This is a genomic window from Candidatus Sodalis pierantonius str. SOPE, assembly GCF_000517405.1.
Taxonomy (GTDB): domain Bacteria; phylum Pseudomonadota; class Gammaproteobacteria; order Enterobacterales; family Enterobacteriaceae; genus Sodalis_C; species Sodalis_C pierantonii.
Map to the genome: position 1 here is coordinate 1,211,104 of NZ_CP006568.1, position 57,671 is coordinate 1,268,774.

General features: G+C 56.7%; 43 protein-coding genes, 2 tRNA genes and 12 pseudogenes (1 of these 57 running past the window's edge). 36 read left to right on the top strand and 21 right to left on the bottom strand.

Features of this window, described 5'->3' with window-relative positions; genetic code table 11:
* Positions 1-47: 47 nt before the first annotated feature.
* Both SOPEG_RS06270 and SOPEG_RS06275 read left to right on the top strand, forming a co-directional pair.
* Positions 48-668, top strand: a complete 621-nt coding sequence (locus SOPEG_RS06270; protein ID WP_025244699.1) for a TIGR04211 family SH3 domain-containing protein — start codon at positions 48-50, stop codon at positions 666-668.
* Between the two features lie 101 nt (positions 669-769).
* Positions 770-2,017, top strand: a complete 1,248-nt coding sequence (locus tag SOPEG_RS06275; protein ID WP_025244700.1) for a multifunctional CCA addition/repair protein — start codon at positions 770-772, stop codon at positions 2,015-2,017.
* Between the two features lie 222 nt (positions 2,018-2,239).
* On the opposite strand, the pseudogene SOPEG_RS06280 reads toward SOPEG_RS06275, so the two are convergent.
* A pseudogene (locus tag SOPEG_RS06280) lies at positions 2,240-2,563 on the bottom strand (undecaprenyl-diphosphate phosphatase); the annotation flags it as partial.
* 72 nt (positions 2,564-2,635) lie between these two features.
* Between SOPEG_RS06280 and SOPEG_RS06285 the strand changes: the two are divergent.
* Complete coding sequence (locus tag SOPEG_RS06285; protein WP_025244702.1) at positions 2,636-3,844, top strand: IS256-like element ISSoEn2 family transposase; 1,209 nt, start codon at positions 2,636-2,638, stop codon at positions 3,842-3,844.
* Positions 3,845-3,877: 33 nt separating this feature from the next.
* On the opposite strand, the pseudogene SOPEG_RS06290 reads toward SOPEG_RS06285, so the two are convergent.
* Together SOPEG_RS06290 and folB are read right to left on the bottom strand one after the other, a co-directional pair.
* Positions 3,878-4,384 (bottom strand): annotated as a pseudogene (locus SOPEG_RS06290) (undecaprenyl-diphosphate phosphatase); the annotation flags it as partial.
* 140 nt (positions 4,385-4,524) lie between these two features.
* Positions 4,525-4,884: a bifunctional dihydroneopterin aldolase/7,8-dihydroneopterin epimerase gene (gene folB / locus SOPEG_RS06295; protein WP_025244703.1), complete on the bottom strand. Its 360-nt coding sequence runs from the start codon at positions 4,882-4,884 to the stop codon at positions 4,525-4,527.
* Between the two features lie 105 nt (positions 4,885-4,989).
* On the opposite strand from folB, the gene plsY reads away from it, so the two are divergent.
* Positions 4,990-5,619 carry a glycerol-3-phosphate 1-O-acyltransferase PlsY gene (plsY, locus tag SOPEG_RS06300; RefSeq protein WP_025244704.1) on the top strand — a complete coding sequence of 210 codons (630 nt, stop codon included), beginning with the start codon at positions 4,990-4,992 and terminating at the stop codon, positions 5,617-5,619.
* A 46-nt stretch (positions 5,620-5,665) separates the two neighbouring features.
* Here plsY and tsaD read toward each other — a convergent pair whose 3' ends face one another.
* Entirely contained in the window at positions 5,666-6,685 is a 1,020-nt protein-coding gene (gene tsaD, locus SOPEG_RS06305) for a tRNA (adenosine(37)-N6)-threonylcarbamoyltransferase complex transferase subunit TsaD (RefSeq protein ID WP_025244705.1), read from the bottom strand.
* Positions 6,686-7,136: 451 nt separating this feature from the next.
* On the opposite strand from tsaD, the gene rpsU reads away from it, so the two are divergent.
* From rpsU to rpoD, 3 genes are all read left to right on the top strand, one after another.
* Positions 7,137-7,352, top strand: a complete 216-nt coding sequence (rpsU, locus tag SOPEG_RS06310) for a 30S ribosomal protein S21 (RefSeq protein WP_001144069.1) — start codon at positions 7,137-7,139, stop codon at positions 7,350-7,352.
* Positions 7,353-7,479: 127 nt separating this feature from the next.
* Positions 7,480-9,228, top strand: a complete 1,749-nt coding sequence (gene dnaG, locus SOPEG_RS06315; protein WP_025244706.1) for a DNA primase — start codon at positions 7,480-7,482, stop codon at positions 9,226-9,228.
* Positions 9,229-9,379: 151 nt separating this feature from the next.
* A complete protein-coding gene (gene rpoD / locus SOPEG_RS06320; protein ID WP_025244707.1) occupies positions 9,380-11,227 on the top strand; it encodes an RNA polymerase sigma factor RpoD in 1,848 nt (615 codons plus the stop codon).
* Between the two features lie 117 nt (positions 11,228-11,344).
* Here rpoD and mug read toward each other — a convergent pair.
* Positions 11,345-11,846 (bottom strand): annotated as a pseudogene (gene mug, locus SOPEG_RS06325) (G/U mismatch-specific DNA glycosylase).
* 139 nt (positions 11,847-11,985) lie between these two features.
* Between mug and SOPEG_RS06330 the strand changes: the two are divergent.
* Positions 11,986-12,061 (top strand) — tRNA-Ile (locus SOPEG_RS06330).
* 885 nt (positions 12,062-12,946) lie between these two features.
* Here SOPEG_RS06330 and SOPEG_RS06335 read toward each other — a convergent pair.
* The 6 genes and pseudogenes from SOPEG_RS06335 to SOPEG_RS06360 all read right to left on the bottom strand — a co-directional run bounded on the left by SOPEG_RS06335 (position 12,947) and on the right by SOPEG_RS06360 (position 18,512).
* Positions 12,947-14,563, bottom strand: coding sequence for a hypothetical protein (locus SOPEG_RS06335; protein ID WP_025244708.1), 1,617 nt, complete (start codon positions 14,561-14,563; stop codon positions 12,947-12,949).
* Positions 14,564-14,567: 4 nt separating this feature from the next.
* A pseudogene (locus SOPEG_RS06340) lies at positions 14,568-15,107 on the bottom strand (baseplate complex protein).
* On the bottom strand, positions 15,082-15,717 hold the full coding sequence (locus SOPEG_RS06345) for a hypothetical protein (protein WP_236851641.1): 636 nt from the start codon (positions 15,715-15,717) through the stop codon (positions 15,082-15,084). The pseudogene SOPEG_RS06340 and the gene SOPEG_RS06345 overlap by 26 nt, the downstream one beginning before the upstream one ends.
* 86 nt (positions 15,718-15,803) lie before the next feature.
* Positions 15,804-16,286 (bottom strand): tail fiber assembly protein, encoded by a 483-nt coding sequence (locus SOPEG_RS06350; RefSeq protein WP_148297007.1) that lies wholly within the window; start codon positions 16,284-16,286, stop codon positions 15,804-15,806.
* Between the two features lie 98 nt (positions 16,287-16,384).
* On the bottom strand, positions 16,385-17,308 hold the full coding sequence (locus SOPEG_RS06355; RefSeq protein WP_025244711.1) for an IS5 family transposase: 924 nt from the start codon (positions 17,306-17,308) through the stop codon (positions 16,385-16,387).
* A 64-nt stretch (positions 17,309-17,372) separates the two neighbouring features.
* Complete coding sequence (locus SOPEG_RS06360; protein ID WP_025244712.1) at positions 17,373-18,512, bottom strand: hypothetical protein; 1,140 nt, start codon at positions 18,510-18,512, stop codon at positions 17,373-17,375.
* Between the two features lie 26 nt (positions 18,513-18,538).
* Here SOPEG_RS06360 and SOPEG_RS06365 point away from each other — a divergent pair, with 26 nt between their 5' ends.
* Positions 18,539-19,462, top strand: coding sequence for an IS5-like element ISSoEn1 family transposase (locus tag SOPEG_RS06365; RefSeq protein ID WP_025244713.1), 924 nt, complete (start codon positions 18,539-18,541; stop codon positions 19,460-19,462).
* A 404-nt stretch (positions 19,463-19,866) separates the two neighbouring features.
* On the opposite strand, the gene SOPEG_RS31145 is transcribed toward SOPEG_RS06365, so the two are convergent.
* The 5 genes and pseudogenes from SOPEG_RS31145 to SOPEG_RS06390 form a co-directional block, all read right to left on the bottom strand.
* The gene (locus SOPEG_RS31145; protein ID WP_038468360.1) at positions 19,867-20,181 is read right to left on the bottom strand and encodes a hypothetical protein; all 315 of its coding nucleotides are present in this window, start codon (positions 20,179-20,181) and stop codon (positions 19,867-19,869) included.
* A gap of 173 nt (positions 20,182-20,354) precedes the next feature.
* Positions 20,355-20,528, bottom strand: a pseudogene (locus SOPEG_RS27210) (IS5/IS1182 family transposase); the annotation flags it as partial.
* Between the two features lie 41 nt (positions 20,529-20,569).
* Positions 20,570-21,764: pseudogene (locus SOPEG_RS24235) on the bottom strand (IS256 family transposase).
* 103 nt (positions 21,765-21,867) lie between these two features.
* Positions 21,868-22,158, bottom strand: a pseudogene (locus SOPEG_RS06385) (GDP-mannose 4,6-dehydratase); the annotation flags it as partial.
* A gap of 316 nt (positions 22,159-22,474) precedes the next feature.
* Positions 22,475-23,383: a LysR family transcriptional regulator gene (locus SOPEG_RS06390; RefSeq protein WP_025244716.1), complete on the bottom strand. Its 909-nt coding sequence runs from the start codon at positions 23,381-23,383 to the stop codon at positions 22,475-22,477.
* Between the two features lie 124 nt (positions 23,384-23,507).
* Here SOPEG_RS06390 and SOPEG_RS06395 point away from each other — a divergent pair, with 124 nt between their 5' ends.
* On the top strand, positions 23,508-24,020 hold the full coding sequence (locus tag SOPEG_RS06395) for an SRPBCC family protein (RefSeq protein WP_025244717.1): 513 nt from the start codon (positions 23,508-23,510) through the stop codon (positions 24,018-24,020).
* A gap of 100 nt (positions 24,021-24,120) precedes the next feature.
* On the opposite strand, the gene SOPEG_RS06400 is transcribed toward SOPEG_RS06395, so the two are convergent.
* Positions 24,121-25,470 (bottom strand): cation:proton antiporter, encoded by a 1,350-nt coding sequence (locus tag SOPEG_RS06400; protein ID WP_025244718.1) that lies wholly within the window; start codon positions 25,468-25,470, stop codon positions 24,121-24,123.
* A 380-nt stretch (positions 25,471-25,850) separates the two neighbouring features.
* On the opposite strand from SOPEG_RS06400, the gene SOPEG_RS06405 reads away from it, so the two are divergent.
* Both SOPEG_RS06405 and SOPEG_RS06410 read left to right on the top strand, forming a co-directional pair.
* Positions 25,851-25,925 (top strand) — tRNA-Gly (locus SOPEG_RS06405).
* A gap of 292 nt (positions 25,926-26,217) precedes the next feature.
* Positions 26,218-27,143: pseudogene (locus SOPEG_RS06410) on the top strand (IS5-like element ISSoEn1 family transposase).
* A 793-nt stretch (positions 27,144-27,936) separates the two neighbouring features.
* Here SOPEG_RS06410 and queG read toward each other — a convergent pair.
* Positions 27,937-28,933, bottom strand: a pseudogene (queG, locus tag SOPEG_RS06415) (tRNA epoxyqueuosine(34) reductase QueG).
* On the opposite strand from queG, the gene nnr reads away from it, so the two are divergent.
* The 15 genes and pseudogenes from nnr to rlmB all read left to right on the top strand — a co-directional run bounded on the left by nnr (position 28,932) and on the right by rlmB (position 48,609).
* Complete coding sequence (gene nnr / locus SOPEG_RS06420; RefSeq protein ID WP_025244719.1) at positions 28,932-30,446, top strand: bifunctional ADP-dependent NAD(P)H-hydrate dehydratase/NAD(P)H-hydrate epimerase; 1,515 nt, start codon at positions 28,932-28,934, stop codon at positions 30,444-30,446. The pseudogene queG and the gene nnr sit on opposite strands and share 2 nt — an antisense overlap.
* A gap of 9 nt (positions 30,447-30,455) precedes the next feature.
* Complete coding sequence (tsaE, locus tag SOPEG_RS06425) at positions 30,456-30,935, top strand: tRNA (adenosine(37)-N6)-threonylcarbamoyltransferase complex ATPase subunit type 1 TsaE (protein WP_025244720.1); 480 nt, start codon at positions 30,456-30,458, stop codon at positions 30,933-30,935.
* A complete protein-coding gene (amiB, locus tag SOPEG_RS06430) occupies positions 30,932-32,593 on the top strand; it encodes an N-acetylmuramoyl-L-alanine amidase AmiB (protein WP_025244721.1) in 1,662 nt (553 codons plus the stop codon). The genes tsaE and amiB overlap by 4 nt, the downstream gene beginning before the upstream one ends.
* 20 nt (positions 32,594-32,613) lie before the next feature.
* Positions 32,614-34,392: a DNA mismatch repair endonuclease MutL gene (gene mutL, locus SOPEG_RS06435; RefSeq protein ID WP_025244722.1), complete on the top strand. Its 1,779-nt coding sequence runs from the start codon at positions 32,614-32,616 to the stop codon at positions 34,390-34,392.
* Complete coding sequence (gene miaA, locus SOPEG_RS06440; protein WP_025244723.1) at positions 34,385-35,326, top strand: tRNA (adenosine(37)-N6)-dimethylallyltransferase MiaA; 942 nt, start codon at positions 34,385-34,387, stop codon at positions 35,324-35,326. Before mutL ends, miaA begins: the two co-directional genes overlap by 8 nt.
* A gap of 113 nt (positions 35,327-35,439) precedes the next feature.
* On the top strand, positions 35,440-35,745 hold the full coding sequence (hfq, locus tag SOPEG_RS06445) for an RNA chaperone Hfq (protein ID WP_025244724.1): 306 nt from the start codon (positions 35,440-35,442) through the stop codon (positions 35,743-35,745).
* A 96-nt stretch (positions 35,746-35,841) separates the two neighbouring features.
* Positions 35,842-37,116: pseudogene (gene hflX / locus SOPEG_RS06450) on the top strand (ribosome rescue GTPase HflX).
* 59 nt (positions 37,117-37,175) lie between these two features.
* On the top strand, positions 37,176-38,441 hold the full coding sequence (gene hflK, locus SOPEG_RS06455) for an FtsH protease activity modulator HflK (protein WP_025244725.1): 1,266 nt from the start codon (positions 37,176-37,178) through the stop codon (positions 38,439-38,441).
* A 3-nt stretch (positions 38,442-38,444) separates the two neighbouring features.
* A complete protein-coding gene (gene hflC, locus SOPEG_RS06460; protein ID WP_025244726.1) occupies positions 38,445-39,461 on the top strand; it encodes a protease modulator HflC in 1,017 nt (338 codons plus the stop codon).
* 1,523 nt (positions 39,462-40,984) lie between these two features.
* A pseudogene (locus tag SOPEG_RS26060) lies at positions 40,985-42,212 on the top strand (IS256 family transposase).
* Positions 42,213-42,929: 717 nt separating this feature from the next.
* The gene (locus tag SOPEG_RS06470; RefSeq protein WP_148297009.1) at positions 42,930-43,229 is read left to right on the top strand and encodes a hypothetical protein; all 300 of its coding nucleotides are present in this window, start codon (positions 42,930-42,932) and stop codon (positions 43,227-43,229) included.
* Positions 43,230-43,268: 39 nt separating this feature from the next.
* Positions 43,269-43,469, top strand: a complete 201-nt coding sequence (locus tag SOPEG_RS06475; protein WP_025244728.1) for a DUF2065 domain-containing protein — start codon at positions 43,269-43,271, stop codon at positions 43,467-43,469.
* A 78-nt stretch (positions 43,470-43,547) separates the two neighbouring features.
* Positions 43,548-44,846 carry an adenylosuccinate synthase gene (locus SOPEG_RS06480; protein ID WP_025244729.1) on the top strand — a complete coding sequence of 433 codons (1,299 nt, stop codon included), beginning with the start codon at positions 43,548-43,550 and terminating at the stop codon, positions 44,844-44,846.
* A 434-nt stretch (positions 44,847-45,280) separates the two neighbouring features.
* A complete protein-coding gene (gene rnr / locus SOPEG_RS06490; protein ID WP_025244730.1) occupies positions 45,281-47,806 on the top strand; it encodes a ribonuclease R in 2,526 nt (841 codons plus the stop codon).
* Positions 47,807-47,877: 71 nt separating this feature from the next.
* Positions 47,878-48,609 carry a 23S rRNA (guanosine(2251)-2'-O)-methyltransferase RlmB gene (rlmB, locus tag SOPEG_RS06495; RefSeq protein WP_025244731.1) on the top strand — a complete coding sequence of 244 codons (732 nt, stop codon included), beginning with the start codon at positions 47,878-47,880 and terminating at the stop codon, positions 48,607-48,609.
* A gap of 277 nt (positions 48,610-48,886) precedes the next feature.
* On the opposite strand, the gene bsmA is transcribed toward rlmB, so the two are convergent.
* Positions 48,887-49,168, bottom strand: a complete 282-nt coding sequence (bsmA, locus tag SOPEG_RS06500; protein ID WP_148297010.1) for a biofilm peroxide resistance protein BsmA — start codon at positions 49,166-49,168, stop codon at positions 48,887-48,889.
* A gap of 144 nt (positions 49,169-49,312) precedes the next feature.
* Between bsmA and yjfP the strand changes: the two genes are divergently transcribed.
* The 7 genes and pseudogenes from yjfP to istB all read left to right on the top strand — a co-directional run bounded on the left by yjfP (position 49,313) and on the right by istB (position 54,213).
* Positions 49,313-50,062: an esterase gene (yjfP, locus tag SOPEG_RS06505; RefSeq protein WP_025244732.1), complete on the top strand. Its 750-nt coding sequence runs from the start codon at positions 49,313-49,315 to the stop codon at positions 50,060-50,062.
* A 186-nt stretch (positions 50,063-50,248) separates the two neighbouring features.
* Positions 50,249-50,644, top strand: a complete 396-nt coding sequence (rpsF, locus tag SOPEG_RS06510) for a 30S ribosomal protein S6 (RefSeq protein ID WP_025244733.1) — start codon at positions 50,249-50,251, stop codon at positions 50,642-50,644.
* A gap of 3 nt (positions 50,645-50,647) precedes the next feature.
* Positions 50,648-50,968 carry a primosomal replication protein N gene (gene priB, locus SOPEG_RS06515; RefSeq protein WP_025244734.1) on the top strand — a complete coding sequence of 107 codons (321 nt, stop codon included), beginning with the start codon at positions 50,648-50,650 and terminating at the stop codon, positions 50,966-50,968.
* 4 nt (positions 50,969-50,972) lie between these two features.
* A complete protein-coding gene (rpsR, locus tag SOPEG_RS06520; RefSeq protein ID WP_005974788.1) occupies positions 50,973-51,200 on the top strand; it encodes a 30S ribosomal protein S18 in 228 nt (75 codons plus the stop codon).
* Between the two features lie 38 nt (positions 51,201-51,238).
* Entirely contained in the window at positions 51,239-51,691 is a 453-nt protein-coding gene (rplI, locus tag SOPEG_RS06525) for a 50S ribosomal protein L9 (protein WP_025244735.1), read from the top strand.
* A gap of 207 nt (positions 51,692-51,898) precedes the next feature.
* Positions 51,899-53,452, top strand: a pseudogene (gene istA / locus SOPEG_RS06530) (IS21-like element ISSoEn3 family transposase).
* Positions 53,453-53,463: 11 nt separating this feature from the next.
* Complete coding sequence (istB, locus tag SOPEG_RS06535) at positions 53,464-54,213, top strand: IS21-like element ISSoEn3 family helper ATPase IstB (RefSeq protein ID WP_025244736.1); 750 nt, start codon at positions 53,464-53,466, stop codon at positions 54,211-54,213.
* Positions 54,214-54,426: 213 nt separating this feature from the next.
* Here istB and SOPEG_RS29235 read toward each other — a convergent pair whose 3' ends face one another.
* On the bottom strand, positions 54,427-55,338 hold the full coding sequence (locus SOPEG_RS29235; RefSeq protein ID WP_081742943.1) for a LysM-like peptidoglycan-binding domain-containing protein: 912 nt from the start codon (positions 55,336-55,338) through the stop codon (positions 54,427-54,429).
* 125 nt (positions 55,339-55,463) lie between these two features.
* Between SOPEG_RS29235 and SOPEG_RS06545 the strand changes: the two genes are divergently transcribed.
* Positions 55,464-56,084, top strand: coding sequence for a peptidylprolyl isomerase (locus SOPEG_RS06545; protein WP_025244738.1), 621 nt, complete (start codon positions 55,464-55,466; stop codon positions 56,082-56,084).
* A gap of 159 nt (positions 56,085-56,243) precedes the next feature.
* Positions 56,244-56,990 (top strand): 3'(2'),5'-bisphosphate nucleotidase CysQ, encoded by a 747-nt coding sequence (gene cysQ / locus SOPEG_RS06550; protein ID WP_025244739.1) that lies wholly within the window; start codon positions 56,244-56,246, stop codon positions 56,988-56,990.
* 150 nt (positions 56,991-57,140) lie between these two features.
* Here the strand turns inward: cysQ and SOPEG_RS06555 are convergent, their stop codons facing one another.
* Positions 57,141-57,671, bottom strand: partial view of a YtfJ family protein gene (locus tag SOPEG_RS06555; protein WP_025244740.1) — the 3' portion only. The gene runs 36 nt beyond the window's last position; the window shows 531 of its 567 coding nt (coding positions 37-567); its start codon lies beyond the right edge, outside the window; it ends in the stop codon at positions 57,141-57,143.

Consider the following 57,671-nt stretch of genomic DNA (forward strand, 5'->3'; position numbering starts at 1 on the left):
CTGAAGCCACTACTATCGTGCAACATTTGCTTAAAAATGACGGAATAATGCTGAAATTACGCCATATTTACTTCGCCGCGCTCGGTCTGGGTCTCGCCTGCGCCGCCAGCGCCGACGAGCAACGTTATGTTTCCGACGACCTGCTGACCTATATACATAGCGGCCCGGGCAACCAATATCGCATTGTCGGCACCTTGAATTCCGGCGACGCCGTTACGCTTATCGGCCAAAACGACGACGCCGGCTTTGCGCAGGTGCGCAATGAAAAGGGTCGCACCGCGTGGATCCCGCTGGACCAGTTGAGCGCCCAGCCCAGCCTGCGCACCCGGGTGCCGGCGCTGGAGCAGCAGGTGCAGGATCTGACGCAAAAGCTCAATACCCTCGATGCCGGTTGGAATCAGCGCACCGCCAACATGCAGAAAAAAGTAGCCACCAGCGATGGCGTTATCAATGATCTCAAGAAGCAGAATCAGGCGCTGAAGGATCAACTCACGACGGCGCAGAAAAAAGTCAACGCGGCGGCGGTTCAGCTTGACGATAAACAGCGCACCATTATCATGCAGTGGTTCATGTATGGCGGCGGCGTGGCCGGCGTTGGCCTGCTGTTGGGCCTGTTGCTGCCCCATATCATTTCCCGTCGCAAAAAAGACAACCGCTGGATGAACTGAGCCGCGCGCCCGCTACGGCGCCGGTGAATCGCGCGCGCGATACGGCTACACTCAATGGATAGTACCGATAAAGGTAACACCGGCTTTGCCAGGAGTGAATTGTGAAAAAATATCAGGTGGGCGGTGCCGTGCGTGACGGTATCTTGCAGCTCCCCGTCACGGAAAGAGACTGGGTCGTGGTCGGCGCGACGCCGCAAGACATGCTGGCGCAGGGTTATCAGCAGGTCGGCAAAGACTTCCCGGTTTTCCTACACCCCGAGAGCCGCGAAGAGTATGCGCTGGCGCGCACGGAGCGCAAATCCGGTCAAGGGTATACCGGTTTCATTTGCTACTCTTCGCCGGAAGTCACGCTGGAAGAGGATTTGCGCCGCCGCGATCTCACCATCAACGCCATCGCCCGCGATGACCACGGCAATCTGATCGATCCCTATCAGGGGCAGCGCGATATCCGCCAGCGCTGGCTGCGTCATGTCTCCGACGCCTTTGGCGAAGATCCGTTGCGGGTGCTGCGGGTCGCCCGTTTTGCCGCGCGTTTTGCCCATCTGAATTTTCGCATTGCGCCGGAAACGCTGGCGCTGATGCAGCACATGACCGATGAGCTGCCGCAGCTGGCCCCCGAGCGGGTCTGGAAAGAGACCGAGCGGGCGTTGGCAACCCGTAACCCGCAAGTCTATTTTCAGGTGTTGCGCGACTGCGGCGCGTTGAAAACATTGTTCCCGGAAGTGAATGCGCTGTTTGGCGTCCCTGCGCCGGCAAAATGGCATCCGGAAATCGATACCGGCATTCATACCCTGATGACGGTATTGATGGCGGTCCGGCTATCGGACGATATCGCGGTACGTTTCGCCACGCTTTGCCATGATGTGGGCAAAGCGCTGACCCCGCGCGAATTGTGGCCCAGCCATCACGGCCACGGCCCGGCTGGGGTGAAAGTGGTGGAAGGACTGTGCCAACGTCTGAAAGTGCCCAATCCGCTGCGTGATTTAGCGAAGATCGTGGCCCAATACCATGACCTGCTGCACGGCGCCGAGAGCCTGACGCCGAAGACGCTGGTAAAATTGTTCAGCGCCATTGATGTCTGGCGCCGGCCGGAGCGTCTGGAGCAAATGATCCTCGTCAGCGAAGCCGACGCCCGCGGACGTACCGGTTTTGAAAACCATCCCTATCCGCAGGGAGATTTCCTGCGCGAAGCGTTCCGCGTGGCTGCGTCGGTTACCGCGCGCGACGTTATCACGGCGGGATTCAACGGCGCCGAAATCGGCGAGGAGCTCACCCGGCGGCGCCAGCAGGCCCTGGCCAGTTGGAAGCGACAGCAGACAAGCAGCGACACCGAAACCATTCAGGACTGAGCCGCCGTCGTGGACGCCGCACCCAGGACGTCGACGGGCAGGCCCCCTGCCGAAGCAGTGTGCCACGCGGCCGCGAATTAAGCCTAGCGCCTATCGGTGGCGTCCGCTGCACTTTTCCGCCCTGCCCGCGATCTGGCGTTATTACCACATCCCAGCGACGGGTTGGGCGCTTTTGCGCTCCTCGGCGACATCGGCGCAGCGAGAGCGGCCGATGACGTCCGATCAGCCGACCAAGACCCAATACACCGCCGCCGCCAGAATAAAGCGATAGATGGCAAACGGCACGAACGAGATGCGTTTGATGATTTGCAGGAAGAATTTGATGGCGAGCAGGGCCACCACGAAGGCGGTGACGAAGCCGATGGCGAACATCGGAAAATCCTGCCAAGCGAGGAAAGGCAGGCTTTTGTAGAGATCAAGCACCGTGGCGCCCAGCATCATCGGCACCGCCAATATAAAGGAAAACTCCGATGCGGCATAACGGCTGACGCCGACCAAAAGACCGCCGATGATGGTGGCGCCGGAGCGGGAAAAGCCCGGCCACAGAAGCCTGTTTAGAAATTTGTGTATTTGCCTGATTTTGATATGTTCAATCCAACATCAAAAACAGGTTAATTTATGGACGAAAAACAGTTGCAGGCTCTGGCTAACGAACTGGCCAAAAATCTCAAAACCCCTGAAGATATCAGTCACTTCGATCGGCTGCTGAAAAAAATCAGTGTCGAAGCAGCTCTCAATGCCGAAATGACCCATCACCTCGGCTACGATAAAAATCAGCCTAAACCGGGGACCAACGCCCGCAACGGCTATTCCACAAAAACCGTTACCACTGGCGATGGCCCGCTGGCGCTGCGTACTCCGCGCGATCGTGACGGTTCCTTTGAACCGCAACTGGTGAAGAAGAACCAGACCCGGATTACCGGGATGGATAACCAGATTTTATCGTTGTACGCTAAAGGGATGACCACCCGCGAGATCGCCGCCGCGTTCAAAGAGCTGTATAACGTCGATGTCTCGCCGGCGCTGGTCTCAAAGGTCACCGATGCGGTCATGGAGCAGGTTGTCGAATGGCAAAACCGGCCTCTGGATGCAGTCTATCCCATTGTTTATCTTGACTGTATCGTTCTAAAAGTCCGGCAGGACAGCCGCATCATCAACAAATCTGTGTTCCTGGCGCTGGGCATCAACATCGAAGGCCAGAAAGAGTTGCTAGGTATGTGGCTGGCCGAAAATGAAGGCGCAAAGTTCTGGCTGAACGTGCTGACAGAGCTGAAAAACCGCGGCCTGAACGATATCCTTATCGCCTGCGTAGACGGGCTGAAAGGTTTCCCTGACGCTATTAACGCGGTGTATTCGGAGGCGCGGCTCCAGCTGTGTATCGTGCATATGGTGCGCAACAGCCTGCGGTTCGTCTCCTGGAAGGACTACAAGGCCGTCACCCGCGACCTGAAAGCTATCTATCAGGCCCCTACGGAAGAAGCCGGTTTGCAAGCGCTGGAAGCGTTCTCCAGTGCCTGGGACATCCGCTACCCGCAAATAAGTCGAAGCTGGCAGGCAAACTGGGCCAATCTGGCCACGTTCTTTGCCTACCCAACGGACATCCGCAAGGTGATCTACACGACCAACGCCATCGAGTCGTTAAACAGCGTGATCCGGCATGCCATCAAAAAGCGCAAGGTGTTCCCGACCGACGACGCAGTGAAAAAGGTGGTGTGGCTGGCGATACAGGCGACCTCACAGAAATGGACAATGCCTTTGAGGGACTGGCGCATGGCAATGAGCCGCTTTATTATCGAGTTCGGTGACCGCCTGGACGGTCACTTCTGAGAAAAGGCATTTACACAGAATCCGGTACGGGCTCGGCCACAGTGCCAAACACTGGAAACAGCCGATCAAAAAGGCCTGCAGATAGGTCAAATCATCAATGCCCGCCGCACGCGGTTGCTTGGGTTTCAGCCATTCCCCCGCCAGCAGAAGCAAACCCCCGACCACCAGAGCATACATGACATACTGCGGCGCGAAGATGGCTTTAATCTACTCATGAAAGACCAACCCCAGCACCACCGCCGGGATCATGCCCAGCAAGATATGCCCCAAACGCAGACGGCCGCTGCCGATCCCCTCGTGGGGTACCTGGCCAAAATGAATACCGATAAGACCAAACAGCCGACGCCAAAACACCACCACCACCGCCAGGATCGACCCCAACTGGATGATAACCTCGAAGGTCTTGGCCTTATCATCCGTGAAGCCAAGCAGGCTACCGACCAATATCATATGCCCCGTCGAAGAAACCGGCAGAAATTCCGTTAACCCTTCCACCACCCCCAGAATGAACGCGATAACCCACTCGTGCATATCCGCCATACAACGTTTCCCTCAAAGTCACGACAATAAAAAAGCGGCGGTATGTAAACAGACCAGCCGCTAAATCTCCCGCAAATTGAGACAAACATACGGTAATTTGGTTGCAACCGCATGGCCAAATGATTACCGCTACGCTATTTTCAGACTTTTCGCCGACCGCGCTCGATGACGACGCCGACATTGGCCGCCTGCGGTACCGCGCCGGGTTTACCGATTTTGACGCGTATCCAAGGCAATTTAAACTGGGTCATCAGCCGCTCCGCCGTCTCCTCGGCGACCCGCTCCACCAGCGCAAAACGCTTACCGTTCACGAGCGACAGCACGGTTTCGGTGACATCCGCATAGCTCAGGCAGTCCACAACATCATCGCTACGTGCCGCCGGGCGGTTGTCCCAGCCCATTTCCAGGTCGAAAACCAATTTCTGGAGGCGTTGCTGCTCCCAGTCATAGACGCCTATCACCGCCATTACCGTTAATTGCTCAATAAATACAATGTCCATGTGCCATACTCGGTTTTTGTGGCTATCGGATACCACTTCCTCGGGAATATGCGTATTATCCACAGATAGCGAAATAAAACGAATGTTGATGAATGGAATGTGGTTATGAATGTTATCGCGATTGGCATGATAATCTTCGCCTACCTGTGCGGCTCAGCATCCAGCGCGATCCTGATCTGTAAACTCGCGCGTCTGCCGGATCCACGTACCAGCGGCTCCGGCAATCCCGGCGCCACCAATGTGCTGCGGCTCGGCGGCAAGCTGGCGGCCGCGGGCGTGATGGTATTCGATATACTCAAAGGGATGATCCCGGTGTGGATAGGCTACGGCCTCGGTCTGCCACCGTTCTGGCTGGGCCTGGTGGCGATTGCCGCCTGTCTCGGCCATATTTATCCGGTGTTCTTTCACTTTCGCGGCGGCAAAGGGGTCGCTACCGCCTTGGGGGCTATTGCGCCCATTGGCTATGATCTGTCCGGCCTGATGATAGGCACCTGGCTTCTGACGGTACTGCTCTCCGGCTATTCTTCGCTGGGGGCGATCGTCAGCGCCTTGATCGCGCCCTTCTATGTCTGGTGGTTCAAACCGCAGTTCACCTTCCCGGTCGCAATGCTCTCCTGTCTGGTGCTCCTGCGCCACCATGACAATATTCAGCGGCTGTGGCGCGGTCAAGAAAGCCGCATCTGGCGCCGCCGGCAAAAAGACCGGGATATCGACCAGCAGCAAAGCAAAAACTGACTCAGGCGACGAGCGCCGGCAATGCCTTAACAAAGCAAAAACAGGCTCAGGCGCCGAGTGCCGGTAATTCCTCCAGCGGCCAGCGCGGCCGTACCGACACCGCCAGATCCTCCCGCGTTCCGCCCTGCAGCCGCACCATGCCGGCATAAGCGATCATCGCGCCGTTATCCGTACAAAATTCAGGACGGGCGTAGAACACCTCCCCGCCCCGCTGGCGCATCATTTCCCCCAGGCTGGCGCGCAGGGAGTGATTGGCGCTGACGCCGCCGGCCATCACCAACCGCGAGAAACCGGTGAGATCGAGCGCGCGCCGGCATTTTATCATTAGCGTCTCCACCACGGCGTTCTCGAATGCCCGCGCGATGTCCGCGCGCGTCTGGTGATCATCGGCGCCGGCGCGAACGGTGTTGGCGGCGAAGGTTTTCAACCCCGAGAAGCTGAATGCCAACCCCGGCCGGTCGGTCATCGGGCGCGGGAAAGTGTAACGTCCCGGCACGCCCTGCTGCGCCAGACGTGCCAGCATCGGCCCGCCGGGATAATCCAGCCCCAGGAGCTTGGCGGTTTTATCGAACGCCTCGCCGGCGGCATCATCAATAGACTCACCCAGCAGCCGATATTCGCCGATACCTGTTACCGCGATAAGCTGGGTATGGCCGCCGGAAACCAGCAGCGCCACGAATGGGAACACCGGCGGGTTTGCCTCCAGCATGGGCGCCAGCAGATGCCCTTCCATGTGATGCACGGCGACCGCCGGGACCCGCCAGGCATAAGCCAGCGCGCGGCCGACGGTGGCACCGACCATCAACGCGCCAACCAAACCCGGTCCGGCGGTGTAGGCCACCCCGTTGATATCTGACGCCTGCATACCCGCCTGCGCCAGCGCCGCCTGAATCAGCGGCACGGTTTTGCGGACATGATCACGGGAGGCCAGCTCCGGCACCACCCCGCCATAATCGGCGTGCAGTTTCACCTGACTGTACAGCTGATTAGCCAGCAACCCTTGATGCTGATCGTAAATCGCCACGCCGGTTTCATCGCATGACGTCTCAATACCCAATACGCGCATAGTCATTACCACCCTTTTTTGCGGCGCACAGTCTATCATATTCTGCGCTGCGACGAGGCGTTGGGACCACGCTTTGGCGTAAACCGCTATCTTTCCGGCGGCCGTCATGATAAAAATGCCGGCCTGTCGGTAACCTGACCCAGCAGGATCCGGCGTCGATCGACCGCGATCTTGCTGTTAGCCCCCGTCGCCGCACTAATTAAACGATTACGCCGATTGATATAGGCTTTTTCATCGGCAGTTCTGCCCAGTGGCGTTTTTTTTGCGCGCCTCTGGCGCTATTTTGCTCCTGACATCAGCGGCTTGTGCCGCACGCGGCGCGAGGATCATAAGATCATGCAGCGCGACGCTTTACAAAGCGGGCAGGCTTGAAGTAGAATTCTGCACCATTTTGAAAAGGCTGGCACAGGTCAGCGACAAAATCCGAATTCTATCGAGGTGAGAGAGGCACATGCCGGTAATTAAAGTACGTGAAAACGAGCCCTTCGACGTAGCACTGCGTCGCTTCAAGCGTTCCTGCGAAAAAGCGGGTGTTCTGGCCGAAGTTCGTCGTCGCGAGTTTTATGAAAAACCGACGACTGAACGTAAGCGAGCTAAAGCGTCTGCCGTTAAACGTCATGCTAAGAAACTGGCTCGCGAAAACGCACGCCGCACTCGTCTGTATTGATTTTCCGGGGTGCGAGCTACCCCGACCGCGTGATTAATCCGCAGACTTAGCTGTTGCATACGAAGGCCGTGCCGTCCGGAAGGATTGCGCGGCTTGTTGTCGTTCAAGTGCTTACCTGACAGGGCTTATGGCTGGACGAATCCCACGTGTCTTTATCAATGACTTGTTGGCGCGTACCGACATCGTCGATCTGATCGATGCGCGGGTAAAGCTCAAAAAGCAGGGCAAGAACTTTCACGCCTGCTGTCCATTCCATCATGAGAAAACCCCGTCGTTTACCGTGAACGGCGAAAAGCAGTTTTACCATTGTTTTGGCTGCGGCGCCCACGGCAACGCCATCGACTTTTTGATGAATTACGATCGGTTGGAGTTCGTTGAATCCATCGAGGAACTGGTCGCCCAACACGGCCTGGAAGTGCCGTATGAAACCGGCTCCGGCCCGAATCAGCAGGAGCGCCATCAGCGACAAAGTCTGTATCAGCTGATGGACAAGCTCAGCGGCTTTTACCAGCAGGCGTTGAAGGCGCCGACGGCGACGCAGGCCGATCACTATTTACAACGGCGCGGGCTAAGCGAAGCGGTCATCGCGCATTTTGCCATCGGCTTCGCGCCGCCGGGCTGGGATAATGTTATTAAGCGTTTCGGCCGTTCGGCCGAGGATCGCGCCGCGCTCAACGACGCCGGCATGCTGGTGGTCAACGAAAACGGTCGAACTTACGACCGTTTTCGTGAACGCATCATGTTTCCGATCCGCGACAAACGCGGCCGCGTTATCGCCTTCGGCGGGCGGATATTGGGCGATGGGCAGCCAAAGTACCTAAACTCGCCGGAAACCGACATTTTCCATAAAGGCCGCCAGCTGTACGGTCTGTATGAAGCCCAACGACAGCATCCGGAATTATCCCGGCTGCTCGTGGTCGAAGGGTATATGGACGTAGTGGCGCTGGCGCAGTTCGGCATCGACTATGCGGTGGCTTCGTTGGGCACCTCGACCACCGCCGACCATATTCAACTGCTTTATCGCGCCACCGATCGGGTGATCTGCTGTTATGATGGCGATCGCGCCGGGCGTGAAGCGGCCTGGCGCGCGCTGGAAAACGCGCTGCCCTACCTGAGCGACGGCCGCCAGTTGCGTTTTATGTTCCTGCCGGAAGGCGAAGATCCCGATACGCTGGTGCGCAAAATTGGTAAAGCGGCGTTTGAACAGCGCATCGAACAGGCGCAGCCGCTGTCGACGTTCCTATTTGAAACGCTGATGCCGCAGGTAGATTTAAGCAGCCCCGACGGCCGCGCCAAACTCAGCACCCTGGCGCTGCCGCTGATAGGCCAGGTGCCGGGGGAAACATTGCGTCTTTATTTGCGCCAGCAGTTGGGCAACAAACTGGGGATCCTTGACGACAGCCAGCTGGAGAAACTGCTGCCCAAGGCGGCGCTAAAGGCAAATATTTCACCGCAGCCGCGGATAAAACGCACAACCATGCGTATACTGATAGGATTGCTGGTGCAACATCCGCGGCTTTCCGCCCTGGTCCCCACGGTCCAGGGGCTTGAGCAGGCAAGTCTGCCGGGCGTGCCGCTGTTTATCGAGTTAGTAGAGGCCTGCCAGGCCCAGCCGGGGTTAACGACCGGCCAATTGCTGGAGCATTATCGGGAGAGTAAATCTTCCTCACAGCTTGAAACTCTGGCGACCTGGAACCACATGATCATTGATGAGATGATCGAGGCGACATTTGTCGACACCCTGGCGAGTCTTTACGACTCCATACTTGAACACCGCCAGGAAGCGCTTATCGCCCGCGACCGGACCCACGGCCTGACGGCCGAAGAACGCCAGGAGCTCTGGTCGCTGAATCAGGCGCTGGCGAAAAAAACCTGAATGACGAGGCTTAATTGCCTATATCTGGCAGGGCAAGACCCTGCGCAATGCCGTATTGGGCTACGGCGCGAAACGAAGCCCAGATCTCTTGTTGGTGATGCGCTTTCACCAACCAACACCGATTATTACTCTGAAGTGTGGATACCGTCTTATGGAGCAAAACCCGCAGTCACAGCTCAAGCTGCTTGTCACACGTGGTAAGGAGCAAGGCTATTTGACCTTTGCCGAGGTCAATGACCATCTGCCGGAGGATATTGTCGACTCCGATCAGATCGAAGATATCATCCAGATGATAAATGACATGGGCATCCAGGTGATGGAAGAAGCACCGGACGCCGATGACCTGCTGCTGGCCGAAACCACCTCCGACACCGACGAAGATGCGGCGGAAGCCGCGGCGCAGGTCTTGTCCAGCGTCGAGTCCGAGATTGGCCGCACCACCGACCCGGTGCGCATGTATATGCGCGAAATGGGTACCGTGGAGCTGCTGACCCGCGAAGGCGAGATCGATATCGCCAAACGTATCGAAGATGGCATTAATCAGGTTCAGTGCTCGGTCGCCGAGTACCCTGAGGCCATCACCTACCTGCTGGAACAGTACGACCGCGTCGAGGCCGGCGAGGCCCGTCTGTCCGATCTTATCACCGGCTTTGTCGATCCCAACGCGGAAGAAGATATGGCGCCCACCGCGACCCATATCGGCTCTGAACTCTCCGCCGACGAAATCGCCGATGACGACGACGAGGATGAAGAGGACGACGACGACGACAGCACGGACGACGATAACAGCATCGATCCGGAGCTGGCGCGCCAGAAATTTGTTGAGCTGCGTGAGCAGTACGAAATCACCCGCAATGTCATCAAAACCAACGGGCGCAGCTATGCCAAATCGGCCGCGGAGATTCTGAATCTTTCCGACATGTTCAAACAGTTCCGCCTGGTGCCAAAGCAGTTCGATTACCTGGTCAACAACATGCGCGCCATGATGGATCGCGTGCGTACCCAGGAACGTTTGATCATGAAGCTGTGCGTTGAAATCAGCAAGATGCCGAAGAAAAACTTCGTCACGCTTTTCTTCGGTAATGAAACCAGCGAAAGCTGGTTCAAAGCCGCGTTGGCCATGAACAAGCCCTGGTCGGAAAAACTGCATGAAGTCGATGATGACGTGCATCGCAGCCTGCAGAAACTGCGGCAGATTGAAGAAGAAACCGGTCTGACTATCGAGCAGGTGAAGGATATCAACCGCCGCATGTCGATCGGCGAAGCCAAGGCGCGGCTCGCCAAGAAAGAAATGGTCGAAGCGAACCTGCGTCTGGTTATTTCCATCGCCAAAAAATACACTAACCGCGGCCTGCAGTTCCTGGACCTGATCCAGGAGGGCAACATCGGTTTGATGAAGGCGGTGGACAAATTTGAATATCGCCGCGGCTACAAGTTCTCGACCTACGCCACGTGGTGGATCCGCCAGGCCATCACCCGCTCTATCGCCGACCAGGCGCGCACCATCCGCATCCCGGTGCATATGATTGAGACTATCAACAAGCTCAACCGTATCTCCCGGCAGATGCTGCAGGAAATGGGACGCGAACCGACGCCCGAAGAGCTGGCCGAACGCATGCTGATGCCGGAAGATAAGATCCGTAAGGTACTGAAAATCGCCAAAGAGCCTATCTCCATGGAAACGCCTATCGGCGACGATGAAGATTCGCATCTGGGAGATTTCATCGAGGATACGACCCTCGAGCTGCCGCTGGATTCCGCCACCTCTGAGAGCCTGCGTTCAGCGACCCATGATGTATTGGCCGGTCTTACCGCGCGCGAAGCCAAGGTGTTGCGCATGCGCTTCGGTATCGATATGAATACCGACCATACGCTTGAGGAAGTGGGGAAACAGTTCGACGTCACCCGCGAGCGTATTCGTCAGATCGAAGCGAAAGCGCTGCGTAAACTGCGGCACCCGAGCCGGTCTGAAGTACTGCGCAGCTTCTTGGACGATTAAGTCCCGTTATGGCAAGGCCGTTCCCCGCCTGCTACAACGCACGATGAAACCCCGCGGACACCCCCGCGGGGTTTTTTAATGTCCTTCGCTTAAGCGGCGGTATGGCCCGTGCGCTGGTCAGCAGGGAGGGAGCGTGTCGGCCAGGGCGCGATAGGCCGCCAGCAGCGCATCACTGCTCATACGGTTCAACTCGCTGGGATTGGGCAGTACCCAGAGCTGCGTTACGCCGATGCGCCGTTCCTGCCGTCCCCAGGGGGCGTTCCTTACCTGAAACGCCTGGCAATAAGCTTGCTATACCTAAAATCGCCAGCGCCTGCGGCTGATAGGTTTCTATCTTGGCCATCAGCCGCTCGCCGCCCTGGCGGTATTCCGCCAGCGACAGCTCTGAGGCTTCGGTAGTGGGTCGCGCCACCAGCATGGTGATCCCGCAGCCGGTCTCGAGTAGCCGCTGTTCTTCCTCCGGCCGCAGCTGACTTGACGTAAACCCCGCCAAATGAATCGTTTTCCAGAAACGGTTGTTGGGATTGGCGAAATGCACCCCTTTATGTGCGCTGGATAACCCCGGATTGATGCCGCAAAGCACCACCCGTAGCCCTTTCCTGAGAATATCTTCCATTATTGATCCCTCTCATTTATCTCTGGCCTTGGCGCCGAATAGTTAACGATTCTAGCCAAAAAACGGCGATAAATCATCCATCTGGCGGGGGGGGGGGACTATAGACCCCGTTGGCGCCATCATTTATAATCAACGCCCACTCGGCCCCTTAGCTCAGTGGTTAGAGCAGGCGACTCATAATCGCTTGGGCGCTGGTTCAAGTCCAGCAGGGGCCACCATATAAAACAAAGAGTTACGGTAAAAATCCCAATCCCTCAGTTTATCCTAGGATTCCTATAGGATACTTTTTTAAGAGATTGATAGTGATTTAACGGTAGCCATAAGAGCTTGCAGCTAAAAATTCATCACCAAGGCCGGGTAGCGTGTCTCGGTAATCGCAGCTTGTTTTTGAAATAATTGGCAGGAAGGTAAAATACGGCTACTAGATTGCTTTAGCACACATACTGACAATCCATTAATGGTCGCAATAAATTTTGCCCGCCCACGAAATCATCACGTAAAGCCTCATTTCACACGTTACGTCAGTCGATTTCGTCACGTGACTGACGGCTCTGCCGAGATGCCGCCAGCCCAATCAGGTGTGAAAAAAATTGAAAAGCCTTCTTCGTCCCTCATTAACCTGCAAGCCGTGCCACGCCTGAGTTTTCTGTAAAGGTCTGCCCTGCCTTTTCAGCGCTGATTTTATGCTGTTCGCCACGTAATCCATAATTTTTCCTGTGACTTCAATGGGATGTGCTTTACGCGGGGTATCTCTCCCACATCAAAAACTGAAAAAAACTGAAATTCTTTTCATACTTTACAATTTTGCCTATTGCCCAAAAGCCCAGGCACGGCACGGGCTGGCGGGGTGATTTGTGGGTAGGCGATTTTGAAAAAATTTTACGATGCAAAGTGTGCAGGCGGGTGCGGTGTAGCGCCGTTTCCGTGGGGGATGCGCTTATTTCGTGGCGATGACGCAGCCCTGGCGCGCTGTGGCTGAACGGAGTGGAATGCGTGGCGTTTGGGATGGCTTGAGGCAAAGAGAGGCTTAGCGGGGCGCTCAGGCGCTGTGAGCAGCAGCCACAAAAAAGCCCGCGTAATGCGGGCCGTGGTGTGCGGGGAGATCAGCCGATAACGGGCGCGTACCGGCGGCGTAAGGCGTCAGACTTCGCCCCGGTTGCCGCTATCTCGCCGGCGTTCTGGGGCACGCCCGTGTTGCTGTGGGTATGGCTGGCGGTCTGCTGCGCCATCACGTTGACCTGTTCACCGCCCACCCAGACGACGGGGGCGATCACTTCCTGGCGTGCTGTCGCCAGACTACGGCGGATGTTGCCGATTTTCTCTATCAGGTCTCCGCCAATGTCCGTTGTCGCGTTTTGCCCGATACTGGCGACGTAGTGTGCGCGGGTCGCCACACTGTAATCGCCCTCGGCGATCTGCTGGATACTGCCGGCCAGAAGACGGGCGCCGCCCAGTACCGTGGTCTTGTCCGTGGCCTGTACCGTGGTGGTGCGAGTCACCAGTGTGCGGTTTTCGCTATCCGCCGTGATTTCACGGTGCTGGGCGTTTTCGCGGATAGACTGATCTGTCTGGCGCTCCCAGTCGCCCGCCACGGTGACGCGCTGGAACACTTCCGCGCGTTGTTGCTGAAGCTGTTCGCCGGGTTTGATATCGGGCAAGGTCTGGCCGTGGGCGAGGATTTGGCGCACAAAGGGCTTATCCGGGCGACCCTCGGTAAAACCGATTTCAAGGAGCGTACCCGGCGGCGGAAAATGGAACAGCCCCGACTCTGCGCCGGCCATCGGCAGGGGGAGCGGCACGGCCGGATATACCAGCGTATTCGCAGCCGGGTTGCCGTCCGCATCCAGTAATTGGACATCCACCGCGTAACGCGGGCGGAACGGATCGGCCAGGTCACCCCGGCTGACCGCTTCACTCGGCCCCACGACCCGCGCAAATTTCGGCAGATGCAGCCCTGCGGACAATTCCGGGTAGGCTGCATCAATCTGGCGCTGGGCGGGTGATTTGGCCGTGGTTTTTCCCGTCAGCGGGTTGGCAGCCTGCCAGGTCAGCGCCGTGGTGTCATTTTCCAAGCGTACCGTGATCAACGGCTTGCCGTTGACGACCACGCCGGGGCGCAGGCTGGGCACCATGGGCAGCGTTAGCGTATTGCCTGCCGCCTGTGTCTGGCTGAATTCCGGGGGGATAGAGACCGGTTTGCCGGCAAACAGGGAGTGCGCGGCACCGCCCAGGTAAATACCGCCGTCCGGCAGCGGCTGCCAAAGGTAGTCTTGTATACCAAATGCCGGCCCCAGGGTGGCCAGCAGCTGATAGCCGCTGCCGCTGTGGGTAAAATGGGGAATGGGGGTATCGGTGTCATTTGACGCGGTCGGCAGGACCATGCTGAGGCCGCTTTGGGCCTGTATCCACTCCGCTATCTGGCGCAAGGTCGGGTGCTGGAATGAACAGGGCCAGGGGTGGTCAAAGATGCCGCTCATCTCGCGGACAAAGAGGCGTTGAAAGCCTTTTCCGGCAGGTTGCGCACGTTCAACAAAGCCGGTAAACCAGCGCAATACCCGCTCAGGGTAGCCGATATCAAGGCGGACCAGCTTACCGCTGTAGTCCTTTTCCGTCTGGGCGGTGATAAATCCGCGCCCGCTGGCGCTTATCTCCAATATCAGGTTGACGTCAACCAATGGCACCGTATCCCCTGACAGCATCAGTCGTTTAATCGGTTTCATAGTCTTAACCCCAGCGCGCGTCATTGACGGGTTTGAGCACCTTGCGTTCAAGCCAGCTTAATTGTTCGTCGCTCTCTGTCGCCGGGGGGCCGTTTGCTGGCCCCTTGCCCGGACTCTGTTTCTGGGCGGCGGTTTGACTGCCTTCGCGTGCGTCTTTCTTCTCGGGCACGCTCAGATGTTCGCGTAACGTGAATGTCACCAACCAGGCTTGTTTACCGTCCTGCTTCGGGGCCTCTATCGAGCCGCTAAACGTCGCCAGCCGAAAATTGATGGCCTGGGCGGTATGATTCGCCACGCGGTAACGCTTCAGCTTGCCGCCCTCGGTGGCTTCAGCCATGGCAAACAGGCGCGTCAGCACCTCGGACTCCGTAAACGGGATAACGCCAGAGACGCGCAGCTCCTTGGGCTTGATGCCCTGCTCCGCGTTGGCGGTGCTGGAGGTTTACCCCGACTGGTCTTTTTCCTGAAACTGCATGGTGGGCGTCACCATCAGGCTTTTTAGCGGCAGTGCTTCGCCATCAAGGGCCAATGTGATGATTGTCATGGACCATCGCCTCCAGTGCTGATACCTCTTCTCCGGCAAACAGCGTCGCCAGGGTCATCACCGCATCGGGCTGCGGCACCTCTTTTTGCATGTTGGCCGCCAGGGTGGCCGCCAGTCCTTCGCCAGTAAATACCCAGGCGTTGACGCTTTTCTGGCTCAGGTCTCCCAGAGCCTGACCGATAGCATCGTGGGCCGACTGGCGCGCGTCAGACAGCGCGGTTAAGTGAGCCTGTAGTTGCGCCACACTGGCCCCGCTGGCCGCCTCCGCCTTTGCCTCTGCCATGATGTTGGCCCGTTGCGCCAGACGCAGTGTGTCGGCAGATAACGGCAGCGGGGAGGGTAAGCCGCCGCCAGCTTTAGGTGGAAGCTGCATACGGGTGATGGCCTGCGTGGCCGCTGTTTGCGCCATGCGTGAGACTTGCCCCAGCACTGGTAGGGGTAACACCGCTGAGAAGGCGGCGAGCAGGGACATAAATTCCGGCTGTGAGGTGGCGCAGAGCATCACCACCATCACGCGCAGGTTGCGCCCGGTGCCAGACAGCTTTTGCGCCAGCCAGTGCACGGCATTTTGTGGACTCAGGTAGCTTCCCGAGGCGGCAGTACGTCCCACTGCCGGCGTCCAGGGGTGTACAGGCAGGACGGTGCAGGTTAGAGGCGGCAGGCTATCGGTCAAACGTAGTGTTGTCTTGCGCCATATCATGCGGGCGGATCCGGCCAGTCAATATCCGGCACCTGGGTGATATCCACGCGGTTTAGCAGTACGCGGTATTTCTTCCACGCCAGCAGAGCGGCTTTTTCGGCATCCGTTGCCATGTCGAGGTCTACAGCGTCCTGGAGTGGGGCTATGGCACGTGTCGCTTCGTCCATCCGCTGCTGCTTCATGAATGCGGCACCGCGCCTTGCTTCTTCAGGCGTTGGTGGGGGCGCATCAACCCATATTGGGTAACCCTGTGAGTCTGCACCACGCGTTTTTCCCCTGGGTGGGTTCCGGCAATACTTCGCGTATGTTTTATCGTCAATATCGATTAAATCGTCTGGCAAAGATCCTGCTTTTTTGTAGGAGTCGATCATTGATGCCAGGTAAAAACCGGCAGTTTTGGCGCTAAATTTCATTTTTTCCATTGTCAATACCCTACTGCCATCCAATACATTTTTCGTTCCTGCCAGCCATGAAACCATTCAAAATCGTCACGCTCATTGGATAAATCTTTGACCTGATGACGCTTTGTTGAATAAATCCGAAATTTGTGACGACTTCCTTCCTATCAGGGCGATTGTTACATGATGCGGACGCTGTTTGGCATTCCTAACAGTGTGATCCGGTTAAGTGCTTTAACCATTGCCATTGTCTCACCTACCTGCGCGTCATAGTCATGCAGACTCAGATGACCACCCAGAAGTGTTTTAAACCGGAACATGGCCGTTTCAGCCAGTGAACGCCGGTGATAACCTACTTTCTTTTTCCAGGTATCGTTATTGCCGCTCAGATGCTGATTTGCCACCGCATGGTTACGCTCATGGTATCGAGCTGGCCAATATTGCGCACCACTTCGCGGTGGGATAAGCGGCTTTATTTTTTTCCTCAGCAGAGCATCATGATAGTAACGCGTATCGTAAGCACTGTCAGCCGACGCTTCCCTGATTTTCCGGTGGGTTTGGTTAATCAGCCCGGGCAGCGCCTGCGCATCTGTCGTACCGCTTAGCGATAAATCGGCACAGATAATTTCATGTGTCACGCTATCTACTGCCAGATGAAGCTTGCGCCATACTCTGCGCCTCTCAGCCCTATGCTGCCTGACTTTCCATTCGCCTTCGCCGAAGACTTTCAGGCCGGTGCCATCGATGACCAGGTGTGAGATTTCGCCGCGGGTTGGCGTTTTTATGCTGATGTCGACGGTTTTTGCTCGCCGGCTGACCAGAGAGTAATCTGGGCAGCGCAGCGATAGCCCCATCAGTTTAAAAATCGAGTCAACGAAACCCTGTAACGCCCGGAGCGAAAGGTTAAACACGCGCTTTATCATCAGAACCGTGGTAATGGCCATATCGGTGTAGTGAAGCGGCCGGCCACGATGTTCAGGTGGTGTACTCTCAGTCCATGCAGCAATGGCTGACTCATCAAGCCATACTGTCAGGTCCCCCCGCTGCCTGAGCGCATTGTTATATGCGGGCCAGTTGGTAATTTTAAACTTTTGCTTTGCCATGGGGACCTGATGTTGAAACGAATGTAGTGATCATAGCCGCCAGTCACCTAAAAGTTCGATTTATTCAACAAAGCCCCTGAATGGCGGAACTTTGCCGATTAAGTCGGTCAAGCGCCTTTTGTAACCTCAGCGCGTAATGCTCCACATCGCGCGGGGTATATAGCAGCCAGCGGGCCGGCAATGGCACATACCTGCCAGCGCCAGCGGCTTGTAAGCTGCGCAGCGCCATAGCGGAACAGTTATGCCGGGTGCTGACCAATCGGAAACGCGCTTTGCCTGTCGCGATCTCTGACTTTACCGAATGCCAGAATTCCTCAAGTGCCTGCTCATCCAGTCCGAATAGCTCAGCCCGCTCGCCAGCAAGGGGCAGGTAAACTTGATCGGACGTGGCCACGAAGGCGTCATTCTCCTCGTCCCATACCTGACGACTGCGCGGTTGGAGCCCAGCCAAACATTGTGCCTGCTCAACGTTATTCTGCAACCGGTCACAAAATGTAGGCATTTGCCGAAGCCGGCCAGCGACAATCTTGCTAATCTCCTTTTCAGTTAATCTGCCAGCATTCGACTGTTCAGCCATTGTTGTCACTATAGCTTGGCAAAAAATATCGTCCGTTTTTGTCAGTAGGGCATTGCCATAATCTTGCTTAACCCGTTGGGTTGCCGTCATTACATAATTTACAGGCTTCAACGGCATCGATTTAATTAGATTTTTCAATATAAAAATATCTTGATCATTATAATCTTTCTTACTCAAATTGATATATTTGGCAATGTCTTCTAACCTGTCTTCGACATGCTCCCACAAGAAATTTTCCTCTTCTCCCTCACGAATAAGCCCACGCATGACGTGCGCTTCGGTAAGTTTCTTACGGGTGGTCTCTGATAGCGAGTCATAGGTGTCCTGCGGATAATGCGCTACCAATTGCGCCGGGCGCGGCCCCAGATAACGCTGCTTATTACCATCCGGCAGCTCTTCGTCTGGCCAGTAACTAAAATATGCCTGACGCTCCGGGGTGGATAGCGCCAATGCTGCATGCCCGCAGTGGTTAGGATCGTGATAGGGCCAGATATTGACCGTCAGCCGACGCGGAGATTCGCGGGCATCGCCCACGCCATCAAAACGCGCCAGACGGTTCTGTATTTCATCGATATCTTGGCTTTGTTGAATAAATCGAACTTTTAGGTGACTGGCGGCTCTGATCACTACATTCGTTTCAACATCAGGTCCCCATGGCAAAGCAAAAGTTTAAAATCACCAACTGGCCCGCATACAACAATGCGCTCAGGCAGCGGGGGGACATGACAGTATGGCTTGATGAGTCAGCCATTGCTGCATGGACTGAGAGTACACCCCCTGAACATCGTGGCCGGCCGCTTCACTACACCGATATGGCCATTACCACGGTTCTGATGATAAAGCGCGTGTTTAACCTTTCGCTCCGGGCGTTACAGGGTTTCGTTGACGCGATTTTTAAACTGATGGGGCTGTCGCTGCGCTGCCCAGATTACTCTCTGGTCAGCCGGCGAGCAAAAACCGTCGACATCAGCATAAAAACGCCAACCCGCGGCGAAATCTCACACCTGGTCATCGATGGCACCGGCCTGAAAATCTTCGGCGAAGGCGAATGGAAAGTCAGGCAGCATGGGGCTGAGAGGCGCAGAGTATGGCGCAAGCTTCATCTGGCAGTAGATAGCGCGACACATGAAATTATCTGTGCCGATTTATCGCTAAGCGGTACGACAGATGCGCAGGCGCTGCCCGGGCTGATTAACCAAACCCACCGGAAAATCAGGGAAGCGTCGGCTGACAGTGCTTACGATACGCGTTACTGTCATGATGCTCTGCTGAGGAAAAAAATAAAGCCGCTTATCCCACCGCGAAGTGGTGCGCAATATTGGCCAGCTCGATACCATGAGCGTAACCATGCGGTGGCAAATCAGCATCTGAGCGGCAATAACGATACCTGGAAAAAGAAAGTAGGTTATCACCGGCGTTCACTGGCTGAAACGGCCATGTTCCGGTTTAAAACACTTCTGGGTGGTCATCTGAGTCTGCATGACTATGACGCGCAGGTAGGTGAGACAATGGCAATGGTTAAAGCACTTAACCGGATCACACTGTTAGGAATGCCAAACAGCGTCCGCATCATGTAACAATCGCCCTGATAGGAAGGAAGTCGTCACAAATTTCGGATTTATTCAACAAAGCGCCATTCAGGCATTCTATGAGCAGGAAACCGCCAGCCGGCCCGATGATCTGACACTCCGGCAGAGTGACTTGACCGGCCTGCGAACCCAGTTCAACCTACTATTCTCACACCTACAAACACCGCAGTAAAAACGCCTCCGACGGCTGGCGCGGGCGGTTAATACTTTGCCGGATGCATTTCTGAGCCAGCAATCTGATCGTATTATACCGGCTGCTAAAGCGTTGGTAGAAGCGCTGTGTCCGTTGCTGACTGACGCAATTAGCCAGCAACAAGATTATCGAACCACCCTTTCACTGGCCGCCGCAATGCGCACGTGGTTGCAACAACGACAGCAGCGCGGTGTCCCCTCTAGCGCTTTATATTCAGCTGCTTCAGCAACATCTCAAAGGGATCATCATCGGGCACGTTATGCAAGAAAATACGCGGTCCCTGATAGTCCGGCGCGGTAATACGCGCTTCAATTTGTTTAAGGCGCTCTGCCGGGATGGGATTGCGAGGTATGTAAATCTCGCAGCTGATCGGCAGGGTGAATAACACCTCTGGCACGTCGGTGAATTTATTATTGATCAGCAGCAGCCTTTCCAAACCGGCCGGTAATGCTGAAATATTTTCTGGCAGAGAAGTCAGAGGATTTGAGGAAAGATCCAGCACTTTTAACGACATCGGCAGCGATGGAACAAAGTCAATAGATAGTATTTCTATATCTGCGTTATAGATGAAAAGTTTCTGTAGGTAGGGCGGATAGCCCCCGGGGGGGGGGATTAGCGATAAGATTAGAGCCGCTTTGTTGAATAAATCCGAAATTTGTGACGACTTCCTCCCTATCAGGGCGATTGTTACATGATGCGGACGCTGTTTGGCATTCCTAACAGTGTGATCCGGTTAAGTGCTTTAACCATTGCCATTGCCTCACCTACCTGCGCGTCATAGTCATGCAGACTCAGATGACCACCCAGAAGTGTTTTAAACCGGAACATGGCCGTTTCAGCCAGTGAACGCCGGTGATAACCTCTTTCTGACCCTGTACACGATTCTGTGTAAATGCCTTTTCTCAGAAGTGACCGTCCAGGCGGTCACCGAACTCGATAATAAAGCGGCTCATTGCCATGCGCCAGTCCCTCAAAGGCATTGTCCATTTCTGTGAGGCCGCCTGTATCGCCAGCCACACCACCTTTTTCACTGCGTCGTCGGTCGGGAACACCTTGCGCTTTTTGATGGCATGCCGGATCACGCTGTTTAACGACTCGATGGCGGTGGTCGTGTAGATCACCTTGCGGATGTCCGTTGGGTAGGCAAAGAACGTGGCCAGATTGGCCCAGTTTGCCTGCCAGCTTCGACTTATTTGCGGGTAGCGGATGTCCCAGGCACTGGAGAACGCTTCCAGCGCCTGCAAGCCGGCTTCTTCCGTAGGGGCCTGATAGATAGCTTTCAGGTCGCGGGTGACGGCCTTGTAGTCCTTCCAGGAGACGAACCGCAGGCTGTTGCGCACCATATGCACGATACACAGCTGGAGCCGCGCCTCCGGATACACCGCGTTAATAGCGTCAGGGAAACCTTTCAGCCCGTCTACGCAGGCGATAAGGATATCGTTCAGGCCGCGGTTTTTCAGCTCTGTCAGCACGTTCAGCCAGAACTTTGCGCCTTCATTTTCGGCCAGCCACATACCTAGCAACTCTTTCTGGCCTTCGATGTTGATGCCCAGCGCCAGGAACACAGATTTGTTGATGATGCGGCTGTCCTGCCGGACTTTTAGAACGATACAGTCAAGATAAACAATGGGATAGACTGCATCCAGAGGCCGGTTTTGCCATTCGACAACCTGCTCCATGACCGCATCGCTGACCTTTGAGACCAGCGCCGGCGAGACATCGGCGTCATACAGCTCTTTGAACGCGGCGGCGATCTCGCGGGTGGTCATCCCTTTGGCGTACAACGATAAAATCTGGTTATCCATCCCGGTAATCCGGGTCTGGTTCTTCTTCACCAGTTGCGGTTCAAAGTAACCGTCACGATCGCGCGGAGTACGCAGCGCCAGTGGTAACGGTTTTTGTGGAATAGCCGTTGCGGGCGTTGGTCCCCGGTTTAGGCTGATTTTTATCGTAGCCGAGGTGATGGGTCATTTCGGCATTGAGAGCTGCTTCGACGTTGATTTTTTTCAGCAGCCGATCGAAGTGACTGAGATCTTCAGGGGTTTTGAGATTTTTGGCCAGTTCGTTAGCCAGAGCCTGCAACTGTTTTTCGTCCATAAATTAACCTGTTTTTGATGTTGGATTGAACATATCAAAATCAGGCAAATACACAAATTTCTAAACAGGCTCAAGTCGTCACAAATTTCGGATTTATTCAACAAAGCGCGCCAAAATTATAAACTTCGTCCGGTTGGACTTCCGCCAATATTCGGGTTAAATTTGACGTATCAGAGAGATCGCCATGGTGCAATTTAAGTGTGGCGTTATTATCATGTGACATCTGAAAAATATGTTCTATACGCTGCGTATTAAACTGAGTACACCGTCGTTTTATGCCATGGACCTCATAGCCTTTATTCAGAAGGAATTCGGCAAGATATGAACCATCTTGGCCAGTAATACCGGTTATGAGGGCGACTTTCTTATTCAAAATAACTCCTGAAGGTATCATGGTCGTGGTGTCGAGATGGGACAAGTGTAGCTCTTAATCTTCCTAATCCATAGACTGCAAAAGGAAATATTAAGTTTCTTATAAGTAAGTGGAGATAATACTCATTACGTTTCCGTTTTTATTTACCCCGATTTTGAAAACTTTCCATCATGCTCTGGTGGAATGAGATGCATGCGCGCTTTCTCAAGCGCTCATGGCTAGTCTTACTATGGAAGATGCGTTTGGCACCATTAGCGAGCGTTATCGCCACCGCGATAAGCGGCCCTGACGATTCGGCGCCAAGGGCGGAAGGGGGAAGGGCGGCCGTTCGCCGGCATTAGTCGCGCGTTTGGCACAGGGTGAAAAGCGTTTCCCGCACCCAGCGGTGGGCAGGGTCACGGTGGGTGCGTTCGTGCCAAGCCGCGCTTTTGCTAAAGCCGGGGATCGTCAGCGGCGGCGCCAGGATCGCCAAGCCTTCGGCATGTTGCGCCAGCCGCCGCGGGACGATGGCGATAAGATCGCTGATGCGGAGCATGTCGGGCAACACCAGAAAGCTATTTACCGATAGCGCCACGCGCCGCGTCCGCCCCAGATCGGCCAGCGCCCTGTCGGTCGCACCGGCAAAATTGCCGCCATAATACGATACTAGCGCATGCTCAAGCGCGCAAAAGCGATCAAGTGTGAGGCGGCCGTTGGCAGCATCAGGATGATCGGAGCGCATGACGCAAACATAGGTTTCCTGATACATCGGCTGGGCGTGCAGACCCGGCGGCGTCGTCTCCGGCGTCATCAGCGCCAAATCGACGTCGCCCTGCTCAAATTGCGTCTGTAATCGATCGTTATCGCCCGCCACCACCGCTACCCTAATGCCGGGGGCCTGATGTTTGAGCATCCCCATAAGTGGTACCACCACCGTGCGCAGGGCATAATCGGTCGTGGCAAGAGTGAGGGTCGCACAGGTTGTGGCGGGGTCAAATGCCGGTGGCTTAAGCAGGGTTTCCACATCGCCAAGCAGTTGCTTAACCGGCGCCGCCAGCGCCTGCGCCCGCCGCGTGGGGACGATGCCCCGCTGCGTACGTACGAACAGCGGATCGTCAAAACTCTCACGCAATCGCGTCAGCATACCGCTGACGGCAGGCTGCGTCAGGACGAGACGCTTTGCGGCGCGGGTGACGTTGCGCTCGTCCAACAAGACGTCGAGGGTTCTAAGAAGGTTAAGATCCAAATGTCTGATATTAGCGGGCATGATAGCGTCAATAAAATATTGCGATTGGATTTATATCAGCGTACCAAGCACCCTGCGTAGCGTCCATGACGCGGCGGCGCTATCCGTGTGGCATGGCCCATCACACTACACAGAAAGGTCAATTATGCATGCGATTATCTGGCCCGAGCAGTATCAGCCGGGCTTTACCGACAATTTCGTGTCTAACGAAGTGATTGAGGCCGGCCTTGGCGCGGCCGAGGTTTGGCCGTGGCTTAACGACGCCGCGCGTTGGCCGGACTACTATACTAACGCCGCCAACGTTCGCTTTTACGATCGGGCGGGCCCCGCGCTGACGACGGGTGTCCACTTTTATTTTGAGACCTTCGGTTTCCCGGTGGAAGCACAGGTCGTAGAGCAGCAGGCACCTGGCGCAGGACAACCGGGACGGCTGGCCTGGTACGGTTGGGCGGGGGAGGGGGATACGCGTCTGGACGTGCATCACGCCTGGTTGATTGAGGATTTGTCCGGCGGTCGGGTGCGTATTCTGACCCAGGAAACGCAGAACGGCAAACCGGCGCTGGAATTGGCGAGAACCCGGCCTAATCCCATGTTGAACGGCCATCAGACGTGGCTGGACGGGCTGGTCGCGGCGGCCCGCAGAGCTAGCCGGGCATAACCGCGCCGGCCATCGGCGAGAGAGGCGTACGTTACCGACGGGGCAATCGAATCGCTAGCCGATGGGCGTTAGGCTCTGCCATGGCGCTTCCTACCGACGCTTACGGGTCCGTATTATCTGCCTGCCGCGCGGTTTGTCTGGCTTGGCGCCAGTTCAGCAGCGGCGTCACGGTAATGCCATGGACAATGACGCTGGCGACGATAAGCGTCAGCGCCATGTTGACCATGCGCTCCGCGTCCTTGTCCGCCAGGCCGTGGCTGAAAGCGTAGACGATATAGTTGACGCTGCCGATGCCGCGAATACCAAGCCAGCCAATCAATAACCGCCGCAACGGCGGCGTGTCGGTGCCGAGGGTAGCCAGCCACACCGATAATGGACGTATGATCACAAAAAGTATCGCCGCCAGCCCCAGCCCCATCGGATCCCAGTGGTAGGCCAGGGAAATGCCGAGCGCCACCACAATCGCCGCGGCGAACAGCCGTTCCACCGTATCGCCGAACGAAAGCCCATCCCCCACTACCAGACCGACGGCGGTAGCCAGACCACCATTGCCCAAGGTATGGCGCCGGTTCGGGTTCACCAGGATCTCCGCAGGGGAATAATGCTCTTCTTCCGCCAACTCTTCCGGCGGATGGCGATTTACCACCCGCACTTCGGCGCGGCGTAATCCGACGCCGGCGGCAAAGGCAGCCAAAAAACCTGAGGTATCAAGGCCTTGCGCGGCGGCATAGCTTAGCGCTATCAGCGCCAGGGCAAAGAAGTCATTGGGCGCGACATCCTGATGGGCATTGCGTACGCGCGCCGCCAATTTTCCCACGCCTCTGCCCATACCAAAGCCGATCCCCAGCCCGCCCAATAGCGCCCAAAGAATATCTTTTAGCGCCCAGTGGGCCAGGATGCCAGCGGAAAAGTCGGTTTTGGAAGCCAGCAGAGCCATCGCCAGCATCAGTACCGGCAACGCCGTACCGTCATTCATACCCGCTTCGCTGGAGAGCGAAACCCGCATGCTGTCGTCGTCGTTGGCGTCATTCACCGAGATTAAACTGGCCAGCACCGGATCGGTCGGGGCGACGATCGCGCCGAACGCCAGCGGCCATGCAAAGCCGGTGATGTAATGGAACATCACGGTGATGCCGGCGACGGTGTGTATCATTGCTGGAAACGCCAGGCGGATGCCCATACGCCAGCCGGGGTTGCTGAACGGCAAACGTAGTTTCAGACCGGTGATGAACAGCGAGGTCGCCATGGCGATTTCTGTCGTCCGCGCGACGAGAACGGCATGTTGGGCGAGGTTGAGATGGAGTAAATCCAGCATCCACGGTCCGCAGATAATCCCGGCGATCAGATACAGGCCGAATACCGTTAGCGGACCGCGGTTAATCCAGCCGGAGGCCAGCGACATCAGTAACAGTAGCCCTCCGACGGCGGCGGTCCATCCCAGAAAATCCATATGTTCTCCCTTGATGCGTGTCGCCATACAAAGTTAATGGCGATAATGGGTTAATGAGTCCTTTAAGTATGATCTATCCATCACGACCGCGCCCGACGGCCGCTCCGGTAAAGTGCGCAACAGAGGGGGTGATGACAGATTAAGCAGTCGAACGCCGAGCGTGAAAAAAGGCTTGCCGTTGACCCTAAAGCAGTCCATAATTGCGTCCATCTCGAAGATTGAGATGGCTAAAAGGCATTAAAATCAATGGGTTAGGTGGTTTTATGACGCTGTTAATCCAACCAGAACCAAATGCCCTTGCCGTCTTTGTCAACAATGATGCACTGCTTGTATCATAATAAGCTGTCTGCGTTATGCCGGGCAGCGTGAAAGCGATTAATGCGGGAATAGCTTAGTGGTAGAGCACAACCTTGCCAAGGTTGGGGTCGCGAGTTAGAGCCTCGTTTCCCGCTCCAATTAACGGTTACCGATCCGCACGGATCGGTAACCGGTTGCGAAAAAGGGCCTTTCAGGCCCTTTTTTGTTTTTGCACGTTGGACAAGATGATGCGCGTTCGGTCCCTTTGACGGCTTACGCAAAACCGCTGGAGGTCTAGTACCAATGCGGTGTATTGAAGCCAAGAAATAGGCATGGCGTCCCGGCCAGCGTGACCTTCATTTTGTGCCTTATCGGGGCGTTGTTGAATAAATCGAACTTTTAGATGACTGGCGGCTCTGATCACTACATTCGTTTCCACATCAGGTCCCCATGGCAAAGCAAAAGTTTAAAATCACCAACTGGCCCGCATACAACAATGCGCTCAGGCAGCGGGGGGACATGACAGTATGGCTTGATGAGTCAGCCATTGCTGCATGGACTGAGAGTACACCACCTGAACATCGTGGCCGGCCGCTTCACTACACCGATATGGCCATTACCACGGTTCTGATGATAAAGCGCGTGTTTAACCTTTCGCTCCGGGCGTTACAGGGTTTCGTTGACGCGATTTTTAAACTGATGGGGCTGTCGCTGCGCTGCCCAGATTACTCTCTGGTCAGCCGGCGAGCAAAAACCGTCGACATCAGCATAAAAACTCCAACCCGCGGCGAAATCTCACACCTGGTCATCGATGGCACCGGCCTGAAAATCTTCGGCGAAGGCGAATGGAAAGTCAGGCAGCATGGGGCTGAGAGGCGCAGAGTATGGCGCAAGCTTCATCTGGCAGTAGATAGCGCGACACATGAAATTATCTGTGCCGATTTATCGCTAAGCGGTACGACAGATGCGCAGGCGCTGTGCCCGGGCTGATTAACCAAACCCACCGGAAAATCAGGGAAGCGTCGGCTGACAGTGCTTACGATACGCGTTACTGTCATGATGCTCTGCTGAGGAAAAAAATAAAGCCGCTTATCCCACCGCGAAGTGGTGCGCAATATTGGCCAGCTCGATACCATGAGCGTAACCATGCGGTGGCAAATCAGCATCTGAGCGGCAATAACGATACCTGGAAAAAGAAAGTAGGTTATCACCGGCGTTCACTGGCTGAAACGGCCATGTTCCGGTTTAAAACACTTCTGGGTGGTCATCTGAGTCTGCATGACTATGACGCGCAGGTAGGTGAGGCTATGGCAATGGTCAAAGCGCTTAACCGGATCACGCTGTTAGGAATGCCAAACAGCGTCCGTATCATGTAACAATCGCCCTGATAGGGAGGAAGTCGTCACAAATTTCGGATTTATTCAACAAAGCGCCTTATCGGTGCCGCCAAACCCTAATGTTAAGACTTTCTACAGAATAAGTGCGGGCGGTTACATGCTATGCATGGCCGACGCCGTCATCGCCCCTCTTACCCTGCCGGGTAAACCGCGATAGCGGCCCGCTTATCCTCTTGTCACGGCGCAATGATGCTAAGTAATCGTTACTTGCCTGATCAACTGCTCTGTTGGGAAGCGTTAGGCGGCGGTCTTGAGCACGCGTACTGCCATGGCTGACACGCTCTTTCATGAGAGCCATCCGCCGCTTTTACCCCTCTTGACGGTAAGCGGATCCACGCACGCGGCCGACAAAAAGCTTGCCAAGTTGAGGTGTCTGGTACATTATGCGATCCGTCGTCACGAAGGCTATCGAGGCGTAGCCGTGCAAGCGCCCGCGAGACGATCGTTCGCCACCTTTTTTCAGCAGCAGACGAATTAATTGCGTGAATAATTTATCCACCGCTAAAGGTAGCGCAGCGTCTGCCTTATATTCTCCGTCGTAATCTTTTAAACAGAGTTATCCACAGGCTTCTTCGGGCTATCGACCGCGCGCGTTCGGCTTTTGAAAATTTCGCTCTACCATAACCATTTGAAAAAGAAAGATAAATTTTTATTATGAAACGTAAGATCGATCGCTTGCGTTTTTTGTGACGATTGATTGACAAAGGATTTTTATTTTTATACACAGCGGCCATGCGCTATTGCAAGAGGTTTTTTCCCTGCGAGAATTTGCCTAAGCGTCGCAGGTTAATCCTTTTTCGATGGCCCTGACCAACCGCGTTTGCTGCGCGCTTTGTACCGCCACGGCGGCGGCCTCTCGACGCGCCATCTGCCTTTCCAGCGCCCAATGAATATGCACATCCAGCAGCGGCAGTTCTCCCAGTCGGCGCCGCAGCGCCAGCACGATCTCGTCCTGATAGGGTGCATTACCCAGCGTGACCGCGATATTGCGTGACCAGCGCACGTGGCCAATGCGCCGAATGGCCGACCCTTCGGTAACGCGCAGAAATGTGGCCTCATTCCAGCCAAACAGTTCTACCAGTTTAGGGGCATGTAATACCGCGCGCGGACTAAAGTCCGGCTCATCGGTCAGGTGCGAGAAACGGTTCCACGGGCAGATCAATTGACAGTCGTCGCAGCCATAAATGCGATTGCCTATCAGCGGGCGCAGCGCCTCGGGAATTTCCCCCTCCAACTCAATCGTCAAATAGGAGATACAGCGGCGGGCATCAAGGGTATAAGGCTCGACGATGGCGCCGGTGGGGCAGGTGGTGATACAGGCGACGCAGCGGCCGCTCCATGATCGGCGCTGAATCGACAAAGGGGCGGAAATTCACCTCGCCGCAGGCGTCGCGGATCCGCTCGTCCAGTTGTTTTAAACGGTTACGTAAAACTTTGTGGTAATCACGGCCCAGTGCATAACGACTAACATATCCTAATGAAGGATTTTTCAATGTCGACGCAAAAGCGGCCTTGGCCGGCAGGTAGTTCATGCGCACGCTGATCACCCGTAGCGTGCCCGGCAGCAATTCGTGGGGCCGGGCGCGCAGCATGCCGTGGCGCGCCATCCAGGCCATCTCGCCGTGGTATTTGCGGTCAAGCCAGGCTTGCAGCGTTGGCTCATGGGCGGCAAGGTCGGTGTCGCAAATCCCGACCTACTGAAAGCCCAACTTCTGCCCCCAGCGTTTAATTTGCCGGGCTAATTCTGTAAGATCAAAAGGATAAGACATGACTGACCGTGCCAACACATTTTCTCTACAAAGTTTATCACACTCCGTCTACGGTGCGCAGTGGCTCCGGGAATGGGAAAGCCAGGGCGCCGGGCTGGCCAGCGTGTCGCTCTATCAGCTGATGCAGCGCGCCGGTACGGCGGCGTTCCAACGTATTCTTTGGCTGTATCCCGGCGCCCATCGCTGGCTGGTGCTGGCGGGTCACGGTAACAACGGCGGGGACGGTTACGTGGTGGCGCAGCTTGCCGCCGCCGCCGGTAAACAGGTCACGGTGCTGGCGTGCGGCGGCAGCTCCCCTTTGCCTGCCGAAGCGGAACAGGCCAAAGCGGCGTGGCTGGCGGCCGGCGGAGAAATACACGCCGCCGAGGAGCCTTGGCCGCAGGGCGTGGAGGTGATTATCGATGCGCTGCTGGGAACGGGCCTCAAGGCGGCGCCGCGCGATCCCTATTGCTCGCTTATCGCCGCGGCAAACCGGCATTCCGCGCCGGTGATCGCGCTGGATATCCCATCCGGTCTGTTGGCCGAGACCGGCGCGACGCCCGGGGAGGTGATGTCTGCCGCACATACCGTGACGTTCATCGCCCTTAAACCGGGATTGTTGACCGGCAAGGCGCGCAGCGTGACCGGACACGTGCATTATGACGACTTGGGGCTGGGAAAATGGCTCGAGCGGGAAACGCCGCTAATGGCGCGGCTCAGCGCGGAACTGTTGCCGCGCTGGCTCCCTGAGCGCGATCCCTGCGCGCATAAAGGCGACAACGGCCGTCTGTTGATTGTGGGCGGGGATCATGGATTCGCCGGCGCGATTCGTATGACGGGGGAGGCCGCGCTGCGCTGCGGCGCCGGGCTGGTCCGCGTGCTGACCCGCGAGGAGAATATCCCCCCGCTGTTGACCGCCCGGCCGGAGCTTATGGTAGCGCCGCTGACCCGCGACACCCTTCAGCAGGGTCTGGAATGGGCGGATGTGGTGGTAATCGGTCCGGGCCTCGGACAGGACAGTTGGGGGAAAAATGCGCTGCGCGAGGTGGAAAATTGTGACAGACCAATGCTGTGGGACGCGGATGCGCTTAACTTGCTGGCATTCAATCCTGAGAAACGTCACAATCGAATAATTACGCCTCACCCGGGCGAGGCCGCCCGCTTGCTGAATGGCAATGTCGGCGCCATTGAAAGTGACCGTTTACTTGCAGCGCGCAAACTGGTGCGGCGCTACGGCGGCGTGGTGGTGCTGAAAGGCGCGGGGACCTTGCTGGCCGCTGAAGATGGCGCCGTCGCCATCGCCGATGTCGGTAACGCGGGCATGGCCTCGGGGGGAATGGGGGATGTATTGTCCGGTATCATCGGCAGTTTGCTCGCGCAAAAGCTGTCGCTGTATGATGCAGCCTGTGCCGGCTGCGTAGTCCATGGCGCTACCGCCGACCGTCTGGCGGCGGAAAAAGGAACGCGCGGCATGTTGGCCACAGATTTACTGCCGGCATTGTACCTATATGTCAATCCAGAGCTTACCGCATAGAAACCAGACATGGAAAAACGTGTAATATTCCTGCCGGATGAAACGGCAACCGTCGCCTTCGGCGCAGCATTGGCTGCCGCCTGCCGACAAGCCTGCGTGATTTATCTTTATGGCGACCTTGGCGCCGGCAAAACGACATTCTGCCGCGGGTTTTTTCGTGCGCTGGGGCACCCGGGCAATGTAAAAAGCCCCACCTACACCCTGGTCGAGCCCTACGCGCTGCCGCGCTGGACGGTTTATCATTTTGACCTTTATCGCCTGGCGGATCCGGAGGAGCTTGAATTTATGGGAGTGCGGGATTATTTCGATGATACCGCCCTGTGTTTGGTGGAATGGCCGCAGCGTGGGGAGGGCATCCTGCCGGCGGCGGATATCGCCTTGACGCTCGCCTATCAAGAGGACGGCCGGCAGGCGCAGGCGCAGGCCCTCAGCGCCACCGGCGAGCGCATTCTGGCGCACCTGGCGCCGCGGCAGGGAACGTCTTCATGATGCTGCAGTTCAGGATAATGCTGGCGTTGGCGGTGTGTTTAATCGTAGGGCGGACAATGGCGGCGACGCTCAGCGATATTAACGTTGCCAACAGCGCCAATCAATCGACGGTCACCCTCGGGTTTAATCAACAGCCGGTTTACGCTTTTTTTTCGCTGCACAACCCCGAACGGGTCGTGGTGGATATCCGCCAGAGCGGCCCGGTGCAAGGGCTGCCGCTCGATTTTAGCGGTGAGAATGTGATTAAACGTATTCGCACCAGTACGCCGGTGGATAAGCAGAGTATACGCCTGGTATTCGAGCTGGCCCGCAAATCCCGCGCGCAGGCCACGACACGGCAGGTGGACGGGCGCTACAATGTTGTGCTGACCGTGACGAGCCAGCAGCCGGCCGCCGTTGCCTCTGCTCCGCGGACGAGCGCCGCTGTGCCGGCCCCAAGCACGCCGCCGCCGTCAAAATCGGTAAAAAACCCCTTTACCAACCGGGTGACGGTGGTCGAGAGCCCCGCCACGGTGGTGGTGGCCATCGACGCCGGCCACGGCGGTCAGGATCCGGGGGCTACCGGCCCCAATGGCCTGCATGAGAAAAATGTGACCATCGCTATCGCTCGCAAGCTGAAAACGCTGCTCGATGGAGACAAGATGTTCAAGCCGGTACTGACCCGCGACGGCGATTATTTCATCTCCGTCATGGGCCGTTCCGACGTCGCGCGCAAAAAGGGCGCCAGCGTGCTGGTGTCCATTCACGCCGATGCCGCGCCCAACCGCAGCGCCAGCGGTGCGTCGGTTTGGGTGCTGTCCAACCGGCGCGCCAACAGCGAAATGGCGAATTGGCTTGAGCAGCATGAAAAACAGTCGGAGCTGCTGGGGGGGGCGGGCGACCTGTTGGCCAACAGCCAGGCCGATCCCTACCTCAGCCAGGCGGTGCTGGATCTGCAGTTCGGCCATTCGCAGCGGGTGGGATACGACATCGCGGTGAAGGTACTGGGCCAGCTGCAGCGGGTAGGCGCGCTGCATAAACGCCGGCCGGAACACGCCAGTCTCGGCGTACTGCGCTCGCCGGATATTCCGTCGCTGCTGGTGGAAACCGGTTTCATTAGTAATACCCGGAAGGAGCGGCTACTCGGTAGCAGCGCGTACCAGGATAAGATCGCCAACGCCCTGTACCTGGGACTGCGCGCTTATTTCCTGGCGCATCCGCTGCAAACCGGCCCAAAGCTCGAAAATCGGCCGCAGGGCGTTAGCTCCGCGGCCGACGCCGGAGCCAGCGGAACCCAGGCGGTGGCCCAGTCCAACGCCGGCGCGCTGACACCCGCCGCCGCAGGACGCCATGTCGTGAAGCGGGGTGAGACGCTCTCCTCCATCGCCCGCCAATATGGGGTAAGCATGGAGGCGATCCGTACGCTGAACAAGTTGAAAAAAGAGGGCGTCTGGGTCGGGCAACGGCTGCGCATTCCCGCGGGGGGAAGCGCTCAGGCCGCGCCGCCGCCCGCTGCCGCACCGAAGGGCGGTCCTCGACGGCATCAAGTGGCGCGTGGCGATACATTGACCGCAATCGCCGCACGCTATGGCGTGTCCGTCAGCGCCATCAAGCGTGCTAATAATATGACGTCCAATAACGTGATGCTGGGACAAACGTTGACCATACCGCCCGCTTAAGGCCAGAGGACCCGATTATCATGCCGATTCAGGTGCTGCCGCCACAGCTTGCAAACCAAATCGCCGCCGGTGAAGTGGTGGAACGCCCCGCGTCGGTGGTAAAGGAACTGCTTGAAAACAGTCTTGACGCCGGTGCGACCCGCATTGAGATTGATATCGAGCGCGGCGGCGCCAAACGTATCCGTATTCGTGATAACGGCAGCGGTATCGCTAAAGAGGAGCTGGCGCTGGCGCTGGCCCGTCATGCGACCAGCAAGATCGCCAGCCTGGACGATCTCGAAAGTATCACCAGTATGGGTTTTCGCGGCGAGGCATTGGCCAGCGTAAGCTCCGTGTCACGTCTGACCTTGACCTCGCGCACCGCCGCGCAGAGCGAAGCCTGGCAAGCATACGCCGAGGGGCGCGAACTGGCGGTAACGCTTAAACCCGCCGCCCATCCGGTCGGAACGACGGCAGACGTGGTGGATCTGTTTTACAATACGCCGGCCCGGCGCAAGTTCATGCGCACCGAAAAGACCGAGTTCACCCATATCGATGAAGTCATTCGCCGTATCGCGCTGGCACGATTCGACGTGACATTCATTTTGCAGCACAACGGCAAAACGGTGCGCCAGTACCGCGCGGTCAGCCAGCAAAGCCAGCATCTGCGCAGGCTGGGCGGGCTTTGCGGCCCGGCGTTTGTCGCGCGAGCCTTGGGCGTTTCCTGGCAGCACGGCGATCTGGCGATACACGGCTGGGTAGCGGATCCGGCGGCGGGGGAGCTGCCCGAGATACAGTACAGCTATGTTAATCGGCGCACGATGCGCGACAAATTGATCAATCACGCTATACGTCAGGCCTATCAGGATCAGCTGGCGGGAACGCAGCAGCCGGCCTTTGTGCTGTTTCTCAATGTGGATCCGCATCAGGTTGACGTCAATGTCCACCCCGCCAAACACGAAGTGCGGTTTCATCAGGCGCGGCTGGTGCATGATTTTATCTATCAGGCGGTGGTGACCGTCTTGCAGCAAAGCACGGCGCCACGCCTGCCGATCGGCGACGAGGGCGCAGGGCCGAGTGCGCCGGAGAATCGCCAGGCATCCGGGCGCAATCATTTTTCCCTGCCTGCCGGCGAGGCATCCTCTCTATGGGGAGCGCGACAGCCCGACGGCGACAACGACGCGCCGCACGCCGGCGCCGCCTCCTCGTCCAGCGCCGTCATGGGCGAGGCGTCCGTCAGTGCCGGGCCGGCCGTCGCCGGTAATCCCCACAGTTTCGGCAGAGTGGTGACTCTGGTCGCGCCCTGCTATGCGCTGGTAGAGTCGGCGAGCGGCCTGGCGCTGCTCTCGCTGCCGGTTGCCGAACGCGGCTTGACCGAACGCCAACTGACGCCCTGCACGGAACAGCTGCGCGCTCAGCCGCTGCTGATTCCGCTGCGTATGACGCTGCGCGATGAAGAAGCCGCGGCGCTTAAACGCTATCAGCCACTGCTTCAGGAAATGGGAATCACGCTACAGGCGCATCTTCATCAGGCAATACTGAATGCGGTACCTTTACCATTACGCCAACAAAATTTACAAAACTTGATTCCAGACCTGTTAGGCTACCTGCACGGTGAAACGTCGGTGACGCATCACCAGGTTGCGGTTTGGCTTGCCCGCCGACTGCAGCACGAATCGGTCGTCTGGAGCCATTCCCGGGCAATACAATTGATTGCCGAGGTGGAGCGGCTTTGTCCGCAGTGGGTGAAAGCCCCGCCCGACGGGCTTCTGGTAACACTGAATTTTGAGGCCGCTATTAAAGCCCTGAACCATGACTGAGCCGACATTTCCGCGCCGGCCCCAGGCCATTTTCCTGATGGGGCCCACCGCCTCCGGTAAAACCGCGCTCGCGATGACATTGCGCCAGCACCTGCCGGTGGAGATCATCAGCGTCGATTCTGCGCTGATATATCGCGGTATGGATATCGGCACGGCCAAGCCCAGCGCCGACGAGCTGGCGCGGGCGCCGCATCGGCTGATAGATATCCGCGATCCGGCGGAGCATTATTCAGCGGCGAATTTCCGCCGTGATGCGCTTAAGGAAATGGCAGAGATCACCGAGGCCGGTCGTATACCGTTGCTGGTGGGCGGGACCATGCTTTACTTCAAGGCGCTGCTGGAGGGATTATCCCCCTTGCCCCCGGCAGATCCAGAAGTGCGCGTGCGTATTGAACGCGAGGCGGAAGCGGTGGGGTGGCAGGCGTTGCACCGGCAATTGCAACAGATTGATCCGATTGCGGCAAATCGTATTCATCCTAATGATCCGCAGAGATTGTCGCGGGCACTGGAGGTTTTTTTCGTTTCAGGTAACACTCTAACGGAACTGACAAAAATATCCGGTGAAGCGCTGGCGTATCGGGTACATCAATTCGCCATCGCGCCGCTTGGCCGCGCATTGCTGCATCAGCGTATTGCGCAGCGCTTTCATCAGATGTTGGCCGCCGGTTTTGAGCACGAGGTCAGTACACTTTTTGCCCGAGGTGATCTTCACCGGGAAATGCCATCCCTTCGTTGCGTCGGCTACCGCCAGATGTGGTCATATCTGGCCGGCGAAACCGATTATGATGACATGGTGTTTCGCGGGATTTGCGCGACACGACAGCTTGCCAAGCGCCAAATGACCTGGCTGCGGGGGTGGCGCGATGTTCATTGGCTGGATAGCGATAAACCCGCCGCCGCCCTCGACAGGGTATTACAGGTTGTTAGTGCATAGGTTGGGTGATTGTGTACAATTGATGGTACTGAACGTGCTTTTTTACAACGATTATTTTATTTAGAGCCACATGGTTTTTGTTACAAACAACAAGCACATAAGGAAAAGACAGAATGGCTAAGGGGCAATCTTTGCAAGATCCGTTCTTGAACGCGTTGCGTCGGGAACGTGTTCCGGTTTCTATTTATTTGGTGAATGGCATTAAACTACAGGGCCAGATTGAATCTTTCGATCAATTTGTCATTTTATTAAAGAACACGGTCAGCCAGATGGTTTACAAACACGCCATCTCCACCGTCGTACCATCGCGCCCCGTATTGCATCACAATAACAATCCGAGCGGTGGTTCCAGTAATTATCACCATGGCAGCACCCCTGCTTCGCAACCGTCGCAGCCGGAAAGCGATGACGCCGAATAAGGCGCATCCCTGTTGACCATTTCGCGGTGCTTTAGCGTGCTGTTGGCGCTAAGGCCCGATTATAGCTGCGGTATATCCGCATGAGAGGTTGTACGCTTGTTTGACCGTTATGATGCCGGTGAGCAGGCCATACTGGTTCACATCTTTTTTTCGCAAGACAAGGATATGGAAGATTTGCAGGAGTTTGAATCCCTGGTCTCTTCCGCCGGGGTAGCGGCGCAGCACGTCGTTACCGGCAGCCGCAAGGCGCCACATCCAAAATATTTTGTTGGCGAGGGAAAAGCGGAAGAGATCGCGGAGGCGGTTAAAACCAGTAGCGCGTCTGTGGTCCTATTCGATCATGCTTTATCCCCCGCCCAGGAGCGTAATCTTGAACGCCTGTGCGAGTGCCGGGTTATCGACCGCACGGGGTTGATCCTCGACATTTTTGCTCAGCGCGCGCGCACCCATGAGGGTAAGCTGCAGGTGGAGCTGGCCCAGCTGCGTCATCTTGCTACCTACGCGGCTGGACGCACCTTGAGCGGCAAAAGGGTGGCATCGGGCTGCGCGGGCCGGGGGAAACCCAGCTTGAGACCGACCGTCGTCTGTTGCGGAACCGCATCAGCCAGATCCTTTCCCGTTTGGAACGGGTGGAGAAACAGCGCGAGCAGGGCCGGCGCGCCCGCGCCCGGGTGGATGTGCCCACCGTCTCGCTGGTGGGCTATACCAACGCCGGTAAGTCCACTCTGTTTAATCTGATGACCGAGGCCGGGGTGTATGCGGCCGATCAGCTGTTTGCCACCCTCGATCCGACGCTGCGGCGTATCAACGTCGGCGACGTGGGGGATACCGTTCTGGCAGATACGGTGGGTTTTATCCGCCATCTGCCCCACGGACCTGGTGGCGGCGTTTAAAGCGACGCTGCAAGAGACGCGGCAGGCCACCCTGCTGTTGCATATCGTCGACGCCGCCGATACGCGAATTAATGAAAATATCGATGCGGTGGACCAGGTGCTAGCTGAGATAGAAGCCAACGATATTCCGACGCTGTTGGTGATGAATAAAATCGATCTGCTTGGCGATTTCGCGCCACGCATCGATCGCGATGAAGAGAACCGACCGGTGCGGGTGTGGCTTTCCACCCACAGCGGCGAAGGGGTCGCGCTATTGATGCAGGCCCTGACCGAGCGACTGGCGGGCGAGATCGCGCGCCATGAGCTCCGTTTGCCCCCGCAGGCTGGCCGGCTGCGCAGCCGTTTTTACCAGCTGCAGGCCATAGAAAAAGAGTGGGTCGAGGAAGATGGCAGCGTGGGGCTGGTGGTAAGACTGCCCATCATCGACTGGCATCGTTTATGTAAGCAGGAAATGGCGTTGGTAGACTATCTTGTCTGACCGTCCTTTGGGAACTCAAGCCTGAAGAATACTAATTAAAGTAAAAAGGGAGCTAAAACATGGCGTGGAACCAGCCCGGTAATAACGGACATGACCGCGACCCGTGGGGGAGCAGCAATAATAATAGCGGCAACTCTGGCGGAAATAACAATAAAGGCGGACGAGAACAAGGGCCGCCCGATCTGGATGATATCTTCCGCAAACTCAGCCGCAAGCTGAGCGGGTTCGGCAATAAAGGTGGTAGCGGCACCGGCACCGGCGCGCCGGGCAGAAGCGGCCGTTATATCAGTCTGGCGGTGGCGGCCGTGGTGGTCATCTGGGCGGGCAGCGGCTTCTACACGATTAAAGAAGCGGAGCGCGGCGTAGTGCTGCGTTTCGGCAAATTCGATCATCTGGTTCAGCCTGGCCTGAATTGGAAGCCGACTTTCATTGATACCGTGACCGCGGTCAACGTGGAGTCGGTACGGGAGCTGGCGGCGTCCGGCGTCATGCTGACCTCCGATGAGAACGTGGTGCGCGTTGAAATGAACGTGCAGTATCGCGTGACCGACCCCGAACGCTATTTGTTTAGCGTCACCAACGCCGACGACAGCCTGCGCCAGGCTACCGACAGCGCTCTGCGCGGCGTCATCGGTAAATACACTATGGATCGCATCTTGACCGAAGGCCGTACCGTGGTGCGCAGCGACACCCAGCGGGTGCTAGAAGAAACTATTCAGCCATATAACATGGGTATAACCCTGCTGGACGTCAACTTCCAGGCCGCCCGGCCGCCGGAAGAGGTGAAAGCGGCCTTTGACGACGCTATCGCCGCGCGGGAAAACGAACAGCAGTATATCCGCGAAGCCGAAGCGTATTCCAATGAAGTGCAGCCGCGCGCTAACGGTCAGGCGCAGCGCATCCTGGAAGAGGGCCGCGCCTATAAAGCCCGCACTGTTCTGGAGGCGCTGGGGGAAGTGCAACGTTTCGCCAAGGTGCTGCCGGAGTATAAAGCGGCACCGGAAATTACCCGCGAACGCCTGTATATCGACGCTATGGAGCGCGTGCTGAGCAGTACCCGCAAAATTCTGGTCAACGACAAAGGCAGCAACAATTTGATGGTGCTGCCGCTGGATCAGATGTTGCGCAACCCGCCGGCGCCGACCGGCAATAGCAAGACGCGCTCAAGCAATGAGGCGCTCAATCTGTTGCGGCTGCCTGCCGGGGGCGCCAACAGCGGTGTCGCGACGGCACCTGCCGCGGGCGGCAACGCTAACGGAACGGTCATGGATCAGCGACGCGCCAATGCACAGCGTGACGATACCACGCGCGAAGGGAGGGAGTAACCGATGCGTAAGCCTTTATTGCTTATTGTGGTGATAGTGCTGGTGGTGCTGTATGCGTCACTGTTTGTGGTGCAAGAAGGCCAGCGCGGCATCGTTCTGCGCTTTGGTAAAGTATTGCGCGACGGCGACAACAAACCGTTGATTTTCAATCCCGGTTTGCACATGAAAATACCGTTTATTGAAACGGTCAAGAATCTCGATGCGCGCATTCAGACCATGGAAAACCAGGCGGATCGCTTTGTGACCATGGAGAAGAAAGACCTGATCGTTGACTCCTATATCAAATGGCGTATCAGCGACTTCAGCCGGTATTATCTGGCGACCGACGGCGGTGATGTGTCGCAGGCGGAAGTGTTGCTGAAACGGAAGTTTTCCGACCGTTTGCGCTCGGAGCTCGGCCGGCTGGATGTGAAGGGGATCGTCACCGACTCCCGCAACCGCCTGATGACCGATGTGCGCGAAGCGCTTAATAACGGGACCTCCGGCGACAATGAAGAGACGCAGGCCACCGCGGCCGATAACGCCATCGCTTCCGCCGCCGCGCGGGTAGAGCGTGAAACCAACGGCCAGCAGCCGGCGGTGAACCCGAACAGTATGGCGGCGCTGGGCATTGAAGTTGTCGACGTGCGTATCAAGCAGATCAACCTGCCGACGGAAGTGTCCGACGCGATTTATCAGCGCATGCGCGCGGAGCGTGAAGCCGTCGCCCGTCGCCACCGGTCCCAGGGCCAGGAAGAGGCGGAGAAGCTGCGTGCCGCCGCGGATTACGAAGTGACCCGCACGCTGGCCGAGGCCGAGCGTCAGGCGCTGATTACCCGTGGTGAAGCGGATGCGGAAACCGCCAAGCTGTATGCCGACGCGTTCAGCCGGGATCCGGCGTTCTACGCCTTTATCCGCAGTCTGCGCGCGTATGAAAACAGCTTTAACAGCAACAATGATGTGATGGTGCTGAGCCCGGAAAGTGATTTCTTCCGCTTCATGAAGTCGCCGGAAGATACCGCGGTCGGCCGCCGTCCCTAACGGTTGCCTCGCACATTCAATCAGGCTCGAGTGTGCGAGGTACGTTTTTCCCAGGGCGGGCCGCGGGTCAAGCGTGCCTGTCTTGCGGTATGCTACGGCTAACGGCCCGCCAAGGTCGTTAATCAGTACGGCGAGCAAGTGTCGAGTATCCGTGGCCTGTGCGATACCGTCGCTGGACGGCTTAATTGACCGCAATCGATACCAGGGGTCTTGGCGGGTGGTCCACGCACTTCGTCAGGCTTAAATCAGCAACGGCATTGGCCAGCAGCAGCTCGGTGACGCGCTCAACCGTCCACAATCTTTTACCGCTAAAGTCAAAAGCGGGAAATAAGGCTGGATATCGTTGTACTTTTCTCCCTAACCCGCCTTTTCGCTATCGATCCACTCTTTTGGATTGAGCGTAGCAATAAGCTTATCCCGCCACAGACCGTTAAACCTCCTACAACTGATGCGATTCGCATCGCGACACGGCTGTGTATGAGGGCATCCATGAACCGAAATACAGGGGAGCGCCTCCTATCCTGGTGGTTGCCCTCGTTTTTGCGTGCGAGATATTTTCGTCACTGAGACACTTTGTAAACAATTATGCAACAATCAGCTCGTTTCTATAGTTAATAAAATAATTAATGATAGAAATATTGATGGGCGGCTATTTTAAGCGGACGTTCGTCATCTAATTTTACGCATTTACCATGGAGGTTATGGTATGTATTCAATAATGAGATCACGTAAAGCGTTATTGATAGCAACAACACTGGTATTCATTTCCCTCGCCACTTCGCCGGCCTTTGCTTTAGCATGTCTAGCCAAGCCCGGTAATACCGCAAAGGAGTGCTCAGAGCTTTGCGTCTGGACGGGACCCGGTTTCCCTATCTGCCTTTAATACCCGACGCTCTGTCATTGTGAGGTAATAATAACCCTAGCCTTTTGCTTAATGAGGAAAGGCTCGCTTGCAACGCCACGTTAAGTATCCCATAGTGACTCATCATATTCAGTATGAAGAACTTCCGGTTTCGCTATCCGCGGGTTTTTATCCTCAGTGACGTGATTGCTCTGGAATGATATCGAAAAGAGTTCAAGATTGAACTCAAAATAATGAAACTTGATGATACATTGCGTTCACTTCATCGTGTTAGTTCTCATTTTGATGAAAAATGAATCGTCTCTAGGTTTAAATTAATGTTTGAAATGCTCATGATCTCTATGGACGCCGTACATCACTTCACGGCTGCTCAACATTGGAGATAATACATGCCGAACGACTATATGCAGCACAGGATAAATCAATATGGACAACATGTATGGTATACAAATAAATTTATATCCGATTGTCGAAAGAAAAAAATTGCGGAGAGGTTTATTTCTGTAAATAATGTCTTATGCAGGTGCCCATCAAGCGAAGAGACGTGCCGTTGGATGAATTATACAAATCACTGCCGTTCCGATTATTAGAGCCTGTTTAGAAATTTGTGTATTTGCCTGATTTTGATATGTTCAATCCAACATCAAAAACAGGTTAATTTATGGACGAAAAACAGTTGCAGGCTCTGGCTAACGAACTGGCCAAAAATCTCAAAACCCCTGAAGATCTCAGTCACTTCGATCGGCTGCTGAAAAAAATCAGCGTCGAAGCAGCTCTCAATGCCGAAATGACCCATCACCTCGGCTACGATAAAAATCAGCCTAAACCGGGGACCAACGCCCGCAACGGCTATTCCACAAAAACCGTTACCACTGGCGATGGCCCGCTGGCGCTGCGTACTCCGCGCGATCGTGACGGTTCCTTTGAACCGCAACTGGTGAAGAAGAACCAGACCCGGATTACCGGGATGGATAACCAGATTTTATCGTTGTACGGCCAAAGGGATGACCACCCGCGAGATCGCCGCCGAGTTCAAAGAGCTGTATGACGCCGATGTCTCGCCGGCGCTGGTCTCAAAGGTCACCGATGCGGTCATGGAGCAGGTTGTCGAATGGCAAAACCGGCCTCTGGATGCAGTCTATCCCATTGTTTATCTTGACTGTATCGTTCTAAAAGTCCGGCAGGACAGCCGCATCATCAACAAATCTGTGTTCCTGGCGCTGGGCATCAACATCGAAGGCCAGAAAGAGTTGCTAGGTATGTGGCTGGCCGAAAACGAAGGCGCAAAGTTCTGGCTGAACGTGCTGACAGAGCTGAAAAACCGCGGCCTGAACGATATCCTTATCGCCTGCGTAGACGGGCTGAAAGGTTTCCCTGACGCTATTAACGCGGTGTATCCGGAGGCGTGGCTCCAGCTGTGTATCGTGCATATGGTGCGCAACAACCTGCGGTTCGTCTCCTGGAAGGACTACAAGGCCGTCACCCGCGACCTGAAAGCTATCTATCAGGCCCCTACGGAAATCAGGCCCCTACGGAAGAAGCCGGTTTGCAGGCGCTGGAAGCGTTCTCCAGTGCCTGGGACATCCGCTACCCGCAAATAAGTCGAAGCTGGCAGGCAAACTGGGCCAATCTGGCCACGTTCTTTGCCTACTCAATGGACATCCGCAAGGTGATCTACACGACCAACGCCATCGAGTCGTTAAACAGCGTGATCCGGCATGCTATCAAAAAGCGCAAGGTGTTCCCGACCGACGACGCAGTGAAAAAAGGTGGTGTGGCTGGCGATACAGGCGGCCTCACAGAAATGGACAATGCCTTTGAGGGACTGGCGCATGGCAATGAGCCGCTTTATTATCGAGTTCGGTGACCGCCTGGACGGTCACTTCTGAGAAAAGGCATTTACACAGAATCCGGTACGGGCTCTTCACATTTTAAATCGCTAGGTAGGGAAATGCCCATCACGAGAACTACCTTTTCTGATCGGTATAACGACAGACACTACTATTGCCCTTGTCCACCCGATCCCTGTGCTTCTAAAGCGTTTTATAATCAATGCTGAGAACATGAAACAAAAAACATGCATGGTGTCGATGTTGCCGGAGCTGAGGTTATGCTTCATCCCAAAGACTATCCATCGAATTATTCAGAAACAGCAAAGTTAATTGGGTTGCAAGAGGTAAGCTGTTTGTGTCCACCGAGGTTTGCCGCAAGCGTAAATGCCGCATATTCATCTTCCGGGCGATAAGTGTTCAACTATTTTTAATAGAAAGCTCGCCTTCGCCCGATGGCGTGCGAGTAAACCCGTTCGCCCAGGAATCTTATGAATAGCTTTCTTCACTTTCTTCATGGAAATCCGCTCCTTAGTCATACCCGTAATTAACACCGCATTTCGTATGGGTCCACGGATAACGGTTGCTGCGTGGGGGCGGGCTGAACAGTTTCGCGCCATGCCGAGGAGGGTCGGCGGCTTCACAGAAGACGTTGACGCCGCCGTCCGGCCGTTGGTCACCGTTGTCCATACCCCAAACGGCGGCGGGTTTGCCTCCGCGCTGGCGTAGTGATGCCAAAATGGCCAGGATAATTCGTAGTGAGGATAACGCACGTCAATGGCGGTGTTTGCCGTACGTCCCTCCCTAGCGCCTTTATCTAAACATGGTGATAACTTCCAACAAGAATTTTCATGGACTCTTTTAAATTGCTCGCGCTTGATGCTAAATGCTAACCCACCGTGCGTGTTGGCGCGAAAGAACGGGAAAGCCAATTATGCACGACGGCAGGCAGATGCGAAGAGTACAGGTGTGCATATAAAGGCCGCGGATATCGAGGCCTTATTGTTCGGTGTTGATAGTGTGTGGACGGCCTTTGAGATGAATTGCATTCATTTCAATGAGATAATGTGTGTTTAATACCCGATCATTCGGGCCTTTTTGCTTTGAGGTTATGTCATGAATCCGACGATTTGGATGGCGCTCGGTTTGGTGCTGGTGCTGGAGGGATTGGGGCCGATGTTGTTTCCAGGCGTCTGGCGCAAGATGATAGGTTCGCTGACGACGCTGCCGGATACGCTATTGCGTCGCTTCGGCGGGGGTTTAGTGGTCGCCGGCTGCGTTATCTACTATATGTTGCGTAGCAAAATGGGCGCGTGATCGCAGCGCGAAAAAGTACTGAAAGTTATGGATTCAGATGGTAGAATCCATTTTTAAGCAATCTGGTGAAGTTAAGAGATGGGTAAGAACGTCGTCGTACTGGGCACCCAATGGGGTGACGAAGGTAAAGGCAAGGTCGTCGACCTGCTGACCGAACGGGCCAAATATGTTGTTCGCTATCAGGGCGGACACAACGCCGGTCATACTTTAGTTATCAACGGTGAAAAAACCGTCCTTCATTTGATCCCCTCAGGCATTCTGCGTGAAAATGTCGTCAGCATCATCGCCAACGGCGTCGTGCTGTCGCCGGAAGCGCTGATGAAAGAGATGGGAGCGCTGGAGGCGCGGGGTATTCCGGTACGCGAACGCATGCTGATTTCCGAGGCGTGTCCGCTCATTCTTGCCTATCACGTAGCGATGGACGTCGCGCGCGAAAAGGCCCGCGGCGCCAAAGCCATCGGCACCACCGGCCGCGGCATCGGCCCGGCCTATGAAGACAAAGTGGCGCGTCGCGCGCTGCGCGTGGGCGATCTGTTCAATAAAGACACCTTCGCCGCAAAGCTGAAAGAGGTCGTGGATTACTATAACTTCCAGCTGGTGCAGTATTACCAGGCTGAAGCGGTGGATTATCAAACGGTGCTGGACGATATCCTGGCGGTGGCAGACGTCCTGACCGGGATGGTGGTGGATGTCTCCGAGCTGCTGGACGCCGCCCGCAAACGCGGCGATTTGATGATGTTTGAAGGCGCCCAGGGAACGCTGCTGGATATCGACCACGGCACCTATCCCTACGTTACCTCCTCCAACACCACCGCCGGCGGCGTCGCGACCGGCTCCGGCCTCGGTCCGCGCTATGTGGATTATGTCCTCGGCATCGTCAAGGCATATTCCACCCGCGTCGGCGCTGGCCCGTTTCCCACCGAGCTGTTTGACGACACGGGCGAGTTTCTGTGCGCCAAGGGCAATGAATTCGGCGCCACCACCGGCCGCCACCGCCGCACCGGCTGGCTGGATGCGGTAGCGGTACGTCGCGCGGTACAGATTAACTCCCTTTCCGGTTTCTGCCTCACCAAGCTCGACGTGCTTGACGGTCTGCAAGAGGTGAAAATCTGTACCGCCTATCGCCTGTCTGACGGCCGCGTGGTGGAAAGCACCCCGTTGGCGGCGGAAAACTGGGAAGGTATTGAGCCGATTTATGAGACGTTGCCGGGCTGGAGCGAGAGCACCTTCGGCGTGAAGCAGTTCGACAAGCTGCCCGACGCGGCGCGTCGCTACATCAAGCGCATAGAAGAGGTGACCGGCGTACCGGTTGACATCGTTTCGACCGGGCCTGACCGTAGCGAAACCATGATTCTACGCGATCCGTTTGACGCCTAACGGCCGTCGGGCGTAAATTAGCAAAAAAGAGAGCAAACCGGGCTACGCCCGGTTTGTTTTTATATGTCAATAGGTTATCTTGCCCTCATTGCCGACCAACAAGTTTTATGGCCTGTTTGGTTCTCAAAGGTTACTCTTATTGTTCATGTTTTCCTTTTTACCGGTACGTATGCCCCCGCCAGGGTTTAGCGGGCTTGCCAATGATAGCGGTATTGAGGCCGGTGCCGTGCGCGCCGGCCGGTTGTAGCGCGGAAACAGAGGTTGACATTTTGCCTGCCGTTGAAAACAGGTGTTGCCGCAGGCACCCATAGGGTCCATCACATCATTTTGCGCCTGGCGTGGCCGGCATGATGGCTCTAACCGCCACTCTACAAAAACGTGCGCGTGCCCGCTAGCGGCACGGCAACCTGTTTTGACATTATGGAGATAGCTCAATGTCACAAGATCCCTTTCTGGAAAGAGAGGCAGAAAAATACGCGTTCCCGGTGCCAAGCCGAGAATTTATCCTCGCCCATTTAGCCAAGCGGGAAAAGCCCGCCAGCCGCGAGGAGTTGGCGCAAGAACTGGATATCAGTGGTGAAGACCAACTGGAAGGCTTGTGCCGCCGCCTGCGCGCAATGGAGCGTGACGGGCAACTGATTTTCACCCGTCGGCAGTGCTATGCGCTACCGGAGCGTCTGGATTTGTTGCGCGGTACGGTCATCGGCCATCGAGACGGTTTCGGTTTCCTGCGCGTCGAAGGCAGCAAGGACGATTATTATTTGTCCGCCGAACAGATGAAAATGGCCATTCACGGCGATATCGTCATAGCGCAGCCGCAGGGCGCGGACCGCAAAGGCCGCCGCGAGGCGCGCATTGTGCGGGTGCTGGTGCCGAAAACCAGCCAGATCGTTGGCCGCTTTTTCATTGACGCCGGCAGCGCTTTCGTGGTGCCAGACGATAGCCGTCTCAGTTTCGATATCTTGATCCCGCCGGAAGCGACCCAGGGCGCCCGCATGGGGTTCGTGGTAGTGGTGGAGCTGACCCAGCGCCCGACGCGGCGCACCAAAGCCATCGGCAAAGTGGTGGAGGTGCTCGGCGATAATATGGGAACCGGCATGGCGGTGGATATTGCGCTGCGCACCCACGATATTCCCTATGTCTGGCCGCTGGAAGTCGAGCAGCAGTTGGCGAATTTAAAAGAAGAGGTACCGGAAGCGGCCAAGCGCGGGCGTATCGATTTACGCGCGCTACCCTTGGTGACCATCGACGGCGAGGATGCGCGCGACTTCGATGACGCGGTGTACTGCGAGAAAAAACGCAGCGGAGGCTGGCGTCTGTGGGTGGCGATAGCCGATGTGAGCTACTATGTCCGGCCGCATACGCCGCTGGACCAGGAAGCGAGCCGGCGCGCGACTTCGGTCTATTTCCCCTCGCAGGTGATCCCGATGCTGCCCGAGGTGCTGTCCAACGGGCTGTGCTCCCTCAATCCGCAGGTGGACAGGCTGTGTATGATCTGTGAGATGACCATTTCCGCCCAGGGGCGTCTCTCTTCCTACAAATTTTATGAAGCGGTGATGAATTCTCACGCGCGCCTGACTTACAATAAGGTCTGGCAGATCTTGCAGGGCCAGCAGGAATTGCGCAACCATTACGCGCCGCTCATCAAGCCGCTGACCCAACTGCATGAAATGTATCAGACGCTGGAACAGGCCAGGTTGCAGCGCGGCGGTATCTCTTTTGAAACCGAAGAGGCCAAGTTTATCTTCAACACGGAGCGCCGCATCGAGCGTATTGAGCCGGTGAAGCGCAATGATGCCCATAAGCTTATCGAAGAGTGCATGATCCTGGCGAATATTGCCGCGGCGCACTTTGTCGAGAAGCATAAAGAGCCGGCGCTTTATCGCGTGCATGACCGGCCAAGCAATGACCATATCACCTCGTTGCGCACAGTATTGGGCGAACTGGGGCTGACCTTGGGGGGCGGCGATAAACCTGAGCCCAAAGATTATGCCGATATGATGAATTTGGTCGCTGGCCGTCCGGACCACGAAATGCTGCAAACCATGCTGCTGCGATCGATGAAGCAGGCGATTTATGATCCTGAAAACCGCGGCCACTTCGGGCTGGCGCTGCAGGCGTATGCTCACTTCACCTCGCCTATCCGCCGTTATCCGGATCTTGCGTTGCATCGGGCGATCAAATATCTTCTCGGCCGACAGAATGGCGACGTCGATGGACGGGCCACACCGACCGGCGGTTGGCATTCCGAACTGGAAGAGATGTTGCAGCTTGGCCAGCAATGTTCGCTCAGCGAGCGTCGCGCCGATGAAGCGACCCGCGACGTGGCGGATTGGCTGAAGTGCGATTTTATGCAGGATCACGTTGGGCAAGTATTCAGCGGCATTATTACCAGCGTCACCAGTTTCGGTTTCTTTGTGCGTCTCGATGAGCTGTTTATCGACGGCTTGGTGCATGTCTCATCGCTGGATAATGATTATTATCGCTATGACAACATCGGCCAGCGGCTGATAGGCGAGTCCGGCGGCAGGGTGTACCGGCTCGGGGACGCGGTAGAAATCCGCGTTGAAGCTGTGCATATGGACGAACGCAAAATCGATTTTTCATTGATTTCCAGCCGCCGTCAGCCGTGCGGTGCCGGCAAAAGCGAGCGCCAGCGTCAGCAGCAGGCCGCCCGCGGCGCTAATGACGGCAAACCGCCGCGCCGCCGCAGCAGCAGTAAACAGCCCGCCAATTTTGAACCCGACAGCGCATTCCGGCCGACAGGGAAGGGGGGCGATAAACCCGGCGCAGGGCGCGGCAAAGGCGGTCACGCCTCTTCGGCGCCGGCCAAACCGTCGACCGAGGACACTTCGCGCAAGAAAACCTCCGCCGAGGGCGCTACCCGTAATAAAGCCGCTGGCGGCAAAACGCGCCGCCGTAGGAAACCCGCCGCGGCTTCCGGTCGCTCAGAAAACTGATTACCGGGCCGCGACGTTTATTAGCACAACCCTAAACGGGCCGGCATGCCCGTTGACGATGAAAGACGATCATGAGCGAAATTATTTACGGGATTCATGCTGTACAGGCCCTGTTGGAGCGCGATCCTCAGCGTTTCCTGGATGTGTATTTGTTAAAAGGACGCGACGACCGCCGTTTGCAGCCCCTGGTTCAGCAACTCGAGCAGGCCGGCATCGTTATTCAGATGGCCAGTCGCCAATGGCTGGATGAGAAAGCAGAGGGCGCGGTACATCAGGGTATCGTCACCCGCGTGCAGGCAGGGCGGCAGTTCCAAGAGAACGATCTGCCGGCGCTACTGGCACAACAGGCTGCGCCGTTGCTGCTGGTTTTGGATGGTGTTACCGATCCGCATAACCTTGGCGCCTGCCTGCGCTGTGCCGACGCCGCCGGTGTCCATGCGGTAATAGTACCGCGCGATCGCGCGGCGCCGCTGAACGCCACCGCCAAAAAGGTCGCCAGCGGTGCCGCGGAGACCGTGCCGCTGATCCGCGTCACCAATCTGGCGCGTACGCTGCGCCTGCTGCAAGAGCATAATGTGTGGATCGTCGGCACCGCCGGCGAGGCGGATCACCATCTTTATCAAAGCAAACTTACCGGGCCGCTGGCGCTGGTGATGGGCGCGGAAGGCAAAGGCATGCGGCGCCTGACCCGTGAACATTGCGATGAACTCATCAGCATTCCCATGGCCGGCGCGGTTTCGTCCCTTAATGTGTCGGTTGCCGCCGGAGTATGCCTGTTTGAAGCCGTGCGGCAGCGAGGTTAGACATCATCTTGCGGCCGCCGGTGAGCGCTATCGGGCCGGCGGCTGAGGCGCTTTTCGGTTACACCCGCCCCATGACGCCATGCGTATGTCCGCCCGCGCCACGGCCCTGACGGCCGAGGCGCCCAGTAAATGTTCGCGCCTTCGGCGTTGTCCGTTCTCGACTATGACGGCGGGCCGCGCCCTGCGGCGTATTCGGTTCTCGCCTTGACGACGTAGCGCACGCCGCTTGGGGTATTCGCGCCGATGAGCCCCTAAAATGCGCGTGCGCGCCGCGCCATTACCGATAAAGAATCGCCTCTCCGTGCCAGACGCCGGGGGTGACCGTTTCATCGATCATCAGGATCTGGTAATAATGCGCCTGACGTTCATCCGCCTGGCGTTGAATGGCGTTTTTAGCATCCATCGGACTGCCGCGTTCATTTACGGTGACCTTGCCTGTCCGGGTCAGCGAACCTACCCTATTGCGGCTGATTTCCACCGCCTGTTTTTCGGGCGGCGGCGGTTTGCCGTTGAACACGCTACATCCCGCTAACGGCAAGCAGCAAAAGATGATCGTCAAAGGAAGTCATTTCATAGCCAAATATCCGCAGTGCTTAGGTGATTAAAGTATAGCGAAACCGGCCAGCAGTGATTATGGTAATGACCGGACGCTGCGGCGACAGGACGGCGTAGCGTGACGTGTTACGGCGAACGGGGAGGCCCCATGGTAGAGATGCATCAGGAGTACGTCGGCGACATCGAAGTGATACATGCGATGCCGGCGGGTGGTTATGCTTTAGGGCTGCCGACGCTGTTTTTTTACCATGGCTACACCTTGTCCAAAGAGGTCTATAGCTATTTCGGCTATGCGCTGGCGCAGGCCGGGTTCCGTGTGATCCTGCCGGATGCTCTTATGCATGGTGCCCGTTTTGACGGCGATGAGCAACGCCGCCTGCGGCATTTTTGGGATATTCTGCGCAATAATATCGACGAATTGCCCACGCTGTACGCCCATTATCGTCAGCGGGGGCAGATTGATGGGCAACGCGTTGGCGTCTGTGGCGCGTCGATGGGCGGCATGACGGCGCTAGGGGCGCTGGCGCGTTATGATTGGCCGTTGTCTGCCGCGGCGTTGATGGGATCCGGCGATTTTATGCGGCTCAGCCGCACGCTTTTTTCGCCGGTGACGCCGGATGCGCCGGATTATGAACGGCGCTTTGCCGCCGCGCTGGCGCCGCTGGCGAACTACGACGTCTTTCAGCGGCTGGATAAATTGGGTGATCGGCTGCTGCTGTTCTGGCATGGCGACGCGGATCCGCTGGTGCCGCCGGCGGAAAGCGCGCGGCTGTATCAGGCGCTAGCAGCGCGCGGCGCCCATCATCGGGTGCGCTATCTCACCGAGCCGGAGATTGGCCATAAAATTACCGTGGGCGCCCTCGCGGCCACCGTCGCTTTTTTTCGCGACGCCCTTTAGCGTTGCGGTTGAACGCCGAGCGCCGGCCGCGTAACCCGGAAATAATCCGCCGCGGTCCTTGTGTTTAGCCGGCTGGATAAGTACAATTTCGCGTCATTTTTCGACCGCACACTTATCACGTTCCTTGCTTCCATGGGCCGCGGTTGACCCTGACAGGAGGCTGAATAATCCGTAAGGAGCAATTCTATGCGTCATTACGAAATCGTTTTTATGGTTCATCCTGACCAAAGCGAACAGGTTGCCGGAATGATCGAACGCTACAGCGCCCTTATTACCGGTGCTGAAGGCCAGTTCCATCGCCTGGAAGACTGGGGCCGCCGTCAGCTGGCTTACCCGATCAACAAACTGCATAAAGCGCACTATGTTCTGCTGAACGTAGAAGCGCCGCAGGAAGTGATTGACGAGCTGGAAACAGCTTTCCGCTTCAATGACGCCGTTATCCGCAGCATGATCATGCGCGTTAAGCACGCGGTGACTGAAGCGTCTCCGATGGTTAAAGCGAAAGACGAACGCCGTGAGCGCCGTGAAGATTTCGCCACTGAAACCAACGAAGACTCTGATGCTGGGGATTCTGAAGAGTAATCGATGATGACGGCGAACCGTCTGATGCTGTCGGGCACCGTGTGCAAGACACCCATCCGTAAGGTCAGTCCGTCAGGTATTCCGCATTACCAGTTCGTGCTTGAGCACCGTTCTGTGCAGCAGGAAGCCGGTTTTTCACGCCAGGCATGGTGCCGACTGCCCGTGGTGGTCAGTGGAAAACACACTCTCGATATAACTCGCAGTATAACGGTCCGCGCGCAGATCACCGTGCAGGGGTTCATCAGTTGCCATCAAGGGCGCAATGGCCTCAGCAAAATAGTTCTGCATGCCGAGCAGATTGATTTGATAGATTCTGGAGACTAGCCCTATGGCACGTTATTTCCGTCGTCGCAAGTTCTGCCGATTCACCGCGGAAGGCGTTGTTGAGATCGACTACAAAGACATCGCTACGCTGAAAAACTATATCACCGAAAGCGGTAAAATTGTCCCGAGCCGGATTACCGGTACTCGCGCCAAATACCAACGTCAGCTGGCCCGCGCGATCAAGCGTGCGCGCTACCTTTCCCTGTTGCCGTACACTGATCGTCATCAGTAATCGGTCATTGTCCACTAAGTCTTTGAGGGGATAAGGTAATGCAAGTTATTCTGCTTGATAAAGTCACCAACCTGGGCGGTTTGGGTGATCAGGTTAATGTTAAAGCGGGTTATGCTCGTAACTTCCTGGTGCCGCAAGGCAAAGCCGTGCCGGCCACCAAGAAAAACGTAGAGTATTTCGAGGCGCGCCGTGCTGAACTGGAAGCCAAACTGGCTGACGTTCAGGCCGAAGCTGGAGCACGCGCCGCGAAAATCAATGAATTGGGCAGCGTCACCATCGCGTCGAAAGCAGGCGACGAAGGTAAACTGTTCGGCTCTATTGGTACTCGCGACATCGCTGACGCGATCACCGCCGCCGGCGTTAACGTCGCGAAAAGCGAAGTGCGTCTGCCGAACGGTGTTCTGCGCACGACTGGTGACCACGACGTCAGCATCCAGGTACACAGCGATGTTTTCGCTACCCTGAATGTGGTGATTGTGCCCGAAGCGTAATCGCGAGATTATCGACCTTAAAACGCCGGCCCTGTGCCGGCGTTTTGCTATTTCGCCCGCGTTGCTGGTTCCGGTCACATCCGACCACTAATTCTGATTTCATCCGATCACTGATTCCGGTCGCCCGATCAGCGATTCCAATTCTGTCTGATCGCTCATTTTCTGTTCCGCCATACTCTGGAGACTTTTAGCTTCCGGGGGCATGGCATGGCACGTAAAAAGAAGAAAGCGAGAACGGAAATGTGCATCTATATTAATGTATTACGTATGAAATTCGAGCAGCGTCGCTCGAATCGCCCTATCGCAGCAGCGCTCGGCATAGGCTGTACTACCGTGCACGATATCCTCGGCCGATTCACGGTAGCTAACCTGGTCTGGCCATTGCCGGCGGAACTGTCCCCCGTCGACCTCGACCGCCTGCTCTATCCCGGCAAATCCGGAAAAGTTATCAATACCTTACCCAGCTGGCTTGATATCGATACCGAGTTAAGCCGCAAGGGCATGACCAAGCAGCTGCTCTGGATGGAATATCAGTCCGCCGTGGGCGGTGATGCCCTCGGTTACTCACAGTTTTGTGCACTGTTCCGTGACTGGAAAAAGAAGTAGCGGCGTTCTATGCGCATGGAGCACAAGGCTGGCGAAAAGCTCTTCATCGACTTCTGTGGCCCCACCGTACCTATCGTCAACCCTGCGACCGGTAGCGTACGCCAGGTCGCTATCTTCGTCGCTGCCATGGGCGTGTCAGGCTATGCGTATATCGAAGCCTGCGAAGGCCAGGACATGGCATCGTGGCTCAACGCCAATAGCCGCTGCCTGCACTTCATGGGTGGGGTTCCGGAGCTGATGATACCTGATAATCTGCGCAGCGCTGTCAGCACCCCTGACCGCTATGAGCCGGTCATAAACCAGAGCTACCAGGCGCTGGCAAATCACTATGAGACAGTGGTGCTACCGGCGCGCCCGAGAAAACCGAAAGACAAGGCGAAGGCAGAATCAACTGTGCAGCTGGTAGAACGCTGGGTTTTGGCCCGGTTGCGTAAACGTAGGTTCTACTCGCTGGCCGAACTCAACCAGGTGATACGAGAACTCAATCATGAGTTGAATCTGCGCCCGATGCGTCATTACGGCGGACAAAGTCGCCTTGAACGCTTCGAGCAGCTGGACAAACCGGCTCTTGGGCCTCTACCGCCCACACAATGGGAATACAGTGAGTATCTCGTTGCCCGAGTGGGACCTGATTACCACATAGACTACGGCAAAAACTGGTACTCGGTGCCGCATCCGCTGGTTGGCGAGCGCGTTGACGTCATCGCCACCCAACGGCTGGTGCAAATCCACCATAAGGGCGTCTGCGTGGCTACGCACCCTCGCAGCGATAACGCCTATAGGCACACGACTCAGGCGGCGCACATGCCGGCTAACCACCATAAGGGGCAGAGTCAGTGGACGCCGGAAAGGCTGTGCAGTTGGGCGCTGTCGGTGGGTGCGTGCACACTGAAAGTGGTCGAGTCCATCCAAAAGAGCAAAGCCCATCCGGAGCAGGCTTACCGCTCCGTGCTGGGGCTACTCAATCTGCAACGGCGCTATGAGACGACGCGACTGGAGAAGGCCTGCGCGCTGGCGTTGGAGAAAGGGTGCATTAACCGCTCTTTCATAGCCAACGTATTGAAACACGGTCGTGAAAGTGAGGTCACCCAGGACGGAGCCGGCGTATCAATGCTGGTTCACGAAAACCTCCGAGGTCCGGATAGTTATCACTAAGGAGAATAAATATGGATACACTGTTAATGGCTCTGCAAGAGCTGAAGTTGTCGACAATGGTCCAGGCGTTGGAGACGCAACGCGAACTCCCGAGGAGTTATGGGGAGCTGGGGTTCGAGGAGCGGTTGTCGCTGATGGTAGAATCGGAAAATTTGCATAGAAAAAACAACCACATATGCCGTCTTCGACGGCAATCGCAAATGCGCTTGCAGGCAAAACCGGAAGATATCCGCTATATCCCTAGCCGAGGAGTGACACCAGAACAGATGCGAGATCTGCTAGGGGGACAATATCTGAAATATCAGAAAAGCATACTCATCACGGGGCCGACAGGTACGGGCAAAACCTGGCTCAGTTGTGCGCTTGGTGAGCAGGCATGCCGGCAGCAATATAGCGTGCGTTACTGGCGAGTGGGTCGGTTGCTGGCCCATCTTCACCAGTGTCAGGTAGACGGGACCTATCTAAAACAGCTTAAGCAGTTAGAAAAAATAGAGTTACTGATCTTGGACGACGTGGGCCTAGAATCAATAAGTCCGATGCAGGCAACGATGCTGTTGGAGGTGATGGAAGATCGCTACGACAAAAGCAGCAGCATCCTGATCAGTCAACTGCCGGTGAAAAAATGGTATGGACTGATAGAAAACCCCACGACAGCTGACGCGTTACTCGATCGATTAGTACACCCCAGCTATAGACTGGAACTTAAAGGCGAATCACTACGCAAAGAGCAAGGAGTAGCCAGCACAGGAAAAATAGACTAAACCCGAGTCAGAAGATGAGCGAACACGTGATCGAATATCACTGGAATGGGTGATCGGAAAATATCGGAATAACTGATCGGATGTCGCCGGAACAGCTGATCGGATACGTCGGAATCTGCACGCGTAGAGGGTGGGACGACAACCGGCCGAGCGCCGGTTTTTTTGCGCTGCGCAAGGGCGCCGGCGTCAAGGGCAGCGACGGGGGCAGAATGGTTATCGGCGCTGGTAGCTGCCGTCGGGCTGGAGCGCAAAACGTACCGGGCCGGCGGCGCCGGTTTCTATTTCCAGCAGCGTCACGACGCCCTGTGCGTTTTGCACGATGCGGACTTCCTGTCCGGCCTGCAGGCTGCTTAGCGGTTTGTCGTTGCCCTCTACCTGGGCCATGGCAAAGACATCCTCCACCGGCAGATTATGCGCGCGGAACAACTGGGCCAGTGTCTGGCCGTCGACGATGCGGTACGTTTGCACGTGTCGCTCGTCCGTGTTGCCGCCGCCGGCGCTGTTGTCCACCAGCTCGGCCTGCATACTCGGCACGGCAGAGGATGCTGCATCATTGCGAGCCACCGGCGCCGGAGGCGTCGTTGGACTGTAGGGCCAAAGTAAGGCGATGGCCACCAGTAATGCGATAATCAGCAGCCAGCGGCGATGCATGAGTGGTAGCGGCCCCATCCAGTTAAAGCCGTCGGGCAGGTGCCACAATGTCGCCAATAGCGCCTGTCCACGCAGTGAGGCGCCTTCGCTTGGCGGTGCGGGGGCCGCTGACGTTCGTGGCGGGACGTCTGTCAGATAATCAGGGCGATGGCCCGCGCTGCCGATGGCCAGGGCGTAGGGCGCGTCCTCCGTCGACGCGGCTGGCAGGCTGTCCTGCGCGCCCGTGTTTTTCCCCGGCGTGCGTTTAACGCTTTCACTGGTTGGCGCGCGTTCATCGCTCTCAACGGCGGGCCGGCTGACGTCATCATCGGGGCCGAAACGGCGACGCCATTTCTCCCGCAGGCCGTCTAGGCCCGGCAGCGAAAAGCCCGGGGACGTGTTTTTCCTGGGCGCGATTCTGCCCATGATGACCTCTCTTGCAAAACTGTTGCCGTAACCCGATGAAGTATAGAGCGGCGTGGGATGAAGCTCCATGCCTATTTTATACCGTGACGCTGACGTTAAGGGGAGGCGTCATACTATTTGCACGCGGGATTTTACCCCAACCGCCCGCGCTGTTATGCTGCGCCTTTCGCTTTTTGAGATATCAAGGAAATGCCATGACTAACCCTTCATTAGACAGCGTAGAAGCCCAGGCGAGCTACGGTATCGGCCTACAGGTAGGCCAGCAACTGGTCGAATCCGGTCTGGAAGGCCTGTTGCCGGATGCTTTGCTTACGGGATTGCGCGATGCGCTGGAAGGCAATGCCCCGGCGGTGCCGGTGGACGTTATCCATCGCGCGCTGCGTACCGTCTACGAACGCGCCGACGCGGTGCGTCAGGAGCGCCAGCAGCATCTGGCGGTGGAAGGCGATAAGTTCCTGGCGGACAATGCCGACAAGGAGGGCGTCACACTGACCGAATCCGGCCTGCAATTTAAAGTCCTGACCCAAGGCGACGGGCCCATCCCCTCGCGCCAGGATCGCGTGCGCGTGCATTATACCGGCCGGCTGCTGGACGGCACCGTGTTTGACAGTTCGGTTGAGCGGGGCCAGCCGGCAGAGTTCCCGGTCAGCGGCGTCATTGCCGGTTGGATCAAAGCGCTGACGTTGATGCCGGTCGGCTCCCGGTGGGAATTGTATATTCCCCATAAACTGGCCTACGGCGAACGCGGCGCGGGCGCGTCCATTCCGCCTTTCAGCGCGTTGATTTTTGAAGTAGAGCTGTTGGAAATTCTGTAAACCTGCGGAACGCGCGCCGACGCGTTTCCTCTCTCCCACGCCGGCGGTCCTCTCGACGGCGTGGCGCTATGCAACTTCTCCCCCTTGGGGTGTCGAAGAGTTATCACGCCGGACGAAAAAATATTATTATTACCTTAAGGCTCATCTTCGAGGTGTATCATGATTGAACACATCATTACCCTTTCCCGCGACGCCGGCGCGGCCATCATGCAGGTCTACAACGGCGAAAAGCCGCTGGAGCTGAATCAGAAGCAGGACGACTCGCCGGTTACCGCCGCGGATCTGGCCGCGCATCGGGTCATCACCGCCCGTTTACAGGCGCTGGCGCCGGACATTCCCCTTCTCTCCGAAGAGGATTCGCCGGACTGGTCCGTTCGTCAGCATTGGCGCCGTTTCTGGCTGGTGGACCCCTTGGACGGCACCAAGGAGTTTCTGCGCCGTAACGGTGAATTTACGGTCAATATCGCGCTAATCGAGGACGGTAAGCCCGTGATGGGCGTGGTCTATGTGCCGCTCACCGACCGGCTTTATGCCGCAGCGGACGGAAAAGCCTGGCGTATCGACGAGCACGGCGAGCGGCAGGCCATAGAGGTGAAAGAAGCGCGCCCGCCGCTGGTGGTGGTGAGCCGTTCGCACGGTAACAATGCGGAGCTGCAGGATTATCTGGCCCACCTGGGCGAGCATCAGACGATCACTATCGGCTCATCGCTGAAATTCTGCCTGGTGGCGGAGGGGACGGCGCAGCTTTATCCGCGCTTTGGGCCGACCAGCGTCTGGGATACCGCCGCAGGGCACGCGGTGGCCATGGCGGCCGGGGCCCAGGTCAATGATTGGCAGGGACGGGCATTAGATTATACCCCGCGAGAATCTTTCTTGAATCCCGGCTTTCGGGTGTCGTTGTTCTGACGCCGCGCGCCCGCGGCGGTCGTGCCGCGGGTAGCTGTCTATCCCCCGCTAACCTCGTCGGACGGTCATATCCCGCCGACAGCCGTTGCCGCCCGGCCGCTGTTCCCGTCCGGCTAGGTTATCAACCGGCCGTCGTTCGCCCGCCGGCGCTCATCGGTCCTGTTCGCGCAATAGGCGCTGGATACGGCTGACGACCTGGCGTATTTCCTCCAGCGTCAACGGCCCCTCTTTGGCCCATTGCACCTCTCCTCGGGCGTTAAGCAGCACTATGGTCGAACTTTTGCTTTTCAACTGCCAGGCATGACGCACCATGCTGTTGGTATCGTCGATAATCTGCGACCAGGGGTAGCGACGCAGACTCGCCTCGATTTGGTGGCGGATGAACCAGCCGGTAGCGAAGAAGGCGTCGCCGCGTTCGACGAATGTCGTCGTTTGGTAATATTTGCGCGGTAATCTTGCCTTGCGTAGGGTTTCGATCAATGCGGCATTCATTTCGCGCGCCGAGGTTCGGGCGGCGATATGCTGGATGAGACGAATTTTTCCAGGGAGGTGTGCGCTATTCCAGGATTGATGACTAAACTCATTATGATCGTAGATTACTTCTCCCTGATGCATGATCTTCACAGGCGGAACCAGTTCACCGGTGCGCAGCTGATGTGCATGCAAAGAGAGGGAAACGAC

Excerpts from the sequence above, each read along its gene's own strand:
- SOPEG_RS06270 (WP_025244699.1), top strand. The coding sequence starts at position 48 with ATGCTGAAATTACGCCATATTTACTTCGCCGCGCTCGGTCTGGGTCTC.
- SOPEG_RS06285 (WP_025244702.1), top strand. The coding sequence starts at position 2,636 with ATGGACGAAAAACAGTTGCAGGCTCTGGCTAACGAACTGGCCAAAAAT.
- folB (WP_025244703.1), bottom strand. The coding sequence starts at position 4,884 with ATGGACATTGTATTTATTGAGCAATTAACGGTAATGGCGGTGATAGGC.
- plsY (WP_025244704.1), top strand. The coding sequence starts at position 4,990 with ATGAATGTTATCGCGATTGGCATGATAATCTTCGCCTACCTGTGCGGC.
- tsaD (WP_025244705.1), bottom strand. The coding sequence starts at position 6,685 with ATGCGCGTATTGGGTATTGAGACGTCATGCGATGAAACCGGCGTGGCG.
- rpsU (WP_001144069.1), top strand. The coding sequence starts at position 7,137 with ATGCCGGTAATTAAAGTACGTGAAAACGAGCCCTTCGACGTAGCACTG.
- dnaG (WP_025244706.1), top strand. The coding sequence starts at position 7,480 with ATGGCTGGACGAATCCCACGTGTCTTTATCAATGACTTGTTGGCGCGT.
- rpoD (WP_025244707.1), top strand. The coding sequence starts at position 9,380 with ATGGAGCAAAACCCGCAGTCACAGCTCAAGCTGCTTGTCACACGTGGT.
- SOPEG_RS06335 (WP_025244708.1), bottom strand. The coding sequence starts at position 14,563 with ATGAAACCGATTAAACGACTGATGCTGTCAGGGGATACGGTGCCATTG.
- SOPEG_RS06350 (WP_148297007.1), bottom strand. The coding sequence starts at position 16,286 with ATGGTTTCATGGCTGGCAGGAACGAAAAATGTATTGGATGGCAGTAGG.
- SOPEG_RS06355 (WP_025244711.1), bottom strand. The coding sequence starts at position 17,308 with ATGGCAAAGCAAAAGTTTAAAATTACCAACTGGCCCGCATATAACAAT.
- SOPEG_RS06365 (WP_025244713.1), top strand. The coding sequence starts at position 18,539 with ATGGCAAAGCAAAAGTTTAAAATCACCAACTGGCCCGCATACAACAAT.
- SOPEG_RS31145 (WP_038468360.1), bottom strand. The coding sequence starts at position 20,181 with ATGTCGTTAAAAGTGCTGGATCTTTCCTCAAATCCTCTGACTTCTCTG.
- SOPEG_RS06390 (WP_025244716.1), bottom strand. The coding sequence starts at position 23,383 with ATGCCCGCTAATATCAGACATTTGGATCTTAACCTTCTTAGAACCCTC.
- SOPEG_RS06395 (WP_025244717.1), top strand. The coding sequence starts at position 23,508 with ATGCATGCGATTATCTGGCCCGAGCAGTATCAGCCGGGCTTTACCGAC.
- SOPEG_RS06400 (WP_025244718.1), bottom strand. The coding sequence starts at position 25,470 with ATGGATTTTCTGGGATGGACCGCCGCCGTCGGAGGGCTACTGTTACTG.
- nnr (WP_025244719.1), top strand. The coding sequence starts at position 28,932 with ATGACTGACCGTGCCAACACATTTTCTCTACAAAGTTTATCACACTCC.
- tsaE (WP_025244720.1), top strand. The coding sequence starts at position 30,456 with ATGGAAAAACGTGTAATATTCCTGCCGGATGAAACGGCAACCGTCGCC.
- amiB (WP_025244721.1), top strand. The coding sequence starts at position 30,932 with ATGATGCTGCAGTTCAGGATAATGCTGGCGTTGGCGGTGTGTTTAATC.
- mutL (WP_025244722.1), top strand. The coding sequence starts at position 32,614 with ATGCCGATTCAGGTGCTGCCGCCACAGCTTGCAAACCAAATCGCCGCC.
- miaA (WP_025244723.1), top strand. The coding sequence starts at position 34,385 with ATGACTGAGCCGACATTTCCGCGCCGGCCCCAGGCCATTTTCCTGATG.
- hfq (WP_025244724.1), top strand. The coding sequence starts at position 35,440 with ATGGCTAAGGGGCAATCTTTGCAAGATCCGTTCTTGAACGCGTTGCGT.
- hflK (WP_025244725.1), top strand. The coding sequence starts at position 37,176 with ATGGCGTGGAACCAGCCCGGTAATAACGGACATGACCGCGACCCGTGG.
- hflC (WP_025244726.1), top strand. The coding sequence starts at position 38,445 with ATGCGTAAGCCTTTATTGCTTATTGTGGTGATAGTGCTGGTGGTGCTG.
- SOPEG_RS06470 (WP_148297009.1), top strand. The coding sequence starts at position 42,930 with ATGGCGGTGTTTGCCGTACGTCCCTCCCTAGCGCCTTTATCTAAACAT.
- SOPEG_RS06475 (WP_025244728.1), top strand. The coding sequence starts at position 43,269 with ATGAATCCGACGATTTGGATGGCGCTCGGTTTGGTGCTGGTGCTGGAG.
- SOPEG_RS06480 (WP_025244729.1), top strand. The coding sequence starts at position 43,548 with ATGGGTAAGAACGTCGTCGTACTGGGCACCCAATGGGGTGACGAAGGT.
- rnr (WP_025244730.1), top strand. The coding sequence starts at position 45,281 with ATGTCACAAGATCCCTTTCTGGAAAGAGAGGCAGAAAAATACGCGTTC.
- rlmB (WP_025244731.1), top strand. The coding sequence starts at position 47,878 with ATGAGCGAAATTATTTACGGGATTCATGCTGTACAGGCCCTGTTGGAG.
- yjfP (WP_025244732.1), top strand. The coding sequence starts at position 49,313 with ATGGTAGAGATGCATCAGGAGTACGTCGGCGACATCGAAGTGATACAT.
- rpsF (WP_025244733.1), top strand. The coding sequence starts at position 50,249 with ATGCGTCATTACGAAATCGTTTTTATGGTTCATCCTGACCAAAGCGAA.
- priB (WP_025244734.1), top strand. The coding sequence starts at position 50,648 with ATGATGACGGCGAACCGTCTGATGCTGTCGGGCACCGTGTGCAAGACA.
- rpsR (WP_005974788.1), top strand. The coding sequence starts at position 50,973 with ATGGCACGTTATTTCCGTCGTCGCAAGTTCTGCCGATTCACCGCGGAA.
- rplI (WP_025244735.1), top strand. The coding sequence starts at position 51,239 with ATGCAAGTTATTCTGCTTGATAAAGTCACCAACCTGGGCGGTTTGGGT.
- istB (WP_025244736.1), top strand. The coding sequence starts at position 53,464 with ATGGATACACTGTTAATGGCTCTGCAAGAGCTGAAGTTGTCGACAATG.
- SOPEG_RS29235 (WP_081742943.1), bottom strand. The coding sequence starts at position 55,338 with ATGGAGCTTCATCCCACGCCGCTCTATACTTCATCGGGTTACGGCAAC.
- SOPEG_RS06545 (WP_025244738.1), top strand. The coding sequence starts at position 55,464 with ATGACTAACCCTTCATTAGACAGCGTAGAAGCCCAGGCGAGCTACGGT.
- cysQ (WP_025244739.1), top strand. The coding sequence starts at position 56,244 with ATGATTGAACACATCATTACCCTTTCCCGCGACGCCGGCGCGGCCATC.